At 38.3% G+C, this 50,548-nt stretch carries 59 protein-coding genes and 2 tRNA genes; 2 read left to right on the top strand and 59 right to left on the bottom strand.

The annotated features are described in order from the left end of the window. Positions 1–89 precede the first annotated feature (89 nt). From J3U50_RS01610 to J3U50_RS01545, 14 genes are all read right to left on the bottom strand, one after another. Entirely contained in the window at positions 90–1,007 is a 918-nt protein-coding gene (locus J3U50_RS01610; protein ID WP_301945438.1) for a YafY family protein, read from the bottom strand. Positions 1,008–1,055: 48 nt separating this feature from the next. Then, entirely contained in the window at positions 1,056–1,415 is a 360-nt protein-coding gene (locus J3U50_RS01605) for a VOC family protein (RefSeq protein WP_301945437.1), read from the bottom strand. A gap of 77 nt (positions 1,416–1,492) precedes the next feature. Continuing rightward, on the bottom strand, positions 1,493–2,158 hold the full coding sequence (locus J3U50_RS01600) for a type 1 glutamine amidotransferase (protein ID WP_301945436.1): 666 nt from the start codon (positions 2,156–2,158) through the stop codon (positions 1,493–1,495). Positions 2,159–2,269: 111 nt separating this feature from the next. Then, a complete protein-coding gene (locus J3U50_RS01595; protein WP_301945435.1) occupies positions 2,270–3,142 on the bottom strand; it encodes a restriction endonuclease in 873 nt (290 codons plus the stop codon). A gap of 119 nt (positions 3,143–3,261) precedes the next feature. Continuing rightward, positions 3,262–4,629, bottom strand: a complete 1,368-nt coding sequence (rlmD, locus tag J3U50_RS01590) for a 23S rRNA (uracil(1939)-C(5))-methyltransferase RlmD (protein ID WP_301945434.1) — start codon at positions 4,627–4,629, stop codon at positions 3,262–3,264. A gap of 84 nt (positions 4,630–4,713) precedes the next feature. Further along, a complete protein-coding gene (locus J3U50_RS01585; protein WP_054608309.1) occupies positions 4,714–5,694 on the bottom strand; it encodes a diacylglycerol kinase in 981 nt (326 codons plus the stop codon). Between the two features lie 19 nt (positions 5,695–5,713). After that, positions 5,714–7,135: an Asp-tRNA(Asn)/Glu-tRNA(Gln) amidotransferase subunit GatB gene (gene gatB, locus J3U50_RS01580; protein WP_034531560.1), complete on the bottom strand. Its 1,422-nt coding sequence runs from the start codon at positions 7,133–7,135 to the stop codon at positions 5,714–5,716. After that, positions 7,135–8,595 carry an Asp-tRNA(Asn)/Glu-tRNA(Gln) amidotransferase subunit GatA gene (gene gatA, locus J3U50_RS01575; RefSeq protein ID WP_301945433.1) on the bottom strand — a complete coding sequence of 487 codons (1,461 nt, stop codon included), beginning with the start codon at positions 8,593–8,595 and terminating at the stop codon, positions 7,135–7,137. Before gatA ends, gatB begins: the two co-directional genes overlap by 1 nt. A gap of 5 nt (positions 8,596–8,600) precedes the next feature. Next, a complete protein-coding gene (gene gatC, locus J3U50_RS01570) occupies positions 8,601–8,906 on the bottom strand; it encodes an Asp-tRNA(Asn)/Glu-tRNA(Gln) amidotransferase subunit GatC (RefSeq protein ID WP_034531556.1) in 306 nt (101 codons plus the stop codon). A gap of 63 nt (positions 8,907–8,969) precedes the next feature. After that, a complete protein-coding gene (locus J3U50_RS01565; protein WP_263526016.1) occupies positions 8,970–10,070 on the bottom strand; it encodes a CamS family sex pheromone protein in 1,101 nt (366 codons plus the stop codon). Between the two features lie 18 nt (positions 10,071–10,088). Beyond that, on the bottom strand, positions 10,089–12,107 hold the full coding sequence (ligA, locus tag J3U50_RS01560; protein WP_301945432.1) for an NAD-dependent DNA ligase LigA: 2,019 nt from the start codon (positions 12,105–12,107) through the stop codon (positions 10,089–10,091). Positions 12,108–12,118: 11 nt separating this feature from the next. After that, positions 12,119–14,380 carry a DNA helicase PcrA gene (gene pcrA / locus J3U50_RS01555; RefSeq protein WP_301945431.1) on the bottom strand — a complete coding sequence of 754 codons (2,262 nt, stop codon included), beginning with the start codon at positions 14,378–14,380 and terminating at the stop codon, positions 12,119–12,121. A 106-nt stretch (positions 14,381–14,486) separates the two neighbouring features. Beyond that, on the bottom strand, positions 14,487–15,062 hold the full coding sequence (locus J3U50_RS01550) for a xanthine phosphoribosyltransferase (protein WP_301945430.1): 576 nt from the start codon (positions 15,060–15,062) through the stop codon (positions 14,487–14,489). Continuing rightward, positions 15,043–15,711, bottom strand: a complete 669-nt coding sequence (locus J3U50_RS01545) for a glycoside hydrolase family 73 protein (RefSeq protein ID WP_051592211.1) — start codon at positions 15,709–15,711, stop codon at positions 15,043–15,045. The genes J3U50_RS01550 and J3U50_RS01545 overlap by 20 nt, the downstream gene beginning before the upstream one ends. Positions 15,712–15,850: 139 nt before the next feature. Here J3U50_RS01545 and J3U50_RS01540 point away from each other — a divergent pair, with 139 nt between their 5' ends. Then, positions 15,851–16,120 (top strand): hypothetical protein, encoded by a 270-nt coding sequence (locus tag J3U50_RS01540; protein WP_041152910.1) that lies wholly within the window; start codon positions 15,851–15,853, stop codon positions 16,118–16,120. Between the two features lie 18 nt (positions 16,121–16,138). Here the strand turns inward: J3U50_RS01540 and J3U50_RS01535 are convergent, their stop codons facing one another. From J3U50_RS01535 to rpsL, 39 genes are all read right to left on the bottom strand, one after another. Then, positions 16,139–16,738, bottom strand: coding sequence for an ECF transporter S component (locus J3U50_RS01535; RefSeq protein WP_301945429.1), 600 nt, complete (start codon positions 16,736–16,738; stop codon positions 16,139–16,141). Positions 16,739–16,876: 138 nt separating this feature from the next. Continuing rightward, complete coding sequence (gene rpsI, locus J3U50_RS01530) at positions 16,877–17,269, bottom strand: 30S ribosomal protein S9 (protein ID WP_034531546.1); 393 nt, start codon at positions 17,267–17,269, stop codon at positions 16,877–16,879. A gap of 13 nt (positions 17,270–17,282) precedes the next feature. Beyond that, positions 17,283–17,726: a 50S ribosomal protein L13 gene (gene rplM / locus J3U50_RS01525; RefSeq protein WP_034534424.1), complete on the bottom strand. Its 444-nt coding sequence runs from the start codon at positions 17,724–17,726 to the stop codon at positions 17,283–17,285. A gap of 121 nt (positions 17,727–17,847) precedes the next feature. After that, positions 17,848–18,648 carry a tRNA pseudouridine(38-40) synthase TruA gene (gene truA / locus J3U50_RS01520; RefSeq protein ID WP_053791931.1) on the bottom strand — a complete coding sequence of 267 codons (801 nt, stop codon included), beginning with the start codon at positions 18,646–18,648 and terminating at the stop codon, positions 17,848–17,850. Between the two features lie 9 nt (positions 18,649–18,657). Further along, the gene (locus J3U50_RS01515; RefSeq protein ID WP_301945428.1) at positions 18,658–19,452 is read right to left on the bottom strand and encodes an energy-coupling factor transporter transmembrane protein EcfT; all 795 of its coding nucleotides are present in this window, start codon (positions 19,450–19,452) and stop codon (positions 18,658–18,660) included. Continuing rightward, complete coding sequence (locus J3U50_RS01510) at positions 19,445–20,320, bottom strand: energy-coupling factor transporter ATPase (RefSeq protein ID WP_054608318.1); 876 nt, start codon at positions 20,318–20,320, stop codon at positions 19,445–19,447. Before J3U50_RS01510 ends, J3U50_RS01515 begins: the two co-directional genes overlap by 8 nt. Continuing rightward, positions 20,290–21,117: an energy-coupling factor transporter ATPase gene (locus tag J3U50_RS01505; RefSeq protein WP_054608364.1), complete on the bottom strand. Its 828-nt coding sequence runs from the start codon at positions 21,115–21,117 to the stop codon at positions 20,290–20,292. Before J3U50_RS01505 ends, J3U50_RS01510 begins: the two co-directional genes overlap by 31 nt. 176 nt (positions 21,118–21,293) lie before the next feature. Beyond that, complete coding sequence (gene rplQ, locus J3U50_RS01500) at positions 21,294–21,677, bottom strand: 50S ribosomal protein L17 (RefSeq protein ID WP_034531537.1); 384 nt, start codon at positions 21,675–21,677, stop codon at positions 21,294–21,296. A gap of 21 nt (positions 21,678–21,698) precedes the next feature. Further along, positions 21,699–22,649: a DNA-directed RNA polymerase subunit alpha gene (locus J3U50_RS01495; protein WP_034531535.1), complete on the bottom strand. Its 951-nt coding sequence runs from the start codon at positions 22,647–22,649 to the stop codon at positions 21,699–21,701. A 73-nt stretch (positions 22,650–22,722) separates the two neighbouring features. Further along, complete coding sequence (rpsK, locus tag J3U50_RS01490) at positions 22,723–23,112, bottom strand: 30S ribosomal protein S11 (RefSeq protein WP_034531534.1); 390 nt, start codon at positions 23,110–23,112, stop codon at positions 22,723–22,725. Positions 23,113–23,135: 23 nt separating this feature from the next. Continuing rightward, on the bottom strand, positions 23,136–23,501 hold the full coding sequence (gene rpsM / locus J3U50_RS01485; protein ID WP_034531532.1) for a 30S ribosomal protein S13: 366 nt from the start codon (positions 23,499–23,501) through the stop codon (positions 23,136–23,138). A gap of 27 nt (positions 23,502–23,528) precedes the next feature. Further along, entirely contained in the window at positions 23,529–23,645 is a 117-nt protein-coding gene (rpmJ, locus tag J3U50_RS01480; RefSeq protein WP_034531530.1) for a 50S ribosomal protein L36, read from the bottom strand. A gap of 33 nt (positions 23,646–23,678) precedes the next feature. Continuing rightward, a complete protein-coding gene (infA, locus tag J3U50_RS01475; protein ID WP_034531529.1) occupies positions 23,679–23,897 on the bottom strand; it encodes a translation initiation factor IF-1 in 219 nt (72 codons plus the stop codon). A 159-nt stretch (positions 23,898–24,056) separates the two neighbouring features. Next, complete coding sequence (locus J3U50_RS01470; protein WP_277813699.1) at positions 24,057–24,707, bottom strand: adenylate kinase; 651 nt, start codon at positions 24,705–24,707, stop codon at positions 24,057–24,059. 30 nt (positions 24,708–24,737) lie between these two features. Continuing rightward, positions 24,738–26,054 (bottom strand): preprotein translocase subunit SecY, encoded by a 1,317-nt coding sequence (secY, locus tag J3U50_RS01465; RefSeq protein ID WP_034531525.1) that lies wholly within the window; start codon positions 26,052–26,054, stop codon positions 24,738–24,740. Beyond that, positions 26,055–26,486, bottom strand: coding sequence for a 50S ribosomal protein L15 (rplO, locus tag J3U50_RS01460; RefSeq protein WP_034531523.1), 432 nt, complete (start codon positions 26,484–26,486; stop codon positions 26,055–26,057). It lies immediately after the preceding gene. Positions 26,487–26,511: 25 nt separating this feature from the next. After that, a complete protein-coding gene (rpmD, locus tag J3U50_RS01455; RefSeq protein WP_034531522.1) occupies positions 26,512–26,694 on the bottom strand; it encodes a 50S ribosomal protein L30 in 183 nt (60 codons plus the stop codon). Between the two features lie 14 nt (positions 26,695–26,708). Continuing rightward, positions 26,709–27,212 carry a 30S ribosomal protein S5 gene (rpsE, locus tag J3U50_RS01450; RefSeq protein ID WP_034531520.1) on the bottom strand — a complete coding sequence of 168 codons (504 nt, stop codon included), beginning with the start codon at positions 27,210–27,212 and terminating at the stop codon, positions 26,709–26,711. 20 nt (positions 27,213–27,232) lie between these two features. Next, the gene (rplR, locus tag J3U50_RS01445; protein ID WP_080695536.1) at positions 27,233–27,589 is read right to left on the bottom strand and encodes a 50S ribosomal protein L18; all 357 of its coding nucleotides are present in this window, start codon (positions 27,587–27,589) and stop codon (positions 27,233–27,235) included. Positions 27,590–27,643: 54 nt separating this feature from the next. Continuing rightward, entirely contained in the window at positions 27,644–28,183 is a 540-nt protein-coding gene (rplF, locus tag J3U50_RS01440; protein ID WP_054608320.1) for a 50S ribosomal protein L6, read from the bottom strand. 31 nt (positions 28,184–28,214) lie between these two features. Next, the gene (gene rpsH, locus J3U50_RS01435) at positions 28,215–28,613 is read right to left on the bottom strand and encodes a 30S ribosomal protein S8 (protein WP_034531516.1); all 399 of its coding nucleotides are present in this window, start codon (positions 28,611–28,613) and stop codon (positions 28,215–28,217) included. Between the two features lie 33 nt (positions 28,614–28,646). Then, positions 28,647–28,832 (bottom strand): type Z 30S ribosomal protein S14, encoded by a 186-nt coding sequence (locus J3U50_RS01430; protein ID WP_034531514.1) that lies wholly within the window; start codon positions 28,830–28,832, stop codon positions 28,647–28,649. Positions 28,833–28,850: 18 nt separating this feature from the next. Beyond that, positions 28,851–29,393, bottom strand: coding sequence for a 50S ribosomal protein L5 (gene rplE / locus J3U50_RS01425; protein WP_034534416.1), 543 nt, complete (start codon positions 29,391–29,393; stop codon positions 28,851–28,853). A 28-nt stretch (positions 29,394–29,421) separates the two neighbouring features. Continuing rightward, positions 29,422–29,730: a 50S ribosomal protein L24 gene (rplX, locus tag J3U50_RS01420; RefSeq protein ID WP_034531511.1), complete on the bottom strand. Its 309-nt coding sequence runs from the start codon at positions 29,728–29,730 to the stop codon at positions 29,422–29,424. Positions 29,731–29,762: 32 nt separating this feature from the next. Continuing rightward, positions 29,763–30,131 carry a 50S ribosomal protein L14 gene (gene rplN / locus J3U50_RS01415; RefSeq protein ID WP_034531509.1) on the bottom strand — a complete coding sequence of 123 codons (369 nt, stop codon included), beginning with the start codon at positions 30,129–30,131 and terminating at the stop codon, positions 29,763–29,765. Between the two features lie 52 nt (positions 30,132–30,183). Then, positions 30,184–30,444 carry a 30S ribosomal protein S17 gene (gene rpsQ, locus J3U50_RS01410; RefSeq protein WP_138741669.1) on the bottom strand — a complete coding sequence of 87 codons (261 nt, stop codon included), beginning with the start codon at positions 30,442–30,444 and terminating at the stop codon, positions 30,184–30,186. 24 nt (positions 30,445–30,468) lie between these two features. Then, entirely contained in the window at positions 30,469–30,663 is a 195-nt protein-coding gene (gene rpmC, locus J3U50_RS01405; RefSeq protein WP_034531506.1) for a 50S ribosomal protein L29, read from the bottom strand. Next, positions 30,653–31,087 (bottom strand): 50S ribosomal protein L16, encoded by a 435-nt coding sequence (gene rplP, locus J3U50_RS01400; RefSeq protein WP_034531505.1) that lies wholly within the window; start codon positions 31,085–31,087, stop codon positions 30,653–30,655. Before rplP ends, rpmC begins: the two co-directional genes overlap by 11 nt. 2 nt (positions 31,088–31,089) lie before the next feature. Beyond that, positions 31,090–31,761, bottom strand: a complete 672-nt coding sequence (gene rpsC / locus J3U50_RS01395; RefSeq protein ID WP_034531504.1) for a 30S ribosomal protein S3 — start codon at positions 31,759–31,761, stop codon at positions 31,090–31,092. A gap of 12 nt (positions 31,762–31,773) precedes the next feature. Beyond that, positions 31,774–32,121, bottom strand: coding sequence for a 50S ribosomal protein L22 (gene rplV, locus J3U50_RS01390; RefSeq protein ID WP_034531503.1), 348 nt, complete (start codon positions 32,119–32,121; stop codon positions 31,774–31,776). 16 nt (positions 32,122–32,137) lie between these two features. Further along, the gene (gene rpsS / locus J3U50_RS01385) at positions 32,138–32,413 is read right to left on the bottom strand and encodes a 30S ribosomal protein S19 (RefSeq protein WP_034531502.1); all 276 of its coding nucleotides are present in this window, start codon (positions 32,411–32,413) and stop codon (positions 32,138–32,140) included. 63 nt (positions 32,414–32,476) lie between these two features. Further along, positions 32,477–33,316 (bottom strand): 50S ribosomal protein L2, encoded by an 840-nt coding sequence (gene rplB, locus J3U50_RS01380; protein WP_034531499.1) that lies wholly within the window; start codon positions 33,314–33,316, stop codon positions 32,477–32,479. 25 nt (positions 33,317–33,341) lie between these two features. Beyond that, entirely contained in the window at positions 33,342–33,629 is a 288-nt protein-coding gene (gene rplW / locus J3U50_RS01375) for a 50S ribosomal protein L23 (RefSeq protein WP_034531498.1), read from the bottom strand. Further along, a complete protein-coding gene (gene rplD / locus J3U50_RS01370; protein WP_034531497.1) occupies positions 33,629–34,252 on the bottom strand; it encodes a 50S ribosomal protein L4 in 624 nt (207 codons plus the stop codon). The genes rplW and rplD overlap by 1 nt, the downstream gene beginning before the upstream one ends. A gap of 17 nt (positions 34,253–34,269) precedes the next feature. Further along, positions 34,270–34,905, bottom strand: coding sequence for a 50S ribosomal protein L3 (rplC, locus tag J3U50_RS01365; protein WP_034531496.1), 636 nt, complete (start codon positions 34,903–34,905; stop codon positions 34,270–34,272). A 34-nt stretch (positions 34,906–34,939) separates the two neighbouring features. Then, a complete protein-coding gene (rpsJ, locus tag J3U50_RS01360; RefSeq protein WP_034531495.1) occupies positions 34,940–35,248 on the bottom strand; it encodes a 30S ribosomal protein S10 in 309 nt (102 codons plus the stop codon). A 460-nt stretch (positions 35,249–35,708) separates the two neighbouring features. Next, positions 35,709–37,799 (bottom strand): elongation factor G, encoded by a 2,091-nt coding sequence (fusA, locus tag J3U50_RS01355; RefSeq protein ID WP_054608321.1) that lies wholly within the window; start codon positions 37,797–37,799, stop codon positions 35,709–35,711. A gap of 108 nt (positions 37,800–37,907) precedes the next feature. Further along, the gene (rpsG, locus tag J3U50_RS01350; RefSeq protein ID WP_034531493.1) at positions 37,908–38,378 is read right to left on the bottom strand and encodes a 30S ribosomal protein S7; all 471 of its coding nucleotides are present in this window, start codon (positions 38,376–38,378) and stop codon (positions 37,908–37,910) included. A gap of 40 nt (positions 38,379–38,418) precedes the next feature. Further along, positions 38,419–38,832 carry a 30S ribosomal protein S12 gene (rpsL, locus tag J3U50_RS01345; RefSeq protein ID WP_034531492.1) on the bottom strand — a complete coding sequence of 138 codons (414 nt, stop codon included), beginning with the start codon at positions 38,830–38,832 and terminating at the stop codon, positions 38,419–38,421. 172 nt (positions 38,833–39,004) lie between these two features. On the opposite strand from rpsL, the gene J3U50_RS07325 reads away from it, so the two are divergent. Further along, positions 39,005–39,664 (top strand): A24 family peptidase, encoded by a 660-nt coding sequence (locus J3U50_RS07325; protein WP_368042530.1) that lies wholly within the window; start codon positions 39,005–39,007, stop codon positions 39,662–39,664. Between the two features lie 38 nt (positions 39,665–39,702). Here the strand turns inward: J3U50_RS07325 and rpoC are convergent, their stop codons facing one another. The 6 genes from rpoC to J3U50_RS01315 all read right to left on the bottom strand — a co-directional run bounded on the left by rpoC (position 39,703) and on the right by J3U50_RS01315 (position 50,524). Beyond that, entirely contained in the window at positions 39,703–43,365 is a 3,663-nt protein-coding gene (gene rpoC, locus J3U50_RS01340) for a DNA-directed RNA polymerase subunit beta' (protein WP_041152920.1), read from the bottom strand. Positions 43,366–43,382: 17 nt separating this feature from the next. Then, positions 43,383–46,991: a DNA-directed RNA polymerase subunit beta gene (locus J3U50_RS01335; RefSeq protein ID WP_301945427.1), complete on the bottom strand. Its 3,609-nt coding sequence runs from the start codon at positions 46,989–46,991 to the stop codon at positions 43,383–43,385. A gap of 266 nt (positions 46,992–47,257) precedes the next feature. Continuing rightward, positions 47,258–49,756, bottom strand: a complete 2,499-nt coding sequence (locus J3U50_RS01330) for an ATP-dependent Clp protease ATP-binding subunit (RefSeq protein ID WP_053791938.1) — start codon at positions 49,754–49,756, stop codon at positions 47,258–47,260. A gap of 15 nt (positions 49,757–49,771) precedes the next feature. Beyond that, the gene (locus tag J3U50_RS01325) at positions 49,772–50,239 is read right to left on the bottom strand and encodes a CtsR family transcriptional regulator (RefSeq protein WP_034531487.1); all 468 of its coding nucleotides are present in this window, start codon (positions 50,237–50,239) and stop codon (positions 49,772–49,774) included. Between the two features lie 125 nt (positions 50,240–50,364). Further along, positions 50,365–50,438: transfer RNA gene (locus J3U50_RS01320), tRNA-Pro, on the bottom strand. A 12-nt stretch (positions 50,439–50,450) separates the two neighbouring features. Then, positions 50,451–50,524, bottom strand: a tRNA-Arg gene (locus J3U50_RS01315). Between the last annotated feature and the right edge of the window lie 24 nt (positions 50,525–50,548).

Genomic DNA, 50,548 nt, shown 5'->3' with positions numbered 1-50,548 from the left:
GGAATGTCACCGGTTGAATACCGGAACAATTCCTCCCAGAAAATTGCATAACCATCCTCCAATTTTAGGGGTTCAGGTCAGAATGCTTTTTATTTATATAAATGATTCATCTTTTTAATTTCGCTTTTGACATTTTCAACAATGCTACTTGGCGATATAACTTTTGCGTTTACTCCTAGACGCAAAATATCAGAAATAACGTACTTTGTATGACTTTTTGGAAATGATGCCTTTAACATTAGTTTTCCCTTGTCATATTTAGAATATATACCATTGTATAACCAATGATTAGTAATATCGTCTTTATTCCTTTTATTAACGATTATTTTTATCTTTATCCATTCATCATCATCTAATCCTTTTTGATACCACTCATTAAATGACATGATATCGGTCGGTATTTTATATCCAGGATATTCATTTAAAACCGTAATCTGATCAACTCTAACATTTGGATATGTCCCATCATTGATATCATATCCTACCATATACCAAAATCCATTCCATGCGTATAGACCAATCGGTATTAGCTTTTTTTCTTCATTTTTATAACTAACCATGATTAACATTTTTTTGCCAACATAATCATATATTTGTTTTATATTTTTTACCTTTAATCCACGATTCGGATAGATAAATTTAACCCCCATGTCTTCTTCAACATCGTATTTTTCAAACCAGTCTTTGATTTTTAATTGAATTTGTTCTGAAGTTGTAGAAAAAGGTGTTTCAATTACTTTGTTTAACATTTGCAAGGAGAATAGTATTGCTTTTGCTTCTTCTGATGAAAAAGAAATCGGCGGAAGTTTTATACTATCTAAAACGCGATATCCGCCATTTTTCCCTTTTTCGGCATAAATGGGCACACTTAAAGATGAAAGCGTCTCTAGGTCCCGAAAAATAGTCCTAGTGGAAACATCAAAGTGTTTGGACAACTCATTCGTGGTGAATTGACGATGCATATAAATATATAACCAGATTTTGATGATTCTTTCAGTTTGTTGCAAACTAGCTCCTCCTTATAAAAAAGGAGATGGAATCCCATCTCCTTTTTGCTATTGTTGTTCTTGGATTCCTAAAACATGCCCCTTATTATCTTTTACTAGTGCTTGAGTAAAACCAGTGTCAGTTGTGAACTTAGGTACAACGACACTGCCACCATTATTTAAAACTTCATCAATAGTGTCATCAACACTTTCAACACCAATGTAGAAAGCGACCCATTCTTCTTTATCTTTTGAGTAAGGATCTGCAATTGCCGCTAGCATATGGTTAGGACTTTTTGGGTCCATTACTCGATATTCCATCTCACCAGCAGGTGGATAAACATTCCATCCAAAAACGTTTTGATAAAAATCTACCATTTCTTTTGAATTGTTTGAAGTAATTTCAATAAAAGTAATTGGGTTTGCCATATTAACAATACCTCTTTCTATAATTTCAAAATCAATTTTAGAGGTTTAATATGACATACTACTTCATATTATAATTTTTATTTTGTAATGTAATCTAAGATTGCATACATCACTTGTTTGTTTTCTTTTGGTACTGGTCTAGCTAAGATGTCTTCATTTGTTTGATTTAAAACAGATCCTTCGACGTATTTATTGTCGTTGGTAACAATTTCTCTAACTTCGTCAGTACCTAATTCAAAGTGGAATTGTAAACCAACAATTCTGTTGCCAATGATGAATCCTTGGTTTTCCACCAAATCACTTGAGAATAATAATTCACCGTTCTTGGGAATTTCAAACATTTCACCATGCCAGTGCATTGCAGTAAGCTTGTTGTAAATTCCAGGAATGCGTTCGGATCTTAAGTATACTGGTGCCCATCCCACTTCCTTAGCTGTTGAAGTGGTAATCTTGGCACCGAATGTTTTAGCAATTTGTTGCGCACCAAAACAGGCACCATAGATAGGAACGTCTTTTTCAGCAAGTTCTCTAATGATGTCTCGTTCGAACTCAATCCAATCAATATCATCGTTAACACTCATTGGACCACCCATGATAACTAACATATCTGTTTCATCTACCTTTGGTAGGATACCAAATTGGTATGGATGGTAAATGTAAACATCATGTCCCCTGTCATGTGCCCAATCCAAAATCGAACCTGGTCGTTCGTTTGGAGTATGTTGAATAATATTAATACGCATAATTTTTCGCCTACTTTTATATTTAATTTTTTTATGTTTTTAATAAAAAGTAATATATACCTAAAATGTGGGAAGTGCAAAAAAAGACACCTGAAGGGGTGTCTTTATTAATTAATCTTTATCAGTGTAAAAGCTACCAAGTTTATATGTAGTAACAGGTTGAACATAATATTGGTATTTAGCAACAAGGTCACATATCTTATCACCATTAATTAAAGTAATCACTCTTGTTCCTTGTCTAGCGACTTTAATTGCTTCTCTTGTAAAGTCTGAGGTGGTAATAAAAATACCAAACTCCGCATTATATTTATCCATTGCGCCTCTAAACTTATCAATTTCAGGTGTTGAAACCTTGTTTTCCCATCTTTTAGATTGTAGTGCAACTCTAGTAGTTCTAAAGTCGTCAGATGTAATGTATCCAAATCCATCTAATCCACCGTCAGCAACATATTGGATGCCAATTTCATCATCGATATCGACCCCCATTTGCTTTAATAAGCCTCGGCTAAATAGTTCAAACTTTTGTGGGCTCATACTTACCAATGCATTCAATAATTGGTCTCTCCAAGGTTCATTATCTACTGAATCATCAAGATCATCAACAATTTCATCAACCTTAGCCTTCGATTTCTTATCATCATTCAAAAATGGCAATACATCCCTACTTCTGGAAAAGTTATTCAAGTCAACAGTTCTTCCACTTTCAGATAATTCTAAAACTCTATTATCTTCAGTTATAAAATAACCTGATTTTATTAACTTCTTAACCGCATGATTAAATAGGTATTGGAAAGGATGATATTTAGCACCAGATTTTTTTGAAACCTTTACTTTGTCGACTTCGTCTTCAGAAAATACATCAGAATTATCTCTAATTTCACCCCTAATTTCTTTTCGGGTCATTTTCCCTCCGAGAGTTTGCATAACTTTTAGGGCTTCTATCATTGCCTTTTCTTCTTCAATATCCTGCTTAGTTTTAGACATAAGAAAATGCCTCCATGTTTTTTATTATAAGTTTAATTATAAAGCTTAGCTTAACTGTTAACAATGTCAGTTAATGAGAAATAAAAAGACACCCTGTCGCAGGGTGTCTTTTTTCTTACCTATTTCTTTTCAAATACAGTAACTGATTCAACGTGAACAGTTTGTGGGAATTGGTCAACTGGTTGAACTGGTTGAGTAATTTCATAACCGTATTCAGCTAAACGACGAGCATCACGTACTAATGTTGATGGGTTACATGATACATAAACAATCTTCTTAGGTGCTACTTGAGCAGCACTGTCGATGAATGATGATGCAAGTCCCTTACGTGGAGGATCAACCATGATAACATCTGGCTTTAATCCTTGTGATTGCCATTTTTCCATTTGATCTTCAGCACTACCGGTTACGAAAGTAGTGTTGTTGATGTGGTTCTTTTGAGCGTTAATCTTAGCATCTTCGATGGCTTCCTTAACGATTTCCACACCGTAAACCTTCTTAGCATGTTCAGCAACGGCTAGTGAGATAGTACCGATACCACAGTAAGCATCGATCACTGTTTGAGTACCATCTAGTTGTGCCTTTTCAATTGCTAGAGAGTAAAGCTTTTCAGTTTGTTCCGGGTTAACTTGATAGAATGAGTTCAATGAAATAGCGAACTTCAATCCAAGTAACTTGTCTTCGATGTACTTCTTACCATCTAGGCAAACAGTACTCTTTCCTAACAATCCATTACCATCTGACAAGTTGATGTTTTGCATGATACTTGTTACTTCTGGTAAGGCTTCCTTGATTTCACGAACAATGATATCAACCATAGGAATCTTCTTGGTACGAGTAATCAAACCAATCATCATTTCGTTAGTGTAGTGACCTCTTCTAACCATGATGTTTCTAATCACACCACTGTGCTTAGTTTCATTGTATGGTTCGATGTGGTACTTACGTAGGATGTCTCTAACTACTACGATAGACTTGTCGATTTCAGGATCTTGGATGTAGAAATCTTCAATGGTTACTAGGTCGTGTGAATGCTTACGGAAGAAACCAGTTTGTAGTTTTCCATTAATTGAGCGAACTGGAATTTGGGCCTTATTTCTGTAATGAGTTGGGTTATCCATCCCAATAGTTGGCAATACTTCAACATCCATCTTGGACTTATCGAAAAGTTCTTGGATTTGGTGTTGTTTGAATTCCAATTGTGCATCGTATTTTAGATGTTGTAATGGAGCGATTCCTGTACGAGTGTAGTTTCTGTCGATGTTTTCTACACGATCTGGTGATTTAGTTAGTAACTTTTCTAACTTTGCGAAACCAAAGTTTTGGTTAACTTTGATTACCTTAATCAAAGCTTTTTCGCCTGGAAGAGTGTCTTCAATAAACAAAGGATAATCCTCAATCTTGGCTACTCCCAAGCCTTGGTAAGTCAAGTCGACAATATCGACTTCATATTCTTCGTTCTTTGTAACTGGTGCTTTAAATTTCATATTTACCCCTTTTTCTAAACAAAAAAGTTTTGTTGTAATCTTCTAAAATAATCATACAACAAAACTTTTCGTTTTTAAATTCTACTATGATAATTTATCAACTTTATCGACGAATTCTCTTTCGGCCTTTTCAGCATCAAAACTGATAGACTTCTTTGGCATTTCATCGACATTAGCAAACATTTCGATGTGTTGCTTTAAGTCAATAAACGTCATTGGTGCGTCGCCACCATATTCACCATCCAAGTTAATTTGCATCTTGTCTTCGACAGGATTAGCGACTAACTTGCTGGTCTTCTTGTAAATGATTCGAGGGTCATTGATATGGCGACCACCACTTAAGACTTTAGCAAGTAGTTGAACAATTTCAACGATGTTACTGGTCTTAACAATAATCATTGTAAACTTACCATCATCTAACTTGGCGTCAGGAACGATTTGTTCCAAGCCACCGATTGAGTTAGTCATAGCAAGTAAAAACATTGAAGCTTTACCTTTGAATTCTCCACCATCATATTCAAGATCCATTTCAATTGGCTTAATTCTTGGAAGCAATTCAGCTCCACGAACTAGATAAGCCAAGTAACCAAAAATGGTCTTTAAATCTGAAGGAACATCGTAGGTTAATTCGGTTAACAAACCTCCACCAGCGATATTCATGAAGTATTTTTCTCCAGCTTTACCAATGTCCATGTTGAAAGTTTGACCTTTCAAAACAACTTTGGCCGCCTCAATTGGATTTTCTCTTGGAATATGCAATGCACGGGCAAAGTCATTGGTAGTCCCAGCTGGAATAATTGCTAGCTTAGGACGTTTTTCTAGTGGTGCAATCCCATTAACTACTTCGTTAATAGTTCCATCCCCACCAGCAGCTACGATCAAGTCAAAACCATCTAATGATGCTCTCTTGGCTTCATCGCGTGCTGAGTTAGGTTTAGGAGTGGTTGCGTATGCACTAGTTTCATAACCAGCTTCTTCGAAAACAGCGAGAATATCAATCAGGTTGCGTTTCAAAGCCTCACGGCCAGATGTTGGATTGTATATTACACGTGCCCTTTTTTGCATTTCCAAATTCTCCTAAACTTTATTTATTAATGGATGCCATTAATAACTTGTTAACAACTTGTGGGTTAGCTTTACCACGAGTTTGTTTCATAATTTGACCAACTAAGAAACCAATAGCACGGTCTTTACCATTATGGAAGTCTTCCACAGATTGTGGGTTGTTTGATAGCACTTCATCAATAATTGGTTGTAATTGTGCTGGGTCTGATAATTGAACCATTCCGTTGTCTTCAACGAACTTCTTAGGTTCTTTACCTTCAGTAATACCCTTGAAGACTTTCTTAGCCATCTTAGATGAAATAGTGCCGTCTTCAATTAGCTTAATCATTGTAGCTAAGTTTTCTGGTGTAATTTCAGTTTCAGATAGGTCTTTTTGTTCATCATTCAAGTAAGCGTTAACGTTAACTTGTAGGTAGTTAGATGCCATCTTAGGATCTGCACCTAATTTAATCATGGCGTCGAAGAAGTCAGCCATTTCCTTAGTTTGAGTAAGAACCATTGCATCGTAGTCCTTCAAACCAAAGTCGTTAACGTAACGTTGACGACGACTAGCTGGCATTTCAGGCATTGAATCGTTAATTTCGTTGATCCATGCATCTGTTATGTCTAGTGCTGGTAGGTCAGGTTCTGGGAAGTATCTGTAATCATCCGCACCTTCCTTAACACGCATTAGGACAGTCTTACCAGTTGTTTCATCGAAACGTCTAGTTTCTTGTTGAATTTCGCCACCAGCCATGATTACACGTTGTTGACGTTTTTCTTCGTATGCAAGACCTTTTCTTACGTAGTTAAATGAGTTCAAGTTCTTTAATTCGACCTTAGTACCGAATTCTTTTTGACCGTATGGGCGGATTGAAACGTTAACGTCCACACGCATTGAACCTTCTTCCATCTTAACGTCAGAAATTCCTGTAAATAGGATTCTTTCACGTAAAGCTTCTAGGTAAGCATATGCTTCATCAGGTGAAGCGATATCTGGTTTTGAAACAATTTCGATAAGTGGAGTCCCTTGACGGTTCAAGTCAACGTAAGAGAACTTGTTTCCGTGGGTATTCTTACCGGCATCTTCTTCAATGTGCATTTCTTCGATACCGATTTTCTTCTTCTTACCGTCTACTTCGATTTCAATCCAACCATCATGCGCATCAGGAGTATCCTTTTGTGTGATTTGGTAAGCCTTTGGATTATCTGGGTAGAAGTAGTTCTTACGATCAAAGTGAGGGTGCTTTTCAACTTCAGCGTGTAGTGCTAAAGCAGCCATAATACCTGATTTAACAACACCTTTGTTGGTTGATGGTAATACCCCTGGGTATCCCCAATCAATTACGTTGGTGTTTAAGTTAGGGTCAACCCCGTATTGTACGGGAGATGGACTGAAAATCTTAGAGTTAGTCTTTAATTCAACGTGGACTTCTAGTCCAATTGTAGTTTCAAAGTTCATTATTGTGCTCCCCCCATCTTTGGATCTTGCTTATGGAAATCAGTGTTTTGTTCGAAAGCGTAAGCAGCTTGGTATAGAGTTGATTCATCAAATGGCTTACCGATTAATTGCATACCAATTGGTAGTCCGTCTGAGAAACCTGCAGGAACTGACATTCCTGGAAGACCTGCCATGTTAACAGGAATGGTTAAAATATCATTCATGTACATAGTGATTGGGTCTTTTTCATCCTTCAAGCTGTAAGCTGGAGTAGGAGCTGTTGGAGTTAAGATTACATCGTAATCTTGGAAAACCTTCTTGAAGTCGTCAATGATTAAAGTACGAACTTCAGCGGCCTTCTTGAAGTAAGCATCAAAGAAACCAGCTGATAGTGAGTAAGTACCAACCATGATACGACGCTTAACTTCGTCACCAAAACCTTGTGAACGACTCTTAACGTATAGTTCTTCTAGGTTATTAGCATCTTGCGCTCTGTAACCATAACGAATACCATCGAAACGTTGTAAGTTTGATGATGCTTCTGAAGGAGCAATGATGTAGTAAGCTGCTACACCGTACTTACTGTTTGGAAGAGATACTTCTTCAACAGTTGCACCTAATTCACGGTACTTGTCAGCAGCGGCTAAAATAGCATCTTGAACATCCTTATCAACACCTTCACCTAAGTATTCCTTAGGTAAAGCAATCTTCATACCTTTAACACCCTTATCGATGTTTGCAGTAAAGTCAGGAACTTCCTTGTTTGAACTTGTCATATCATGTTCATCTTTACCGGCAATGGCATTTAGAACTACGGCGTTGTCCTTAACAGTTCTAGTCAATGGACCGATTTGGTCTAAACTTGATGCGAATGCAATTAATCCCCATCTAGATACACGACCGTATGTTGGTTTCATACCAACGATACCATTAAATGATGCTGGTTGTCTGATTGAACCACCGGTATCTGAACCTAGTGATACTAAGACATCCCCTGCAGCAACTGCAGCAGCGGCACCACCTGATGATCCACCAGGTACCTTGTCTAAGTTCCATGGGTTCTTAGTCTTACCATGGAATGAAGTTTCAGTTGAACCACCCATGGCAAATTCATCCATGTTGGTCTTACCAATGTTGATAGTGCCTGCTTCTTTCATCTTAGCAACGGCTGTACCATCAATGATTGGTTTGAAGTTTGATAGCATCTTTGAACCTGCAGATGTTAATACACCTTTGGTTAACATGTTATCTTTCATTGCAACTGGAATACCTGATAATACGTTATCTGGGTCAATTCCGGCCTTATCAATTTCTTGGGCTTGCTTAATTGCATTTTCTTCATCGAAAACGACGAAAGCGTTAATATCTTCATCGTTCTTCTTAGCATTTTCAATTGTTTGTCTTGTTAATTCTTCGGCGGTAATATCACCATTAACTAGGCTTTCGTGAATGCTAAAAATATCTTTTCCTAAATAGTCCATCTTCACTAGTCCCCGCTTTCATCAATGATTGTAGGTGTTCTAATTAATCCGTCGGAAACGTCTGGTGCATTATCTAGTAATGCATCCCTTTGTCCCCAATTATCAGCAACATCTTCTCTCATAACGTTAATTTGATCTGTAACACTAAATGTTGGTTCGACATTGCTAGTATCTACATCATTTAAGGAATCAAAAATTCCCATGATACTACCTAATTGGTCAGTAAAGTATGGTAGTTGTTCATCGGTTAATTCTAGCTTAGCCAATGATGCAACGTGACTTACTGTCTCTTTACTAATTTTTTCAGACATCGTTGTTCCCTCTTTCTTATATATATTTGATAATACTGCTATCAGTATTTTAACACATTCACATTAGTAACTGGTAAAAACGTGAGTATAGAAATTCTTTGATCCAGTTTTTCTTGATAGGAAACTTTGAATTCCTTCTGAAGAACTAACTTGGATATCAATTGGAATGTTGTTTGGTAAGTACTTCTTAGCTGTAGAAGCTACGTATTGAGTGAAACTGATGATTTCACTTTGACCATAAAATTGAGTGGTGATGTTAACGTGTAGACCACGCAAACTTCCATCAACGTAATGAGCTTGAGCGGTAACACCACTTAAGTTAGGGAAGAACTTTTGTACTTGGTTCTTGAAGTTTTCAAAAGCGTCTTCGTCATTACTGTTAACTTCACTAGTTGAACTATCTGGTAGGACATAGTTCTTAATGTTTAGTGACTTCCAGTTATCAACACTGGTTGATCCAGCCTTGTTAACTGAATATGAGTAGAAGTTACCACCGACTAGACTATCGTTAGATGCTTGTTTGTATAAAGCAATCACGATTGGAATGTTCTTTAGGTCCTTCTTTTGTCTTAGACGTTGTAATACCTTGTCGGCAATTTCCTTACCTTGTTTTTCAATATCACTATCGCTTAATTTCTTCTGGTAAACGGCACCATAAGCTTCCTTACGGTAGTAGTAAACGGAGTTAATTCCAAGACCAACAGTCATTCCCTTAATCTTTAGAGAGCCATGACTTTGTTCCATGAAATCTTGTTCATCCATTTGTTGTAAGTAAAGTGGTTCCTTAGTATCACTACCTGCTGGGTTTAAACCATCAGGGTTGTTCTTACTCTTACGACCCAACCAATCTTCAGCAGTACTAGTGTCGATGTATTGGCCTTCTTGTAGGATGTATGTATCTGTTGGGAATTGATCCTTTGAGATACTTAGTAAACCATTTTCAAACCCTTTTAGGTTCAATTGGTTGTCATTTTGTTGAACAGAAACCCCTCTGGATTTACTTGTTAAATAGTGACCATTCTTAATTACACCTTGATAATAATTGCTATTAGTTTGGGAAATAACTTGAGTACCAGATGAACTGCTACTGTTATCGTTGCTTCCACAGGCTGCTAACACTAATGCACTTAGTAGTGCTACAAATAAAACGTTTAATTTTTTCAACTTGCTTTCCTCCACAAATTACTTAGTTTCATTAACTACAGCAATAAAATCTTGTTCGGTCCATACATCTACGCCGAGGCTTTGGGCCTTTGTTAACTTACTTCCGGCATCTTCACCGACGATTAAAACATCAGTCTTCTTAGAAACGCTTCCGGTAACCTTTGCACCGTGGTTTTCCAACCATTCGCTGGCCTTTGGACGTGTCCATTCTGAAAGCTTTCCGGTTAAGACCATTGTCTTTCCAGCAACTGGTGAATCAGAAATCTCAATATCCTCTTGTGTAGCTCCTAGATATTGCATGTTCACGCCAACTGATTTGAATTCATCAATTAGTTTTTGTGCTTCAGGATTTTCGAAGTAAGTCACAATGCTATCAGCGATTGTTTGACCCATTCCGTTAATCTCAGCAATGTCTTCGGCACTGGCTTCCATTAGCTTATCCATATTACCGAAGTGTTCTGAGATAATTCTAGCAGCCTTAGCACCGACGTGTCTGATTCCTAGACCAAATAGTAATCTTTCAACGGAATTACTACGGCTATTATCAATTGCAGATAACAAGTTCGTTGCGGACTTGCTACCAAACTTATCTAGGGTTTCAAGTTCTTCTTGAGTTAGTTTGTACAAACTAGCCGCATCATCTAACATGTGACGATCGAATAGTTGTTGGACAATTCTTGGACCCAATCCATCAATGTTCATCGCATTTCTGGAAGCAAAGTGATTGATTTGTTCACTTAATTGAGCTGGACACTTTGGATTAATACATCTCAAAGCAACTTCATCATCCAAGTGAACTAGCTTATCACCACATGATGGACAAGTGGTTGGAATGACATATTCTTCACTGTCAGCTGGCCGTTTGCTTGGGATATATTCAGAAATTTCTGGAATGATATCTCCGGCCTTGTGCAATTTCACAGTGTCACCAATGCGGACACCCTTTTCTTCTAGGTAATCGGGGTTGTGCAATGATGCCTTGGAAACCTTGGTACCAGCTAATTGAACTTCGTTCATGATGGCAGTTGGTGTAACAACACCGGTTCTACCGACCGTCCATTCGATATCTAGTAGTTTAGTTTCAACTTCTTCTGGTGGGAACTTGTAAGCAATCGCCCACTTTGGCACCTTCACAGTGGTTCCGATTTGTTCTTGTAAGGATAAGTCATTTTCCTTAATAACAATTCCATCGATACCATAGCTTAGTTCATCACGACGTTGTGTGTAATATTCGATGTAGTCATGAACATCGTCCATGTTTTTAATCACACGGTATGTGGGATTAATGGTGAAACCTAAATCCTTAAGTTCTTCCAATAATCCTGCTTGGGTATTAGTTTCTAGATCATCGTAGTTTGCAACGTTGTACATGAAGGTACTTAGCTTACGATGAGCGGTAACCTTTGAGTCTAATTGTCTTAGACTTCCGGCTGCCGCATTACGTGGATTGGCGAAAACTGATTCACCATCTTTTTCACGTTGTTCATTTAGTTTCACAAAAGATGACTTAGGCATGTAGCATTCACCACGCACCTCGATATCGATTGGACGAGTTAGCTTTTGTGGAATTGATTCAATCGTCTTTAGGTTGTTGGTGATATCTTCACCAATTGTTCCGTTTCCACGAGTTGAACCTTGAACTAAAATCCCGTTTTCATAGCGAAGTGAAATTGCTAAACCATCAATCTTTAATTCACAGTTGTACTCGGTGATTTCTGGAAAGTTCTTATCTAATCGGTCGATGAAGTCCTTTAGTTCTTCTTCAGAGAAGACATCCCCTAAAGAAAGCATCGGAATTTCATGGTTGACCTTGTTGAAACCAGGTAAGGTTTGGCCCCCAACGTTTTGAGTTGGTGAATCAATAGCGATTAAATCAGGATGACTAGCTTCGATTTCTTGAAGTCGACGGTAGCTCATATCATAAACATGATCTTCTACACTTGGACTATCTTCTTGATAGTATTGACGACTCCAGGTCTTTAGTTGGTCTTTTAATTTATTGTATTCAGTTTGAATATCGTTACTTTGATCAGTCAATTAGCTCACCTCTATTGAACTTTTTGAATTGGTGCGAATGCAGCTAATAGTCTCTTTAATCCCTTGTCTGGGAATGCGATATCTAGTTCCATATCTTCGCCAGTACCGTTAACTTTAACAACAGTACCTGTTCCCCAGGCCTTGTGTTCAACTTTGTCACCAACGGTCCATGCCTTCTTGTCAGCACCAGTTCCTTCAGGTTTTTGAACCTTCTTAGCTGGTTGCTTGTAAGCACGTTGTTGAGCAAAACGCGCATTACGTTGGCTTCTGTTTGAATCAAATGGTGTCTTTACAGTACTGCTTTGTGCGAAGTTGTTTTCTGATTCAATCAATTCTGGTGAAATTTCGTTTACAAAACGAGATTCAGGATTAGTTTGACGACGACCATATAACATTCTTGAGAACGCGTTAGTTAAGAATAGTTTTTCTTGCGCACGGGTAATTCCCACGTATGCTAAACGACGTTCTTCTTCTAGTTCCTTTTCGTTTTCCATTGAACGACCTAGTGGGAAGATTCCTTCTTCCATTCCCATTAAGAATACGACTGGGAATTCTAGTCCCTTGGCAGCATGAAGTGTCATTAAGGTAACTTGTGGAGCGTTTTCTTCGACGTCGTCTTGTGCGGAAACTAAGGCTAGATCTGCTAAGAAGTCGGTTAATGGTTCGTTACCATCTTCGTTTTCTTCTTCACTTCTGTTGGTATCGAATTGTTGAGTTACTGAAATAAATTCTTCAATATTTTCAATTCGTGCCTTGTTTTCAAGTGAGTTGGTCTTCTTTAGTTCAGCTAGGTAACCAGTGTCATCCAATACGTGTTGGGCAACATCAGTTACGCTACCTTCTTTGGCAACCTTTTGAATCTTAGTCATTACGTTGGCAAAGTCAGCAATTGAGTTTCTAGCACGACTTGAAAGTGTGTTATTTAAATCAACATTCTTAGCAGCTTCTAGCATTGACCAACCGTTTTCACCGGAGAAAATTCTTAGTTTATCAACACTTGATGCCCCAATTCCACGTTTAGGTTCATTGATGATTCGTTCCAAACTCATTGAATCACTTGGGTTAGCGACTAATGTTAGGTAAGCCAAGATGTCTTGGATTTCCTTTCGGTCGTAGAACTTGTGTCCACCAACAATGTTGTATGGAATGTTTGATTTTAGAAGTGTTTCTTCAATGATACGTGATTGAGCGTTGGTACGGTATAGGATAGCAAAATCATTGTATGAGTAATGCTTTTCATCCATAATCTTTTGAATTTGGGTAACTGCGAAACGTGCTTCATCAATTTCGCTTTGTCCACGGTAGTATGAAACCTTGTCCCCTTCTTTGTTTTCGGTCCAAAGGTTCTTAGCCTTTCTAGCAACGTTGTTTTGAATAACGTCGTTAGCAGCACTTAAGATGTTCTTAGTTGAACGGTAGTTTTGTTCAAGTAATGTTGTGTGAGCATCGTTGTAGTCATCTTGGAAGTTCAAGATGTTGTTCATGTTGGCACCACGCCAACCGTAGATACTTTGGTCAGAATCCCCAACAACACAGATGTTTCTGTACTTCTTAGCAAGCATAGTAACTAGTTTGTATTGAGCTTCGTTGGTATCTTGGTATTCATCAACGTGAATGTATTGGAATTTGTTTTGATAGTATTCCAATGTTTCCTTGTCAGATTCAAACAATTGGATGGTTAACATGATTAAATCATCAAAGTCCAATGCTTGGTTTCCGTGAAGACGTTTTTGGTATTCTTCATAAACCTTTGATACAGTTTCTTCAAATGGACTGTTATGGTCAATTGATTCACTGTATTGAATTGGGTCTAATAAATCATTTTTAGCGTTTGAAATAGCTGAAAGAATTGCTCTTGGGTCGTTCTTCTTAGGATCAATATCGAAGTCCTTTAGAATTCTCTTTACCAAGGTTCTTTGTTCACTACTACCGGCAATGGTAAATGCACGGTTAAAACCAATCTTATCGATGTGTCTTCTTAAAATTCTGACACATAGAGCATGGAAAGTTGAAATCCAAACGTCGTTTCCACCGTAATCTAGTAGGTTAGAAACACGTTCTTTCATTTCACGAGCTGCTTTATTGGTAAAGGTAATTGCTAGGATATTCCATGGCAATACGTTTTTTTCTTCGATTAAGTAAGCAATGCGATGGGTTAAGACACGGGTCTTACCACTACCTGCACCGGCCATTATCAATAGAGGACCTTCGGTACATAATACTGCTTCTTTTTGTTTATCATTCATTCCTGAAATTAAATCATTTACTGGCACAAAAAACACAATCCTCTCAAATTTATATATAGTTTAATTATATCATAGCTGGGCATATTTTCATTTAGCACCAAATAAAAAAGTCGGCAAATTATGCCGACTCTTTTTAATCTTCTACAAAAGTGACTTTGTCGTTATCCAATGATTTAATTTTTGCAAGTGATTCTAGATGAATCCCTGTCTTTTCAATCAAATCGTGGCCCTTTTGGTATGATTTTTCAATTACGATACCAATTCCATTAACTGATACATTAGCTTGCTTTGCTACGTCCAATAATCCTTGAACGGCTTGGCCATTGGCTAAGAAATCATCAATGATTAATAGACGGTCATTTGGTTGAATAAATCTTTTATCAATACTAATTTGGTTGCTGGTTTGTTTAGTGTATGAATATACCTCACTAGTATATACGTCATCTGTTAGTGTTAAACTTTTATGTTTTCTAGCAAACACAACTGGGACATCCATGTATAATCCAGCCATTACTGCAGGAGCAATTCCAGAAGATTCAACAGTTACGATTCTAGTAATGTTGTCGTCCTTAAATAGTCTGGCAAATTCCTTACCCATTTCAGCCATCAATCTAGGATCAACCTGATGGTTTAGAAATGCATCAACTTTTAATACATCCCCTGGTAGTACACGACCGACTTCTTTAATCTTATCTTCCAGTAGTTTCATTTGATGTTCCTCCTGTAGTGGTAGTTTGTTTATCATATTGATATAGCTTGTATTTACGGATGATTTCAATAATCTTATTGCGATATGTTGGATCTGTCGCATATCCGTCAACTTGTAGACCCTTGGCAGCAGCAACGTAATTATCTGAGTCAATTACATCCTTATACTGATTTGGGTTCCAATCAGTCCCATTTACGAGCAATAACGCGTGGCTTTCGACTGACTCGGACCAACTGTTATATACTCTAAAACGACCAGTGATGGTGATAAATTGGCCGTTTACGAACTCTTGGGTAGAAAGATTCACAGATGGTTGGTTTCCAGACGCTTTAACACCGTATAAGTTATTATATTGACTAGATAATTGACTAGTTCCCCAGTTTGACTCAAGGATTGCTTGGGCCAAACTGATACTAACTAGGATGTTGTAACGCCTTTGCACGTCATTTGCGGCCGGTAATAAAGCATTGATGAACTTACGATGCTTCTTTAACACATTCTGTTGTGTATATGAATCATACGTGTAAATGCGATCAAATATCTTCATCCCACCTGCGAATAAGAGTACGCCAACGATTAAAATAAAAATAAGACATCCAAAGTTAGATGTTTTCTTCTTTCTTCTTTTTCGATATCTTCTTTTACTCACAGAACCTCTCCTTATATTATTTAATATTCTAAACTATTCGCTAAAAAAAAGAAAATCAAATTTTAACTTAAATATTGTTTAATTGACAAATGACTCATTTTTCTGTAATTTTAAGGTATAAGTTAGGAGATGTATGCTTTTGGTAAAAGATAAATTAACAAGCAATGACAAATCACCATTTGATGTTGGTGACCAAGTTTCATTCATGCTAGAAAAGAAGAAATTCCAAGGAATCATTGAAAAAGGATACAACAACTCATACATGATTGGTTTTCAAACTACCGATCCTGCATTAGAGGACAAATACCACGGAAAGATCGTTATTAACAACAAGAACATCACCATGGTAAAAGAAGGACCTCACAACTCAAAAGGTAAAAACAAAGATAGTGAAGCCGACGAAAAGTAATAAAAAGCACTGATGACATTAGTCATCGGTGCTTTTTTTGCGTATTTTCAATAATGGTGAGCCAATCACTGGTACCAATGCACCAGATAGGATGGCTTCCACTAACCCGTTGGTTGCTGCTACAAATAATAGATATGGTAGTAGTTGATCAACATTAATGTGGTAAATGTTAAATGCATCCCCACGATAGAATACATAGATTAATCCTAACACCACAATGGTGTTAACTAGTGAACTAACAAAACCAGTGATTGCCATGTACATGCGATATGGCTTGTTAGGTTTGTATAGACGTTTAAAAACTAATCCAGCGACTAACCCAACTAGGATTCTTGGTAGTACAGAAACTAGTGGGTTCGTAAATACATAGATTGCCAATGGACTAGTTGGCCACCAGAATGCGCGGACAAATGTAATTAATCCCCAAACACCACCGACAATTGCCCCCTCTTTAGTGCCAAGCAGAATTGCAGCTAAGACAACTGTGATTGGAATAATTGTAACGCTAAGTGGTCCAATTGGAATGTTTCCCAATCCAGGGATACTTGTTTGTATGATAATTATTGCGATAAACACGGATAAGATGTTCATCTTATAAGCTTTATTTCTAATGATCATCATCTCCTCTTTGAGATTTTACTTTCATATAAAACAACATTGAATATTAAACACTATTTTCATTAATAAGTCCACTTATGTATAAAAAAAGAACTTCCACACGGGAAGTTCTTTTGAAAACAGAAAGATAAGTGTATCTTAACGTTTTGAGAATTGACCAGCTTTACGAGCTTTCTTAAGACCTGGTTTCTTACGTTCTTTCATACGAGCGTCACGAGTTAATAAACCGGCACTCTTTAATGAAGCACGGAAGTCAGGATCTACTTCTAGCAATGCACGAGCGATTCCGTGACGAGCTGCACCAGCTTGTCCTGAGAAACCACCACCGTTAACATTGATTAAAGCATCGTAGTTACCTGATGTTTCAGTAACATTGAATGGTTGCATTACCACTGCTCTTAAGTTAGGGAATGGAATGTAATCTTCAATATCCTTTTTGTTCATAACAACTTTACCAGTACCGGGTACTAAAATTACTCGGGCTACTGAGTCTTTACGACGGCCTGTGCCGCGATATTGTACTTGAGCCAATTAAGTTTCCTCCTTAAATTAGGTTATTAATGTCTAATACTTCAGGGTTTTGTGCTTGGTGAGCATGGTTAGCATCAGCGTATACGTGTAAGTGTAGTAATTGCTTGTGAGCTAATGTACCACTTGGTAGCATACCTTTAACTGATGTTTCAACTAACTTGTCTGGAGTATCATTTAACATTTGACCAGCAGTTTTTTGTTTTAGACCACCTAAATAACCTGTGTGGTGGGAGTATAGCTTATCGCTAGCTTTACGACCTGTTAATGCAACTTTTGAAGCATTAATAACAATAACGTTATCGCCAGTATCTACATGAGGTGTAAATGTTGGCTTGTTTTTTCCTCGTAAAATAGAAGCAACGACAGTTGATAGACGACCTAAACTGATATCAGTTGCGTCAATGATGTACCACTTGCGTTCTACTTCACCTGGTTTTGCCATATATGTTGTACGCACTTTAATCTTCCTCCATGTTTCTGTGTTTGTTCGACACCAATATAAGTTTCCGGGGCTTATTGTGGGGCAAACAATACCATGCTTTATACTACAATTTTTTAATTATAAAGTCAACCTAAAATCATCTTTGATGATGAGGTAGTTTTGTAGGATGAGCAGGATCATCTCCCTCATAGTATACATGTTTTAAGTATAGTCCGCTAGCGGGAACCGTTCTTCTTGCTTCAGTACGATCCTTAACTTCGTATAGTCTTAAAATATCATGTACATCCCTTGAACCTGAACCAATTTCAACTAAAACCCCTACCATGATTCTGACCATGTTATATAGGAAACCATTACCGTAAAATTCGAATATCAATTCATTTTCTTTTTCATCAATTCGACATTTTGCTTCGTAGATGGTTCTGACATTGGTTCTAGCTGATGAACCTGAGGCAACAAAACTAGTAAAGTCATGTTCACCAATCAAGTCCTTTAGCGCAATGTTAATCTTGTCAATATCAACCGGGAATCTCCATTGCGCTGTATATCTGCGTTTAAACGGATTACGGAATTCACCCATATCCATTCGATACATGTATCGCTTCCCTGATACATCGTATCTTGCGTGAAAGTCACTTGGGACCTTTTCTACCTTTTTAATTTGAACATCCAAAGGTAGCATGCTGTTCAATGCCTTTAGCATGTTTTCTTCAGGAAGGTCGTATGGAAAGTCAAAATGAGCGACCTGTCCTAATGCATGAACCCCTGCGTCTGTTCTACCGGATCCATACACGGTAATTGCTGGGTCCGGATTTTTGGCCATCTTATTAACAATCTTGGTTAAGATTCCTTCGATGGTTCTTTTCTTTGGCTGACGTTGGAAACCATAAAAGTCGGTTCCATCATAAGCCATCGTGATTTTATAACGATATGACATTTCTATTATCTAACTCCTATATATAAATATAACTATCGCCATGACTAAAATTAATAGCATGCATACAAAATCATTTGGTTTCCATTTAAATGTATGAAAGTGAGAGCGTTCCTTGTTAGTCTGATATCCCCTTGCTTCCATCGCGATACTTAAATCATCGGCATGCTTAAAAGCACTGACAAACAAAGGTATCAATAATGGGACAAACGCCTTAACACGTTTGATTAGTCCCCCATCACCGAAGTCGACACCACGAGAACGTTGTGCATCCATGATTAATTTAGTTTCATCCGTTAAGGTTGGCACGAATCTCAATGAGATTGAAATCATCAAAGAGAAAGTTTCAACCGGGAAATTAAATTGCTTTAGTGGTTTTAATAACGCACTAATACCTTGTGAGATTTCAAGTGGTGATGTCGTTAGTGTCAACACAGTCGACATCGCAATGATTAGCATAAAACGAATCGTTAATACGATTGCGTTTAAAATTCCATAGCTTGTTAATTTAACAATTCCCCATGAGAAGTAAACGTGACCACCTGATCCAAAGAATACCTGAATCATGACTGTGAAGATAATTACCCACAGCATTGGCATTAATCCCTTGATGAAGTATCCAAAAGAACACTTTGATAACAAGACGAATAACAACACAGTTGCTGCCATCACGACGTATGTAATTAAATTGTTGGCAAAGAAAACCATGATGATATAGGCAAATGCGATTAACATCTTGGCGGCTGGATTCATTTTATGAATTAGTGAGTTACCAGGAAGGTATCTTCCAAATATAAAGTTATTCATCCTTATCTTCATTCCTTAATTTATTAATGATGCCGTTAATTAATTCGTCCGCGTCTAAAGATAACTTATCAAGTTCTACACCTTTATCAGCCAAATCCTTGGTAATCTTAACAGTCTCAGGTACTTGTAAATCATACTTGTTCAAGAAATCCACATCCGTGAATAGTTCGTCAGGATAACATTTTTTAACAACCTTACCGCCACTCATCACGACTACTCGATCAGAGTATTTAGCGACGTCATCCATTTGGTGACTAACTAAAACGATTGTCATGTTTTCTTCTCGATTAAGTCTTCTAATCAAGTCGAGGATATATTGTTGTCCCTCTAAATCTAAACCAGCAGTTGGTTCGTCCAACACTAGGATTTCTGGGTTCATTGCTAAAACTCCAGCAATCGCTACCCTTCTCTTTTGACCACCCGATAAATCAAATGGTGACTTCTTCAATAGGTCATGGTCTAAATGCACCAAGTCAGATGCATGCATCACAGTATCGTTTAGTTCGTCTCCGGTAACGCCAAAGTTACTTGGACCAAAGGCAATGTCTTCCTCCACTGTTTCCGCAAACAGTTGTTGTTCTGGAAACTGGAATACCATGCCAATCTTTTGACGGAGTGGCTTTAGGTGCTTGTTATTAGTACGACTTGTGATTTCCTTATCACCAATTGTGACACTACCACTAGTTGGCTTTAATAAGGCATTGATGTGTTTAATCAATGTCGATTTTCCACTACCAGTCTTACCGATAATTGAAACAAAAGAACCACTCTTTATCTTCAATGAGACATCTTCTAGAGCATGAAATTCTAATGGCGTGTTTTCTTGATATACGTGGCTTACATTTTTGAATAATATTGCGTTATCCATTCTACAATCTCCTCGTCATTCAAATAGTCATCAGAAATATCAAAGCCCTCTTCCTTTAATCTCAAACGTAGTTGTTCTGAGAAAGGTAGCTTCAAACCATATTCCTCGACATTGTCTAATTCAGTGAATAGCTTTTGTGGAGTGGTATCTAATACCATCTTACCGTCACGAATTAGAATCGTACGATCTGATTTTTCGATTTCGTTAATATCGTGTGAAATCGATAATACAGTTAGATTATACTTTGTTCTAACCTCATTAATCAAATTTGTTATTAAGTATTTTGCTTTTGGATCTAACATGCTAGTGGCTTCATCCAAGATAATAATCTTTGGATTCATGGCTAGAATCCCCGCAATGGCAACACGTTGCTTTTGTCCACCTGACAATCTTGTTGGGTCCTTTTCAGCATAGTCCAACATATCAACGTCAGTTAACGCCTTTTCAACCGCAGCCTTCATCTTATCCTGTGGCATGTTTCTGTTTTCTAAACCAAATGCGATATCATCTTGCACCGTTGATGCCACAAACTGGTTGTTAGGATCTTGGAAAACAATCCCAATTCTATCTCTTATGTCATTAACAGTATCTTCGTTTAATTCAATTCCATCAACTTTGATACTGCCGCTTTGGGCCTTTAATAAACCATCTAGTAAGCTAATTAGTGTCGATTTTCCACTACCGTTTTTTCCGATAATGGATACCCATTCACCTTCATTAATATCAAAGGATAAATCATTTACAGCAAAGTTGGTTGAATCAGTATATTTAAATTTTAGGTTTGATACATTGATAATCTTACTAGACACTTCATTCACCCCGTTTAAAATTATGTATAAAAAAATCACTAATAGGCTATTGATGCGAAGCAAAGCTCCATTCAAGCTAGACTTGGGGCTTGCCCATCATCATAACGCTTTATATCAATAGCCCTAGTGATTTGTTGTTACTATTTAATTAAGTTTACGATTAATTAATCAACTAATTGTAAAATAACCATTGATGCACCGTCACCACGACGAGGCATAGTCTTTAGAATACGAGTGTAACCACCGTTACGTTCTGCATACTTAGGAGCAATTTCATCAAATAGCTTTTGTAATGCAGTAGTAACAGTTACGTCATCACCATCTTCTTTAGCGTCAGCAACTACGTTTTGTAGGAATGCTGCAGCTTGACGACGAGCATGAAGATCTCCACGCTTACCAAGAGTAATCATCTTTTCAGCAGTTGAGCGTACTTCTTTAGCACGAGCTTCAGTGGTCTTAATTTCACCGTTTACTAACAAGTCAGTAGTTAGGTTACGTAGTAATGAACGACGGTGTGCACTAGTACGTTGTAATTTACGGTAACTCATAAATGGATATCCTCCTTTATACTAATCTTCTTTACGCAATGACAATCCAAGGGCTTCTAACTTATTCTTTACTTCAACAAGTGACTTACGTCCTAAGTTACGAACCTTCATCATGTCTGCTTCGCTTTTGTTGGTTAATTCTTGAACAGTGTTGATTCCTGCACGCTTCAAACAGTTGTATGAACGAACTGATAAGTCCAATTCTTCAATTGTCATTTCAAGCATCTTTTCTTTGTGTGTTTCTTCCTTTTCAACCATAACTTCAGTGTTCTTGGCTTCATCGGTAAGATCAACAAACATAGCAAGATGGTCGTTTAGAATCTTGGCTGCTAAACTAATTGCTTCACTAGGAGTGATGGAACCATCAGTCCAAACGTCAAGAGTTAGCTTATCAAAGTCAGATCTTTGACCAACACGTGCGTTTTCAACTTGATAATTAACACGTTCGATTGGGGTATAAATGGAATCAACTGGTAAGACACCGATTGGCATTCCATCATTACGAGCCTTATTCTCATCAGCAGAAACATATCCGCGACCCTTGTTTGCAGTCATTCTCATGTGGAATGTAGAACCTTCAGCAACTGTAGCGATGTGTAAGTCTGGATTTAAGACAGTTACATCACCATCAGCCTGAATGTCTCCAGCAGTTACTTGAGCTGGACCTGTAACATTGATTTCCATTTCTTTGTCTTCGCCATCTTCGGCATCCAACTTCAATGAAATCTTCTTAACATTTAAAATAATTTGAGTTACGTCTTCTACAACACCAGGTACTGTAGAAAATTCATGTAAAACATCATCAATTTGAATGCTAGTTACGGCTGCACCAGGTAAAGATGAAAGTAAAATTCTACGCAACGAGTTTCCAAGAGTTGTTCCGTATCCACGTTCTAGTGGTTCAACAACAACTTCTCCATAATTATCAGTTTCATCAATCTTATGAATATTAGGTTTTTCAAATTCAATCATTCTTATCTTCTACCCCTTTCAAAACGCTCTGAGTTAAATATTAATTAGTCCATCATACAGAGATGAGAATAAATTAAACTCTACGACGCTTTGGAGGACGAGATCCATTATGTGGAACTGGAGTAACATCACGAATAGCAGCAACTTCTAAACCAGTTGATTGAAGTGCACGGATAGCTGATTCACGACCTGAACCAGGACCTTTAACAGCAACTTCAACAGTCTTCATACCATGTTCCATAGCTGTCTTAGCAGCGGCTTCTGAAGCCATTTGTGCAGCAAATGGAGTTGATTTACGACTTCCACGGAATCCTAAAGCACCAGCAGATGACCAAGCAATTGCATTACCTTGCATGTCGGTAATCATAACTAATGTGTTATTAAAAGTAGAGTGAATGTGAGCAACACCAGATTCGATGTTCTTCTTTACTCTACGCTTACGAGAACCTTTCTTTTGAACCATGATTTACTAACCTCCTTTATTTATTATTTTTTCTTACCAGCAATAGTTACTTTTTTACCCTTACGAGTACGGGCGTTGTTCTTTGTGTGTTGACCTCTAACAGGTAAACCACGACGGTGACGCATTCCACGGTAAGAACCAATTTCTTGAAGCTTCTTGATATTCATTCTTACTTCACGACGTAAGTCACCTTCAATTTTGTAATTGTCAACAACTTCACGGATTTTATCTTCTTGGTCTGGAGTTAGATCACGAACACGAACATCTTCTGAAACGCCAGCCTTTGAAAGGATTTCAGCAGCTCTGCTTTGACCGATTCCAAAGATGCTAGTTAGACCAATAACGATACGCTTATCACGTGGTAAATCAATTCCGGCGATACGAGCCATTCAAACACACCTCCTGTTTATATAAAATTACTTACCTTGTCTTTGTTTATGTTTTGGATTTGAGCAAATGACCATAACACGGCCTTTTCTCTTAATTACTTTACAATTTTCACACATTGGTTTTACTGATGGACGAACCTTCATTATATAACCCTCCTATACTTCAAGACAGTATCCTTACTTATAACGGTAAGTAATACGTCCCTTGCTTAAATCATATGGTGACATTTCAACTGTGACACGATCACCAGGTAAGATACGAATGTAATGCATTCTGATCTTACCGGAAACGTGAGCTAAAATTTCGTGACCATTTTCTAGTTCAACACGAAACATAGCATTTGGTAAGGTTTCGCTAACCTTACCTTCAATTTCAATAACATTATCTTTAGACAAAGAATTTTCCTCCTCGAAAAATACGATTACTACATAAAGGTAGCCAAATGCCAAGATATTATCGACAAAGACCGCCATGTAGCTAATCGCAAATACACATGGGTTAGTTTATCACACAAACATACTTCCAGCAACAAATGCTAGCCGCAGAAGCAATTACTAGAATTGCTTAAGTATTTTGTCAATGTCTTTAGTAACATCATCAATATCTTGACCACCATCAACAGTGAATAATAAATCACGTTCTTTGTAAAAATCAATTAATGGTGTATTCATCTTGATGTTTACATCTAAACGATTCTTAACTGTTTCAGGCTTGTCATCACTACGTTGATAAAATTCATGGCCACCACAAATATCACAAGTATCTTCAACTTTTGGCATTTTGTATAGCTTGTGGTAAGTGGCACCACAGTTCTTACAAATAAATCTACCAGAAAGTCGATCAACAAGAACTTTAGGGTCAACGTCAATATTTATAACAGCATCCAATGGACGATCAAGCTCTTTACAAATTTCTTGTAAAGCATTTGCTTGTTCGATAGTTCTAGGAAAACCGTCTAACATATATCCTTTTTTAGTATCATCTTGTGCAAGACGATCTTTAACAATTCCACATGTTACATCATCAGGAACCAAGTTCCCTTTGTCAATATATTGTTTTGCCTTTAATCCCATTTCAGTTTGGTCTTTTATAGCGGCACGAAAGATATCTCCAGTAGAGATATGTGGAATACCATAATTTTCAATAATGGATTCAGCTTGTGTACCTTTACCAGCTCCAGGAAGCCCCATTAAGATTAAGTTCATTGACATATTTAATTACCTCCATTCACACTTTTATAAATCATTTGGACGAGGTGATTGAATGAATCCAACATATTCTTGTTTCATCATTAAACCACGAATTTGTCTAATTGTTTCGATGGCAACACCAACAACAATTAGTAAACTAGTACCACCTAAACCGATGGATTCGTCTAAGCTCCAAACGTTTTGTGCAATTAAAGGAATTAAAGCAACAATTCCTAGGAATAGGGCTCCAACTACGCTAAGTCTCATTAAGACTTTTGATACGTAAGTTTGAGTTCCATTTCCTGGCCAAACACCTGGAATATAGCTTCCTTGTTTTTGCAAGTTTTCTGAAAGTTTTTCAGGGTTAACTTGAACAAAAGCGTAAAAGAATGTAAAGACAACAATTAATACAGTGTATAAGGTAGCACCTGATAGAGTTTGCATATTAAATACGTTACTCAATACTTGGTACCAACCATCACCAGAATGTTTACCTGCAAAGAAAAGCAAGATTGCTTGTGGTGTTGAGATAAACGAACTGGCGAAGATAACAGGGATAACACCGGCAACGTTAACCTTTAAAGGTAGGTAACTATTGTCACCCGCGCCTGTTTCTCTTCTAGTATATTGAATTGGAATCCTACGTTCAGCTTGTTGGAACCAGGTAACAAAAGTAACAATTATTAGAATTACAACGAATAGCGCAGCTAAGAATAAGATAGAAGGCCATAATTGTGAAGAAGTATCTCCAACGATGTATTCCTTATATAATTGTTGAACTCCTGTAGGAATTCTTGCGATAATACCGGCGAAGATGATCATTGAAACACCTTGACCGATACCACGATCAGTAATCATGTCACCCATCCAAGTTGTTAACATTGAACCACCGGTTAAAATTAAACCGATACTCAAATAAGTAGCAGGACCAGGATTTTGAACAAGGTTCAAACTGCTTAAAGTGTTAAATCCGGCTGTAATTCCAATAGACTGCACGAAAGCAAGAAATACTGTAAGTATTCTGGTAACTTGGTTCAACTTACGTCTACCAACGTCACCTTGTTTGCTCCATTCAACAAAACGAGGAACGATGTCCATTTGTAATAGTTGAACGATGATTTGCGCAGTAATATATGGTGAAACACCCATAGCAAATAGTGAATAGTTAGTTAATCCACCACCACTAAAGGTGTTTAAAATGCTAACCAAGCCAGATGAAGCAACGCTTTGGAGTGCTTTAGCATTTATACCAGGAACTGTAATATAAGCACCTAATCTAAAAACAATCAATACTCCCAAAGTAAACATGATTTTATTTCTAATATCTTTTACCTTAAAAGCGTTTTTCAAGGCTGATAGCATTTAGATCACCTCGATCTTACCGCCAGCATTTTCGATGGCTGATTTAGCAGCATCAGAAAATTTGTTAGCCTTAACAGTTAGCTTCTTGTTAAGTTCACCGTTACCTAGAATCTTAATTCCATCCTTGGCACTCTTAACGATACCAGCTTCCATTAAAGTTTCTGGTGTAACTTCAACACCGTCGTCAAATTGATCTAAAGTAGATAAGTTAACGATAGCGTATTCCTTACGGTTAATGTTAGTGAAACCACGCTTAGGAATTCTACGGTAGAAAGGCATTTGGCCCCCTTCGAATCCAACACGTGTCTTACTACGAGCCTTTTGACCCTTTTGTCCACGACCAGAAGTCTTACCTTTACTTCCTAATCCACGACCTAGACGTTGTCTTGATGAACGTGAACCTTCGGCAGCTTTTAATTCATGTAATTTCATTTGAAGTGCACCTCCTTGTTATTTATTACTTAACTTGTTCAACTTTAACTAAGTGTGCGATATGGAACAATGCTCCACGAGTTGCTTCGTTGTCAGGTTTAACAACAGTACTGTTAATACGACCTAAACCTAGCGCCTTAACAATTTTACGTTGTTTGGGGAGACGGTGTTCTGCACTGTGAGTTAAAGTAATCTTTAATTGAGCCATCTTCTAACCCCTCCTTATTCTGCTAAATGTTGAGCAGAAACGCCACGTAAAGTAGCAACTTTTTCTGCACTCTTCAATGCTTTTAGTCCTTCAAAAGTAGCACGAATAGCATTGATTGGAGTATCTGAACCTAAACGCTTACTTGTAACATCGTCAATACCAGCTAATTCCATAACTGAACGAACGGCACCACCAGCGGCAACACCAGAACCTTCTTCAGCAGGTTTTAACATGATCTTACCACCACCATAAGTACCGATAATTTCATGAGGAATAGTAGTACCAACCTTAGGAACACTAATTAAGTTCTTACGACCATCTTCAACAGCCTTACGGATAGCATCTGGAACTTCTTGAGCTTTACCAGTACCGAATCCGACGTGACCATTTCTATCACCAACAACAACTAAAGCAGCAAAACGTAGACGACGTCCACCTTTAACAACCTTAGTAATACGGTTGATTGATACGACAGTATCTTCAAGTTCTAATTTATTTGGATCAATAAATTCAGCCATTGCGGTTATTCCTCCTTTTATTAAAATTCTAGTCCGTTTTCACGTGCAGCTTCAGCAAGAGCTTGTACACGTCCATGGTATAAGTAACCACCACGGTCGAAAACAACATTTTTAACATTTTTTTCAACGGCACGTTTGGCAACTAAAGCACCAACAGATGATGCTTGTTCAGTCTTGTTTGAACCGTTAACTTCTTTGTCTAGAGTTGAGGCACTAGCAAGCGTAACACCCGCTACGTCATCAATAACTTGAGCGTAGATGTTTTTGTTAGAACGGTAAACGTTCAAACGTGGGCACACAGCAGTACCAGAGATTTTGTTACGGACACGCAAGTGACGACGTTGACGTGTCTTGTTTTTATCTGGTTTATTAATCAAAATAGTCACCTCTTAAATATTAATTAAAATAGTTAAGCAATGAGATCTAACTCATTACTTACCTGTCTTACCTTCCTTACGACGAACAACTTCGTTTTCGTAACGAATACCTTTACCCTTGTAAGGTTCAGGTGAACGAACAGCACGAACACGAGCTGCAAAGTCACCAACGTGTTCTTTGTTGATACCGCTGATAGTAATAGTTAAACTATCTGGAGTTTCAACCTTAAGATCATCATTGATTTGCATTTCAACAGGGTTGGAGTAACCAACGTTTAATTCTAGGACAGAACCTTTAGCTTGAGCACGGTAACCAACACCGACTAGCTTAAGTGTCTTAGTAAAACCATTTGATACACCTTCAACCATGTTGTTTAAGTTAGCACGCATAGTACCGTGCATTGCACGGGTCTTGTTATCGTATCTAACTGCTGGTTCAAAAGTTACAACGTTATCATTAACGTTCATCTTGATAATTGGTGAGAATTCACGAGTTAGTGAACCCTTAGCACCTTTAACAGTTACGTTGTTACCTTCAGTTGATAATTCAACACCTTCAGGTAAAACAATCTTTCTGTAACCAATACGACTCATTTCATTACACCTCCAATTCAAGCAAAAAGTATTACCAAATGTAAGCTAATACTTCTCCACCAATTTTTTTAGCACGAGCTTCTTTATCAGTGATAACACCTTCAGAAGTTGAGATAATTGCAATACCTAAACCATTTAATACCTTAGGAATTGAATCAGATTTTACGTATGAACGTAGACCAGGTTTTGAAATACGCTTCAAACCAGTGATAACACGTTCATTGTTCTTACCATATTTTAGGAATACGCGGATAACGCCTTGTTTGTCGTCTTCAACGTATTCAACATCGCGAACGAAACCTTCACGTTTTAAGATTTCAGCAATGTTGTTTTTGATTTTTGAAGCTGGAACTTCAACTGAATCGTGACGAGCCATGTTGGCGTTACGAATTCTAGTTAATAAGTCAGCGATTGGATCTGTCATGGACATTAACGTAGACCTCCTATCTAATTATAGTTAATTTTACCAACTTGCCTTCTTCATACCAGGGATTTGGCCTTTGTGCGCAAGATCTCTGATGCATAGACGGCATAAATGAAACTTCTTGTAAACTGAATGAGGTCTACCACAGCGTTCGCAACGAGTGTAATTTCTTGTTGAGAATTTAGCAGGACGTTCACTTTTTACAACTAATGCTTTTCTAGCCATATTATTTATACCCTCCTATTATTTTGCAAATGGCATACCGAATTGAGTTAACAATTCTTTGGATTCTTCGTCAGTGTTAGCAGTTGTAACAATAACGATGTCTAATCCACGTACACGGTTAACGTTATCGTAGTTAATTTCTGGGAAAATTAATTGTTCACGAATACCTAGAGTGTAGTTACCACGACCGTCGAATGAACGGTTGTTAACACCATGGAAATCACGAACACGTGGTAATGAAACGTTAACTAACTTGTCTAAGAAGTCATACATACGTTCACCACGTAGAGTAACTTTGGCACCAATTGACATACCTTCACGTAAACGGAAGCCGGCGATTGATTTCTTAGCCTTAGTTACTAGAGGTTTTTGACCAGAAATTAGAGTTAATTCTGAAACAGCTTCGTCTAAGTTCTTAGCGTTAGTAACAGCGTCACCAACACCCATGTTTAGAACGATCTTTTCAATTTTTGGAGCTTGCATAACTGAAGAGTAGTTAAACTTTTCAACTAATGCTTTTGTAATTTCATTTTTGTACTTTTCTTGTAAACGGTTTGACATGGAAAGGTATCCTCCTTTCAATTAAATTTTAATCGATTGATTTGTTTGATTTTTTAGAAATACGAACTTTCTTACCATTTTCAATTTTGAATCCAACCTTAGTTGGTTCGTTAGTTGATGGGTCAATTAACATAACGTTTGAAACATGAATAGGAGCTTCAACTTCATTAATGCCACCTTGTGGGTTAGCTTGTGAAGCTTTTTGATGTTTCTTAACAATGTTAATGCCTTCAACGATTACGCGATCTTTTGAAGCGATAGTCTTGGTAACAGTACCTTCTTTACCTTTATCCTTACCACTAATAACGCGAACTTTGTCACCGGTTTTAATAAACATTTCTTGGCACCTCCTTGGTTGACATTGATTAATTAAAGTACTTCAGGGGCTAGAGAAACGATCTTCATGAATTCGTTGTCACGTAGTTCACGTGCAACTGGTCCGAAAATACGAGTTCCCTTTGGACTTTTATCATCTTGAACAAGTACGGCAGCATTTTCATCGAAACGGATGTATGAACCATCTGCACGACGTGATACTGACTTAGTTCTTACGATTACAGCCTTAACAACGTCACCCTTTTTGACAACGCCACCTGGTGTTGCTTGCTTAACAGTAGCAACAATGATATCACCGATACCTGCATATCTTCTGCTTGATCCACCTAAAACTTTGATAGTTAAAAGTTCACGAGCACCTGAGTTATCAGCAACTTTCAAACGACTTTCTTGTTGAATCATTAGCTAATACCCTCCTTCCGGTATTTACTCAGAATACGATAAAATTCTTATGTTAGATAATAACAGCTTTTTCAACGATATTAACTAGACGGAAATTCTTAGTAGCTGATAGCTTACGTGTTTCCATAATTTCTACAATATCGCCCATCTTAGCTTCATTGTTTTCATCATGAGCCTTGTACTTCTTTGAGTACTTAACACGTTTTCCGTAAGTAGGATGTGTTTTGTAAGTTTCAACAACAACAGTGATGGTTTTGTCCATCTTGTCTGAAACAACACGGCCTCTGTAGACCTTACGCATATTACGTTCCATATTACATTGACCTCCTATCGTATTCTATTTGTTTAGTTCTTGTTGACGCAAAGCAGTTTTGATACGTGCAATGTTCTTACGAACTTGCTTCAATCTTGCAGTGTTTTCCAATTGACCAGTAGCTAATTGAAAACGAAGGTTGAATAGTTCTTCTTTATAGCTTTGTTCTTTTTCATGCATTTGAGCAGTGGTTAGTTCATTAATTTCTTTAGCCTTCATTTGATTCGCCACCTACTTCCTCACGTTTAATAATCTTTGTTCGAACAGGAAGTTTAGCTGAAGCTAAACGTAAAGCTTCTAGAGCAACTTCTTCAGAAACTCCACCAACTTCGAATAGGACTTTTCCACGTTTAACTGGAGCAACCCATCCTGCTGGAGAACCTTTACCATTACCCATACGAACCCCTACACCTTTTTCAGTGTATGACTTGTGAGGGAAAATCTTAATCCAAACTTTCCCACCACGCTTCATATGTCTTGTCATAGCAATACGACAAGCTTCGATTTGACGGTTAGTGATCCAATGTGAATCGATTGATTGTAAACCAAATTCACCGAATGAAACAGTGTTTCCACCCTTTGAATGACCACGTAACTTACCACGGTGTTCACGACGGAACTTAACACGTTTTGGTACTAGCATGTTTATTTCCCTCCTTTATCGTTTTCTTGAGCATCGTTAACTGCTTGTGGTAAAACTTCACCACGGTAGATCCAAGTTTTTACACCAATTGATCCGTAAGTAGTGTGAGCTTCTTCCCAAGCATAGTCGATGTCTGCTCTTAGTGTATGCAATGGAACAGTTCCTTCAGCGTATGCTTCCACACGTGACATATCTGCACCATTTAGACGACCAGCAACTTGAGTTTTGATACCCTTAGCACCGGCACGACGAGAGCGTTGCATTGATTGACGCATTGCACGACGGAATGCTACACGGCCTTCCAATTGACGAGCAATGTTTTCACCAACAAGTTTTGCATCTAAATCAGGTTTCTTGATTTCGATGATGTTGATGTGAACTCTCTTACCTGTTAAATTGTTTAATTCTTTACGAAGATTTTCGACTTCTGATCCGCCTTTACCGATAACCATACCTGGTTTAGCAGTGTGAATTGAAACGTTAACACGCTTTGCAGCACGTTCGATAACAACTCTTGATACGGAAGCGTCAGCGAGTCTCTTACTAATGTATTCACGGATTTTTAGGTCTTCGTTAAGATCGTTAGCAAAGTCAGCTTTTTCAGCGTACCATTTTGCGTCCCAATCGCGAATAACTCCGACACGTAATCCAGTAGGATTTACTTTTTGACCCACGGCTAATCCCTCCTATTTTTCTGATACTACAACTGTGATATGACTAGTACGTTTGTTGATTGGAGAAGCAGAACCTTTTGCTCTTGGACGGAAACGTTTTAAAGTTGGTCCTTCGTTAACAAAAACTTCGCTTACTACCAAGTCTTCACGATCTAAATCAAAATTATTTTCTGCATTTGCTACAGCTGACATTAAAACTTTTGAAACAACTGGTGAAGCTCCTCTTGGAGTGAACTTCAAGATTGCAGCTGCTTCTGAAACGCTTTTACCTCTAATAAGATCAACTACAAGGCGGACCTTACGTGCGGCAATGCGAACAGTTCTAGCAGTAGCTTTTGCTGATGTAACTTGTTCAGCCATTTGTTATCCTCCTTGCTTAAACAGTTTTCTTATCGTCGTTTCCATGTCCATGGAAAGTACGAGTTGGTACGAATTCACCTAGTTTGTGACCTACCATATCTTCTTGAATATATACTGGAACGTTCTTTCTTCCATCATAAACAGCGATAGTGTAGCCAATGAAACTAGGGAAGATTGTTGAACGACGTGACCATGTCTTGATTACGTCTTTCTTGTCTTGGTCTTTTTGAGCATCGATTTTCTTTAAAAGATGCTTATCGGCAAAAGGTCCCTTTTTTAAACTACGAGACATTATGAAACCTCCTCTTCAAAATCAGTATAGGGAAGTGTATACCCGAAGGTATAACTTAGTTTATTACATCTTTGATCCCTTACGACGGCGAACAATGAACTTGTTGGAACGAGCCTTCTTACTACGAGTCTTCTTACCAACAGTCTTCTTGTGCCATGGTGATAATGGTGATGGGTAACCAACTGGAGCTTTACCTTCACCACCACCATGAGGGTGATCGTTAGGGTTCATTACAGAACCACGAACGTGTGGACGTTGGCCCTTGTAACGGTTACGACCAGCTTTACCAATGTTAACTAATGAGTGTTCTTCGTTACCAATGCTACCAATAGTTGCACGGTTAACTGAAAGAATCATACGAACTTCACCAGATGCTAGACGAACTAGTACGTATTTTCCTTCCTTACCCAATAGTTGAGCTGAAGTACCAGCAGAACGAACTAATTGTCCACCCTTACCTGGTTTTAATTCGATATTGTGAATAACTGTACCTACAGGGATATCCTTCAATGCTAATGCATTACCTGGTTTGATATCAGCGTTTGGTCCTGATTGAACCTTGTCGCCAACTTTTAGACCCTTAGGTGCTAGAATGTATGACTTGATACCGTCAGTGTAAACAACTAACGCAATGTTAGCAGTACGGTTTGGATCGTATTCGATAGTCTTAACGATACCATCAACGTCGTCATGGTTACGCTTGAAATCAATAATACGGTATTGATTCTTGTTACCACCACCACGGTGACGAACAGTCATATGACCATAGTTGTTACGACCAGCAGTGTGTGACTTAGGAGCCAATAATGACTTTTCAGGTTTTGAAGTAGTCAAAACACTGTAGTCAATGCTAGTCATGTTACGACGACCATTACTGGTTGCCTTGTATTTTTTAATAGCCACGGTGTTTTCCTCCTAAATTGATATTTTATTTATTGCTAAATAAGTTAATTTCTTTTGAATCGTTTGATAAAGTAACGATCGCTTTACGACGCTTCTTAGTGTAACCTGAGAAACGACCTTGGCGCTTTAGCTTACCTTTAAGATTCATAATATTTACATTTGCAACTTTAACATCAAAGATGTCTTGAATTGCGTTCTTCACTTGTGTTTTAGTTGCTCGTAAGTCAACATCAAAAGTGTATTTCTTTTCGTCCATCATAGCAGTTGATTGTTCTGTAATAACGGGACGTAGGATAATATCACGTGATTCCATTATGCGAGCACCTCCTCTACTTGAGAAAGAGCAGCCTTTGTGATGACAATCTTGTCACTGTTTACAACGCTCAATGTGTTTAAACCTTTAGCTGAAACGATTTCAACGTTCTTTAGGTTACGAGCTGATAATACAGCGTTCTTGTTGTCTTCTTCCAAGACTACTAATGTCTTAGTTGAAGCATTTAGCTTGTTTAGTGCTTCTGAGAAGTCTTTAGTCTTAGGAGCATCGAAGCTTAATGAGTCAACAACTACGAAGTTGTCGTTAGCAACCTTTTCTGATAGAACAGACTTGATAGCTAGACGGCTAACCTTCTTTGGTAAGTGGTAGCTGTATGAACGAGGAGTTGGTCCGAAGACAATTCCACCCCCACGCCATTGTGGTGAACGGATTGAACCTTGACGAGCACGTCCAGTACCCTTTTGACGCCATGGCTTCTTACCACCACCTCTAACAGCGCTTCTGTTCTTTACAGCGTGTGTACCTTGGCGCATTGATGCTCTTTGCATCAAAACAACGTCAAATACAACACTGTCGTTTTGTTCGATAGCAAAGATTTCATCGTTTAATTCAACGTTTCCGTTCTTGCTACCATCTTGTTTGTATAATGCTACGCTTGTCATTTATGGTTCCTCCTTTCTTATTTTTGTGATCCGCGAGCTGCAGATTTAACAGTTAGGAATGACTTGTTGGCACCAGGAACGTTACCCTTAATTAGGATTACGTTGTTGTCAACGTCAGCCTTAACTACTTCAAGATTTTGAATAGTAACTTGCTTGTTACCCATTCTACCTGGTAATTTCATACCCTTAGTAACACGGTTGATAATTACACCAAGTGAACCAGGACGACGGTGGTATCTAGAACCGTGAGTTTCAGGACCTCTAGCTTGACCATCCTTATGAATGTTACCTTGGTAACCATGACCCTTTGTGATACCTGTTACATCTACGATGTCACCGGCTTCAAAAATGTCTGCCTTGATTTCGTCTGCTACATTGTAATCGCTAAGCTCAACATCTCTGATTTCTTTAATGAAGCGCTTAGGATTTGTATTTGCTTTTGCTACATGACCTTTTTCTGGTTTGTTACTTAAAACATCACGTTTGTCTTCGTAACCAAGTTGGATAGCGTTGTATCCATCAGTTTCAGTTGATTTAGTTTGTAGAACAACGTTTGGAGTTACATCTACAACAGTAACTGGTACTAATTCACCGTTTTCAGTGAAAACTTGAGTCATTCCGACTTTTCTACCTAAGATTCCTTTTCTGGTCATGAGTACACCTCCGATATATTGTAATTTTGATTAATTATAGTTTAATTTCGATATCAACACCGCTTGGTAAATCAAGCTTCATTAGTGAATCAACTGTTTTTGGTGTTGGGTTTAAGATGTCGATAAGACGTTTGTGAGTCAACATTTCAAATTGTTCACGTGACTTCTTAAACTTATGTGGTGAAGCTAGAACAGTATAAACAGTTCTATCTGTTGGCAATGGAATTGGACCAGAAACACTAGCACCAGTTCTTTGCGCAGTAGCCACAATCTTTTCAGCTGATTGATCTAAAGTACGGTGTTCATATGCCTTTAAACGGATACGAATCTTTTGCTTTGCCATTATTTTCCCTCCTCGTCTGTATTTTAAATACGACTAACTCCGTGGAAATTACCGGCGCACCCTTCATGACAAAGTGGCCGGGTGTGTCGCAACCTCCCACATCAACGCTTTTCTCATATCTGCTTGAGAGCATACTAACCCCTCGAACAGGTACTTGTATATAATACTAGATTTTCTGCGGTGTTTCAAGGGTTTTCACTCATTTTATTGAAATTATTTTTAAATTTTTTCATTAAAACTTTTTTCAAAAAAATTGAAATTTTTTTATTTTTTCTTCCATATTATATTTATTTGATCATAGAACTAACTTATTAAATTAAATAACAAATCACAAAAAATATTATTTAATTTATTTTTTATCTATATTTATAGAAGAAATCCCTTTTTTTATGAATAATTTTTTATGTACAAAAAAAGAAGCGTTGAAATTAATCAACACTTCTTAATTTAGAAACACTAATTACTTGTTTCCACCGTTCTTTTCAATAATTTCTTCTTGAACTGCGGCTGGAACTGGTGAGTAGTGATCGAATGTCATTGAGAAAGTACCTCTACCTTGAGATGCTGAACGCAATGTAGTTGCGTAACCGAACATTTCTGATAGTGGAACCATAGCATGGATTAGTTGAGCTTTGTTTCTAACTTCCATACCGTCAACGTTACCACGACGTGCAGTAACTTGTCCCATAACATCACCCATGTATTCTTCTGGAACCACGATATCAACTTTCATGATTGGTTCTAGGATAACTGGGCCAGCTGACTTAGCAGCATTTCTTAATGCTAATGATGCAGCAACCTTAAATGCAGCTTCTGATGAATCGACATCATGGTAACTACCATCATATAACTTAGCCTTAACGTCAATCAATGGGTAACCAGCAAGAACACCGTTTGCCATTGATTCTTTTAGACCTTGTTCAACTGAAGGAATGTATTCACGAGGAACAACCCCACCAACGATAGCATTTTCGAATTCGAAACCTTTACCAGTTTCATTTGGAGTAAATTCAATCCAAACGTCACCATATTGACCTTTACCACCAGATTGACGAACGAATTTACCTTGAGCCTTAGTTGGCTTAGTAAATGCTTCTCTGTAGGCAACTTGTGGTTGACCAATAGTAGCTTCAACCTTGAATTCACGTTTCATACGATCAACGATGATGTTCAAGTGAAGTTCACCCATTCCGGCGATAATAGTTTCACCAGTTTCGTTATCAGTTTCAGCCTTAAATGTAGGATCTTCTTCTGATAGCTTTTGTAGGGCAATGTTCATCTTGTCTTGGTCAGCCTTAGTCTTAGGTTCAACAGAAACAGAAATAACTGGATCTGGGAATACCATTGATTCTAGGTGTAATGGGTGCTTTTGATCAGTTAGTGAGTCACCAGTAGTGGTGTTCTTCAAACCGATAGCGGCAGCGATATCACCAGAGAATACTTCTGGGATTTCAGTTCTATCATTTGAGTGCATTTGTAGTAAACGACCAACACGTTCACGTTTGTCCTTAGTTGCGTTAAGAACGTATGAACCTGATTCTAGAGTACCTTGGTATACACGAATGAAAGTTAAACGACCAACGAATGGGTCAGTTGCAACCTTAAATGCTAGGGCAGCAAATGGCTTGCTGTCATCAGCCTTAAGTTCAACATCTTCACCTGATTCAGGGTCAGTAGCCTTGTATGGACGAACATCAAGTGGTGATGGTAAGAAGTCCAATACGGCGTCCATTAACATTTGGATACCCTTGTTCTTGAATGCTGAACCAGCTAATACTGGGTAGTATTCTAGGTTAAGAGTACCTTGACGGATGGCAGCCTTGATTTCAGGTACAGAAATTTCTTCACCTTCAAGGTATTTTTCCATGATTCCGTCGTTGATGTCAGCAAGTGATTCGATTAAGTTAGCACGTGCTTCATCAGCTTTTTCTTTGTATTCGTCAGGAATATCAACGATATCGTAGTTTGAACCATTTTCATCTAGATCGTAGATGTATGCTTTCATTTCTACTAAGTCGATAACACCTTGGAAAGTGTCTTCCTTACCGATAGGAATTTGGATAGCGTGTGCGTTAGCATCTAGACGTTCGTGTAGAGATTCTACAGAAGCTTCGAAGTCAGCACCTAGCTTATCCATCTTGTTAGCGAATACGATACGAGGAACTTCGTATTCTGAAGCTTGACGCCAAACAGTTTCTGTTTGAGGTTCAACCCCAGCAGCAGCATCCAAGATAGTAATTGAACCATCTAGAACACGTAGTGAACGTTCAACTTCGGCAGTGAAGTCCACGTGTCCTGGTGTATCGATGATGTTGATACGAGTATCTTTCCAACGTGCAGTAGTAGCAGCTGAAGTGATAGTGATACCACGTTCTTGTTCTTGTACCATCCAGTCCATTTGTGAAGCACCATCATGAGTTTCACCAATTTTGTGGATTCTACCAGTGTAGTACAAGATACGTTCAGTAGCAGTAGTCTTACCGGCATCAATATGAGCAGTGATACCGATATTACGAGTTTTTTCTAATGGGAATTCACGTTTGTTAGCCATTATAAAAAGTTTCTCCTCTCAAAAATAAATCTCTTTTGTAAAAAAGTGGCTAATATAATAACACATTAGCCACTCAATTAAATGTACAAATAAGTTTGTACGTTTATTTTACCAACGGTAGTGAGCAAATGCACGGTTAGCTTCTGCCATCTTATGAGTGTCTTCACGTTTCTTAACTGAAGCACCTGTGTTGTTAGCAGCATCCATAAGTTCACGACCTAGGCGTTCAACCATTGTGTGTTCACCACGTAGACGTGCGTAGTTTACGATCCAACGTAAACCTAGAGTAACACGACGGTCAGGACGTACTTCGATAGGAACTTGGTAGTTTGATCCACCAACACGACGAGCCTTAACTTCTAGTACAGGCATAACGTTGTTCATAGCTTCTTCGAATACGTCAACTGGGTCATTTCCAGTTTCTTTCTTAATAAGATCAAATGCACCATATAAAATTTCTGATGCAGTTCCTCTCTTACCATCTAACATCAAACGGTTAATTAAGCTTGAAACCAATTTTGAGTTGTAGATTGGATCAGGAAGAACTTCACGTTTTTGAACATTTCCTTTTCTTGGCATTTAAAAATCCTCCTTGTTTTCTTATAGCGGAATAAATGTTTTAGTCTTTAGGCTTCTTAGTACCGTATTTTGAACGACCTTGACGACGGTCAGCAACACCGGCAGTATCTAGAGCACCACGAACGATGTGGTAACGTACCCCAGGTAAATCCTTAACACGACCACCACGAATTAAAACAACACTATGTTCTTGAAGGTTGTGACCAATACCAGGAATGTATGCAGTAACTTCAATCAAGTTTGAAAGTCTAACACGGGCGTACTTACGTAGAGCTGAGTTAGGCTTCTTTGGAGTCATAGTACCAACACGGGTAGCTACTCCACGTTTTTGAGGAGCAGGGTTGTTAGTTTGCTTCTTCTTGTAACTGTTGTACCCATGGTTTAAAGCTGGGGCTTTTGATTTAGAACTTCTAGAATGACGACCTTTACGTACTAATTGGTTAATAGTAGGCATCTAAAAATTCCTCCTTCCAATAAAATTTATTTTTAAGTCCACACATCCAGGTGGTTCTTTTTTATGTAAAAGTTCACCGGATGAATAAGCACTTAATAATATTATCACGACGTCTCATTTGTGTCAATGAAACTTAGGAATTCTTTCGTAAATAATATTGGAGGTTTTAAATATGTTTTTATTCATTTTATTTATCCTGGGTTCTTCCTTTGGATCGTTTCTCACTGCACTATTCTATCGACTAGAACATCAAGAAAGTCTACTCGGATTTTCCCATTGTGATGTCTGCAAACATCGACTAGAAGTGATTGATTTAATCCCTATCTTCTCTTATCTACTCAATCATGGTAGATGCAGGTACTGTCATAAGACCTACTCAAGTTTCTCGTTTGTAAACGAAGTGTTCTTAGGCACAATCTTTCCATTAATATTTATTGAAACCAGAAGCATGCTGCCATTGCTTATCATTGTCTATCTTTTCTACTTAAGTCTAGAAGATATGCACAAGCAAATGGTTTCAAGTATTATTCTACACTCACTGCTATTAATTGTTTTTATTTTTGCTCTCCCCTTCTCTAGAATTTTGATATTAATGCCCATTTATTTTTTCTTCTACCTTTTAAACTACAACTACCACTTCATCGGTGAAGCAGATATCGATCTGTTTGCGATTTTGTTTTTGTTAACCGGTAATCATATTCTATTAATTATCTTTGTGGCCAGTCTCTTCGCCCTAGTGTCCTATCCGTTTATCAAACAGATTAGCGGGAAGATTCCGTTTATTCCATTTATATATCTATCCTATTTGATGTTTCTATGTATAAAAAAATAGCAACCGCTATTCAGCGATTGCTATTTTTAAGTTGTAAATTATTGGTTATTTACGTCTTCTTCATTCATACGTTTTTCAATTTGGCTAATTGAGTAAACGTCGTTTGAATCAACTTTTGGTGATTCTTGTTCTTCAACTTTAGCGTTGATTTCACCGTAAGTCTTCATTCCAGTACCAGCTGGAATTAGCTTACCAATAATAACATTTTCTTTAAGACCAACTAATGGATCGTTCTTTCCACGGATGGCAGCATCTGTTAGAACACGAGTAGTTTCTTGGAATGATGCAGCTGATAAGAAACTGTTAGTTTCTAGGGCAGCCTTAGTAATACCTAAGATAACTGGACGTGCAGTTGCTGGAATCTTACCAGAAATAACTGCGTCAGCATTAGCTTCCTTAAAGTCGTTAATATCCATTAAAGTACCTGGAAGAACGTCAGTGTCACCTGAGTCCATGATTCTTACCTTACGTAGCATTTGACGAACCATGATTTCAGCATGCTTATCACTAACTTCTACCCCTTGCATACGGTAAGTCTTTTGAACTTCACTTAGCAAGTATACTTCAGTTGATAGTGAGTCACGAACCTTGATTAGTTCCTTAGGATCAATTGAACCTTCGTTAATAGCTTGTCCACGACGGATGAAGTCACCTTCAGCCACGTTCATACGAGCGTTAATTGGAACCTTGTAAGTTCTAGTGTCGGCGTCACCTTTAACAGTAACTTCCTTCACTCTTTCAGCAGGATTTTCTTCAATTAGAGATACAGTACCTGTAACTTCAGTAATTTCTGCTTTACCTTTAGGGTTTCTAGCTTCGAAGATTTCTTGAACACGAGGAAGACCTTGTGTGATATCGGCGTTACCAGCAACCCCACCGGTATGGAAGTTACGCATAGTTAATTGAGTACCAGGTTCACCAATTGATTGAGCAGCAACAGTACCAACTGCTTCACCAACTTCTACAGGTGAACCAGTAGCTAAGTTACGACCGTAACATTTTTCACAAACCCCGTGAACTGTGTTACAAGTGAATGCTGAACGAATTTCAACTTCTTCAATTCCAGCAGCTTCAATTGCTTCAGCTTCAGGTTCGTTAATCATTTGGTTATGCTTAACAATTACTTCACCAGTTTCTGGGTTCTTAACTGTCTTCATAGCATATCTACCAATGATTCTGTCGTATAGAGGTTCAATCATTTCGTTACCTTGCTTCAATGCAGCAACGATAACTCCACGGTCAGTGTTACAATCTTCTTCTCTGATAATAACGTCTTGAGCCACATCAACTAGACGACGAGTTAAGTAACCTGAGTTGGCAGTCTTCAAGGCAGTATCAGTCATACCCTTACGGGCACCGTGGGTAGAAATGAACATTTCAAGAACTGATAGACCTTCACGGAAGTTAGCAGTGATAGGTAGTTCCATGATTTCACCATTAGGTGCGGCCATCAAACCACGCATACCAGCTAATTGAGTAAAGTTAGAGATATTACCACGGGCACCAGAGTCACTCATCATAAAGATAGGGTTTTGAGGATCGAAGTTCTTCAACAAGTCGTTTTGAATTTCATCCTTAGCATCGCTCCAGATACCGATAACTCTTTCGTAACGTTCTTGGTCAGTAATTAAACCACGACGGAATTGTTTTGTAACGTTTTCAACTTTTTTGTGTGAATCAGCAATAATTTGAGGTTTTGACTTAAGGTCAGTAACATCAGTGATACCAACAGTTAAACCTGACTTAGTTGATTCGTTGTAACCTAAGTCCTTCATTCTATCTAGTAGTTGTGAAGTTTCAGTTACCTTGTATTGCTTGTAAACTTCAGCAATGATGTCTGATAAGAAACCTTTCTTGAAAGCACCGTTTAGAGGGGCATTCTTCAAGTGTTCATGGATATCTTCACCAGGTTCTAAGAAGAAACTGTCAGATAAGTGACCATGTAGGTTAGTATCAGTTGGTTCGTTCAAGTATTGGAATGTCTTTGGAAGAATACCGTTGAAGATAATCTTACCAATAGTTGTTACCAAAATCTTGTCCTTTTGTTCGTCAGTGAATGGCTTTTCGCTCATTGATGAAGCGGCAATACCAACACGAGTGTGCCAGTGAGTTAAACCACTTTGGTATGAAAGTTTAGCTTCTTCAGGTGTGTTGAAGATCATACCTTCACCTTCACGGCCTTCTTCTTCCATAGTTAGGTAGTAGTTACCGATAACCATATCTTGAGAAGGAGCAACGATTGGGTTTCCATCACGAGGGGCAAGAATATGAGTAGCAGCTAGCATCAATAGTCTTGATTCAGCTTGTGCTTCGTCTGATAAAGGAACGTGGATGGCCATTTGGTCACCATCAAAATCGGCGTTGTAAGCTTCACAAGCTAATGGGTGAAGACGCATTGATTTACCTGAAACCAATACTGGTTCGAATGCTTGAATACCTAATCTATGCAATGTAGGCGCACGGTTAAGTAATACTGGATGTTCCTTAATTACGTCATCCAATACATCGAATACTTCTTCATCTTTACGTTCGATTTGACGTTTAGCAGACTTAATGTTTGAAGCACTACCACGTTTTACAAGTTCTTTCATAATGAAAGGCTTGAATAATTCCATGGCCATTGGAACTGGAAGTCCCATTTGGTTGAACTTCAAGAATGGTCCAACATCAATAACAGAACGACCAGAGTAGTCAACACGCTTACCAAGTAAGTTTTGTCTGAAACGACCTTGCTTACCTTTAAGCATGTGTGATAGTGACTTAAGTGGACGGTTACCAGGACCGGCAACAGGACGACCACGACGACCGTTATCGATTAAAGCATCAACAGCTTCTTGTAGCATACGTTTTTCGTTTTGAACGATGATACCAGGAGCATGTAGATCTAGCAATCTCTTTAGACGGTTATTTCTGTTAATAACACGACGGTACAAGTCGTTTAAGTCAGAAGTGGCGAAACGGCCACCTTCTAGTTGTACCATTGGTCTTAAGTCAGGTGGAATAACTGGAATTGCTTCCATTACCATCCATGACAAGTCATTACCTGATTGTAGGAAGGCTTCTAGAATATCTAGACGTCTAACCGCTCTAACACGCTTTTGACCAGTAGCCTTCTTTAGTTCATCTTTTAGTTCAGCAACTTCTTTATTGATATCAACATTGTTCAATAAAGTTCTAATTGCTTCAGCACCAATCTTAGCTTCGAAACGGTTACCATATTCAAGTTTCTTTTCACGGTAATCTTGTTCTGAGATTAGTTGCTTGTTTTCTAGTGGAGTATCACCAGGATCTGTAACAACGTATGAAGCAAAGTAGATAATTTCTTCCAAAGCACGTGGGCTCATGTCTAATACAAGACCCATACGACTTGGAATTCCTTTGAAGTACCAAATGTGAGTTACTGGAGCAGCCAATTCAATGTGACCCATACGTTCACGACGTACTTTAGCACGTGTAACTTCTACTCCACAACGATCACAGACGATACCCTTGTATCTAATACGTTTATATTTACCACAAGCACATTCCCAATCCTTTGTAGGACCGAAAATTCTTTCGTCGAATAGACCATCTTTTTCTGGTTTTAAAGTTCTGTAGTTGATAGTTTCTGGCTTTTTAACTTCACCAAATGACCAACTACGAATTTTATCAGAAGAAGCTAATCCAATTTGCATGCTTGAAAATTTGTTTACATCGACCAATGGATAGTCCCCTTTCTTTATTCCTTAAAGTTGGTGTTTGCTTTGTCGTCTTGTTCAGACTTTTCTTCATCTTTTTCTTCTTGTTCTTTCTTTTGCTTTTCAGCTAGTTTGCTTAAAGCATCAACGTTAACAACACCGTCGTCTTCTTCGCTGTCTAAGTCACGAAGTTCGATTTCTTGGTTGTCTTCGTTAAGAACCTTCATGTCTAATCCTAGAGCTTGAAGTTCTTTTACAAGAACACGGAATGATTCAGGAACACCTGGCTTAGGAATTGGTTCACCCTTAACAATAGCTTCGTATGTCTTAACACGACCAACAACGTCATCTGACTTGTAAGTCAAGATTTCTTGTAGTGTGTATGCGGCACCATAAGCTTCTAGGGCCCAAACTTCCATTTCACCAAAACGTTGTCCACCAAATTGTGCTTTACCACCAAGTGGTTGTTGAGTAACTAGTGAGTAAGGTCCAATTGAACGAGCATGGATCTTATCGTCAACCATGTGAGCAAGTTTCAAGTAGTGCATTACACCAACTGCAACACGTTTATCGAATGGTTCACCGGTTCTACCATCGTAAACAACTGACTTACCGTCTGAAGCCATACCAGCTTCCTTAACAGCGTCCCAGATATCTGAATCACGAGCACCATCGAATACCGGAGTACTTACGTGGATACCTAATTTTCTAGCAGCCATACCTAAGTGTAATTCAAGAACTTGTCCAATGTTCATACGTGAAGGCACACCCATGGGACTCAATAGGATGTCAATTGGAGTACCATCTGGTAAGTAAGGCATATCTTCTTCAGGAATAACAATGGAAACAGTACCCTTGTTACCGTGACGACCAGACATCTTGTCCCCTACTTGGATCTTACGTTTTTGAGCAATGTAAACTCGAACCATCTTGTTTACACCTGGTGCTAATTCATCACCATTTTCTCTAGTGAAGACCTTAACGTCTTGAACGATACCGCCACCACCGTGAGGTACACGTAGTGAAGTATCACGGACTTCTCTAGACTTTTCACCGAAGATAGCATGTAGTAAACGTTCTTCAGCTGATAATTCTGTTACACCCTTAGGAGTAACCTTACCAACCAAGATGTCACCATCATGTACTTCAGCACCAATTCTGATAGTTCCTTCTTCGTCAAGGTTTCTTAAAGCGTCTTCCCCAACGTTAGGAATTTCTCTAGTCATTTCTTCAGGTCCAAGTTTGGTATCTCTAGTTTCTGATTCATATTCTTCAATATGGATTGAAGTGTATACATCTTCACGAACTAATCTTTCTGAAATACCAATGGCATCTTCGAAGTTGTAACCTTGCCAAGTCATGAACGCAACAACTGGGTTTTGACCTAAAGCAAGTTCTCCGTTTTCCATTGAAGGACCGTCAGCTAGAATTTCATCAGCGTCAACCTTGTCGTTTACACGAACGATTGGACGTTGGTTGTAGTTCTTACCACCGTTTGAACGTTGGAACTTCATTAGCTTGTAAGTATCTAATGAACCGTCTTCTCTTCTAACACGTACTTCGTCAGCATCAACGTATTCAACAGTACCTGGGTGTTTACAGATTAAAGCAACACCAGAGTCATGAGCTGCCTTGTATTCGATACCAGTACCAACTAGTGGTGCATGTGGGTTAACCAAAGGAACAGCTTGACGTTGCATGTTGGCACCCATCAAGGCACGGTTGGAGTCATCGTTTTCCAAGAAAGGAATACATGCAGTGGCAACTGAAACTACTTGCTTAGGAGAAACGTCCATGTAGTCAACATTTTCAATCTTAGTTTCAATATTGTTTGACTTGTATCTAGCCATAACAACATCGTTCTTGAATGATCCGTCTTCATTTAATGGAGAGTTAGCTTGAGCAACTACGAAGTTATCTTCTTCGTCAGCTGATAAGTAATCAATCTTATCAGTTACTTTGTGAGTATCCCATGATACACGACGGTAAGGTGTTTCCACGAAACCGTACTTGTTAACCTTAGAATAACTTGAAAGTGAGTTAATCAAACCAATGTTAGGACCTTCAGGAGTTTCAATAGGACAAATACGACCATAGTGAGTGTAGTGAACGTCACGAACTTCGTATCCGGCACGGTCTCTGGTCAAACCACCAGGTCCCAATGCAGATAGACGACGTTTATGAGTTAATTCACCCAATGGGTTAGTTTGGTCCATGAATTGTGACAATTGTGATGAACCAAAGAATTCCTTAATTGAAGCTACTACAGGACGAATGTTGATTAATTGTTGTGGAGTAACAGTAGTAGTGTCTTGAATTGACATACGTTCTCTTACTACACGTTCCATTCTTGCTAGACCAATTCTGAATTGGTTTTGTAGTAGTTCACCAACAGAACGGATACGACGGTTACCTAAATGGTCAATATCATCAGGTTCACCAATTCCTTCTTGCAAGTTGAAGAAGTAGTTGATAGCAGAAATGATATCTGCTGGAGTGATGTGATGGTAATCCAATGAGATGTTGTCGTTTCCAATCATGTTAACAACATGATCTGGGTCTTTTTCTGATTGTACTTTGATGATTTGTACAGTCATTGGTTCTGGAACAACTGATTGTTCTGAAGGGTTGAAAGTGTATGCCTTGAAGTCTTCGCGGTCCAAGTATGGAGCTAATTCCTTCATGACATTCTTATCAATTACAGTACCCTTCTTAGCAATAATTTCACCAGTATATGGATCAGCTAAAGTTTCAGCAAGGGTTAATCCTAGTAAACGAGTCTTTAGGCTTAGCTTGTTGTTAGTCTTGTATCTACCAACAGGAGCCATGTCGTAACGTTTTGGATCGAAGAAACGAGTAGTCAATAGGCTACGAGAGGAATCAGCAGTCTTAGGTTCACCCGGACGTAGACGTTCGTAAATGTCCTTTAATGCTTCTTCAACACGTGAATCTTCTGTGTCTTTGTGGACATCTTTTTCAAGAGTCAATGAAAGACTATCATTGCTACCCAAAATTTGAGTAATTTCGTCATCTGAACCGAAACCTAATGCACGAACTAGTTCAGTAATTGGTAGCTTTCTAGTTCTATCAATACGAACGTATGATAAGTTCTTTGCGTCAGTTTCGAATTCCATCCAGGCACCACGGTTAGGAATTACAGTAGTACCATAGCTGATACGTCCATTTTTGTCTTCTTCTTTGTGGAAGAATACACCAGGAGAACGAACTAATTGTGAAACAATTACACGTTCTGCCCCGTTAATAATGAAAGTACCTTGATCAGTCATCAATGGGAAATCGCCAAAGAATACATCTTGGGTCTTAATTTCACCAGTTTCATGATTGGTCAATTTCAATGTGATATGAAGTGGAGCTGAGTAGTTAGCCTCATGATCTCTTGCTTCATTAACAGTGTACTTAGGTTCTAATAATTGGTAATCAACGAATTCTAAGGATAGTTTTCCTTGGAAATCATCAATTGGCATAATGCTGTTAAACATTTCACGCAAACCTTCATCTAAGAACCACTTGTATGAATCGGTTTGAATTTCAATTAAATTAGGTAAATCAAGAACTTCCTTGATTTGAGAGTAACTTCTACGAATACGGTGTTTACCATATTTAACTAAATGTCCTGCCAAGTTCTTCACCCCTCCAAAAATTTCTACGTAAGTGAAATATTACAATTGTGTTACAAATGCATTTTTTTACCCTTTTTATCTAAAAATGAGCAAAAAAAAACCAAAATAAGCAATTCAAATTGAAGCTTATTTTTGGTTAATATAGGCGTGTCTGACGGACAATAGATCGCCGACACACATTTCACTTCGTAGTTATATATTTAGTATGATACTCTCGAAGGTATATAAAGTCAAGATTTAGACAATAAAAAAGAGGGATAATTCCCTCTTTTTTATTATGCCTTAACGGCTTCTTTTTTAGTGATTGTAATCTTGCCTTTAGATGCTCCGATTGAAACGTCATCCCCTGGTTTAATTTCACCAGAAAGAATTTCTTCAGAAACTTTATCTTCGACATCATTTTGCAATGCACGACGAATTGGACGCGCACCGTATTCAGGATTGAAACCATTCTTAGCAATCAATTCGATTGCTGCTGGAGTCATCTTCACGTTGATACCTAAGTCGTGAACTCGTTTCAATAAATCGTTAGCCATTAGCTTAACAATTTCTTGAACTTGTTTTTCGTTTAGTTCGTGGAAGATGATTGTTTCATCGATACGGTTTAAGAATTCTGGTCTGAAGAATCTCTTCATTTGTTCTTCGACTGTCTTTCTCATTAGCTTGTAGTTTTCATCGTCATGATCTAGTTCAGCACCAAAACCAACGGTCTTCTTATCACGTAGTGTTCTAGCACCAAGGTTAGAAGTCATGATTAGCACAGTGTTTCTAAAGTCGACATGTCTACCCTTAGAATCCGTTAGGTATCCATCGTCTAATACTTGTAGTAACAAATTGAAGACATCTGGATGAGCTTTTTCTACTTCATCGAATAGGACAACTGAGTATGGATGTTGTCTTACTTTTTCGGTCAATTGTCCACCTTCATCGTATCCAACGTATCCTGGAGCTGAACCAACCATTCGAGAAGCGGATTCCTTTTGCATGTATTCTGACATATCAATTCTGATAATGTCGTCCTTTGAACCAAACATTTCTTCAGCTAAGTCCTTAGCTAGTTCAGTCTTACCAACACCGGTAGGACCTAAGAAGATGAATGAACCGATTGGTCTGTTTGGATCCTTGATACCACTTCTAGCACGTCTGATTGCACGTGATACGGCAGAAACAGCTTCGTTTTGACCAATAATCTTCTTGTGTAGGATTGATTCTAGGTTAACCAAACGCTTGCTGTCAGCCTTGGTCATCTTAGTTACTGGAACACCAGTCCATTCTGAGACAACTTTAGCGACATCTTCACCAGTTTCTTCGATATCGAAGTTGTGGTCTTCTTGACGTTGCTTTTTGATATCAGCGGTTTCTTGACGCTTAGTCTTTAGTTCTTCTTGTAGTTCTTGTTCCTTTTGACGAAGTGAAACGGCATCTTCGAAGCGTTGTTCTTCGATGGCGCTTTCCATTTGAGTACTGTATTCGTTGATTTTGTTTTCTAGTTCTTCTAATGGATTGTTTTCGTCTAGGTTATTGATTCTAACCATTGCAGCAGCTTCATCCATCAAGTCGATTGCCTTATCAGGTAGGAAACGGTTGCTGATGTATCTGCTTGATAAATCAACGGCCTTTTCGATTGCGTCATCGGTAATCTTTACTTGGTGATGGCTTTCGTACTTAGGACGAATTCCCTTTAGAATTTCGACAGCTTCATCTCTAGTAGGTTCATCAACTGAAACAGTTGCGAATCTTCTAGCCAATGCACCATCTTTTTCGATGTACTTTTGGTATTCATCCAAAGTAGTAGCACCGATTGTTTGAAGATCTCCTCTAGCAAGTGCTGGCTTTAGGATGTTAGAAGCATCGATAGCTCCTTCAGCACCACCGGCACCCATTAGAGTGTGTAGTTCGTCAATGAATAGGATTACGTTACCCACTGACTTGATTTCACTGATAATCTTCATTAGACGTTTTTCAAACTCACCACGGTACTTAGTACCAGCGACTAGGGTTCCCATTTCAAGCATCATGATCCGTTTGTTTTGCATGTCTTCTGGAACTTGTCTGTGAGCAACCTTTAATGCCAAACCTTCAACAACGGCAGTCTTACCTACCCCTGCTTCCCCGATTAGCACTGGGTTGTTTTTAGTACGACGACTAAGAATTTGAATCACACGTTTGATAACATCGTCTCTACCAATAGTAGGATCGATTAGACCATCCTTGGCTGACTTAGTAAGGTCAGTCGCAAGTGAGTCTAATGTAGGAGTAGTTCCGTTGTTGCGAGCTGCTTTAGTTCCTGGTAGTGGAATGTTCTTTGAGTTTGAACTTGAATCACCTGGGAATCCCATCTTACGTAATAGTACCTTCTTTACATCGTTTACTTCGACCACGTTTAGTGCCACTAGAATTCTAGCAGCTAAAGTGTCTGGAGTATCTAGGATGGCAAGTAATAAGTGTTCTGTTCCTATCTTAATTGCACCGTATTTCTTCGCAATTTGACCAGATAAGGTCAAGATTGCTTCAGCCTTAGGTGAGTATGGTAGGTATGTGTCCTTGTCTGAATCTGTTAGGTTACCGTATCCAACCAAGATTTCCATTTCGCCTTTAATATCATCTTCATGAACATCGCATTGCTTTAAGGCTGACTTTGCGATTCCGTTATCTTCCATTGATAAAGCTAGTAATAAGTGTTCTGTCCCAATCCCTTGGTGGCCAAACACTTTGGCTTGTTCTTGTGCCAAAATCAATACGTTCTTTGCGCTTGGAGTAAAAATGTTATCCATATCGTGCCTCACTTTCTAGCTTTTGTATCTTAAATGATCAAGTATTGCGACCATTATATTCGCTCTAATTTCATTTTCAAGTAGTTTGTTGCCGACAGCTAGTGTCTGCTTGTTAATAGATGCTAACACTAAATCAGCTTCATTGTCAGTAATTAGATTATTTAACACCAAAGTGTTGATAATTGCCTTACCTTCACGTTGAGTTAAACCGTCACCAATGGCATTAATCAGCGTATCTAAAATATCTATATTATCAAGCAGCTTCACCTTTTCAATACGAATGTATCCACCGCCTCCACGCTTACTTTCGACTACGTATCCATTTTGAATGGTAAACCTAGTCTTAATAACGTAGTTAATTTGTGATGGAACCACATCGAAATGGCTGGCAATATCAGATCTACTTATTTCGACTCTCTCGTCTTCAGCAATCATTTCCTTTAAATACTTCTCAATAATATCTGAAATATTCTTACCCTGCATAATACCACCTCTTTCTTTGACTAATTCTGACTATAATTATACGGACTTATATTGAAAATGCAAAGATTTTTAACGAAAAACAAAAAAGAGAAAACAAATTAATGTTTTCTCTTTTGACTATATTATCGGGAAGACAGGATTCGAACCTGCGACCCCCTGGTCCCAAACCAGGTGCTCTACCAAGCTGAGCTACTTCCCGAAAATAAAAAAATGCACCCAGTAGGAGTCGAACCTACAACCTTCTGATTCGTAGTCAGACACTCTATCCAGTTGCGCTATGGGTGCATAATAGTATTAAATTATTTGAAA

The organism is Lactobacillus sp. B3795 (assembly GCF_026535805.1).
Classification (GTDB): Bacteria; Bacillota; Bacilli; order Lactobacillales; family Lactobacillaceae; genus Apilactobacillus; species Apilactobacillus kunkeei_C.
This window is presented reverse-complemented; position numbering and strand designations above follow the sequence as displayed.

Coding starts and splice junctions, on each gene's coding strand:
- J3U50_RS01605 (WP_301945437.1), bottom strand. CDS start 1,415: ATGGCAAACCCAATTACTTTTATTGAAATTACTTCAAACAATTCAAAA.
- J3U50_RS01600 (WP_301945436.1), bottom strand. CDS start 2,158: ATGCGTATTAATATTATTCAACATACTCCAAACGAACGACCAGGTTCG.
- J3U50_RS01595 (WP_301945435.1), bottom strand. CDS start 3,142: ATGTCTAAAACTAAGCAGGATATTGAAGAAGAAAAGGCAATGATAGAA.
- rlmD (WP_301945434.1), bottom strand. CDS start 4,629: ATGAAATTTAAAGCACCAGTTACAAAGAACGAAGAATATGAAGTCGAT.
- J3U50_RS01585 (WP_054608309.1), bottom strand. CDS start 5,694: ATGCAAAAAAGGGCACGTGTAATATACAATCCAACATCTGGCCGTGAG.
- gatB (WP_034531560.1), bottom strand. CDS start 7,135: ATGAACTTTGAAACTACAATTGGACTAGAAGTCCACGTTGAATTAAAG.
- gatA (WP_301945433.1), bottom strand. CDS start 8,595: ATGGACTATTTAGGAAAAGATATTTTTAGCATTCACGAAAGCCTAGTT.
- gatC (WP_034531556.1), bottom strand. CDS start 8,906: ATGTCTGAAAAAATTAGTAAAGAGACAGTAAGTCACGTTGCATCATTG.
- J3U50_RS01550 (WP_301945430.1), bottom strand. CDS start 15,062: ATGAAACTACTGGAAGATAAGATTAAAGAAGTCGGTCGTGTACTACCA.
- J3U50_RS01535 (WP_301945429.1), bottom strand. CDS start 16,738: ATGATCATTAGAAATAAAGCTTATAAGATGAACATCTTATCCGTGTTT.
- truA (WP_053791931.1), bottom strand. CDS start 18,648: ATGTCATATCGTTATAAAATCACGATGGCTTATGATGGAACCGACTTT.
- J3U50_RS01515 (WP_301945428.1), bottom strand. CDS start 19,452: ATGAATAACTTTATATTTGGAAGATACCTTCCTGGTAACTCACTAATT.
- J3U50_RS01510 (WP_054608318.1), bottom strand. CDS start 20,320: ATGGATAACGCAATATTATTCAAAAATGTAAGCCACGTATATCAAGAA.
- rplQ (WP_034531537.1), bottom strand. CDS start 21,677: ATGAGTTACCGTAAATTACAACGTACTAGTGCACACCGTCGTTCATTA.
- J3U50_RS01495 (WP_034531535.1), bottom strand. CDS start 22,649: ATGATTGAATTTGAAAAACCTAATATTCATAAGATTGATGAAACTGAT.
- rpsK (WP_034531534.1), bottom strand. CDS start 23,112: ATGGTTCAAAAGAAAGGTTCTCGTAAGCGTAGAGTAAAGAAGAACATC.
- rpsM (WP_034531532.1), bottom strand. CDS start 23,501: ATGGCTCGTATCGCCGGAATTGATTTACCACGTGATAAGCGTATCGTT.
- rpmJ (WP_034531530.1), bottom strand. CDS start 23,645: ATGAAGGTTCGTCCATCAGTAAAACCAATGTGTGAAAATTGTAAAGTA.
- J3U50_RS01470 (WP_277813699.1), bottom strand. CDS start 24,707: ATGAACTTAATCTTAATGGGGCTTCCTGGAGCTGGTAAAGGTACACAA.
- secY (WP_034531525.1), bottom strand. CDS start 26,054: ATGCTATCAGCCTTGAAAAACGCTTTTAAGGTAAAAGATATTAGAAAT.
- rplO (WP_034531523.1), bottom strand. CDS start 26,486: ATGAAATTACATGAATTAAAAGCTGCCGAAGGTTCACGTTCATCAAGA.
- rpmD (WP_034531522.1), bottom strand. CDS start 26,694: ATGGCTCAATTAAAGATTACTTTAACTCACAGTGCAGAACACCGTCTC.
- rpsE (WP_034531520.1), bottom strand. CDS start 27,212: ATGGCTGAATTTATTGATCCAAATAAATTAGAACTTGAAGATACTGTC.
- rplF (WP_054608320.1), bottom strand. CDS start 28,183: ATGAGTCGTATTGGTTACAGAAAGATTGTTTTACCTGAAGGTGTTGAA.
- rpsH (WP_034531516.1), bottom strand. CDS start 28,613: ATGTCCATGACAGATCCAATCGCTGACTTATTAACTAGAATTCGTAAC.
- J3U50_RS01430 (WP_034531514.1), bottom strand. CDS start 28,832: ATGGCTAGAAAAGCATTAGTTGTAAAAAGTGAACGTCCTGCTAAATTC.
- rplE (WP_034534416.1), bottom strand. CDS start 29,393: ATGTCAAACCGTTTACAAGAAAAGTACAAAAATGAAATTACAAAAGCA.
- rplX (WP_034531511.1), bottom strand. CDS start 29,730: ATGTTTATTAAAACCGGTGACAAAGTTCGCGTTATTAGTGGTAAGGAT.
- rplN (WP_034531509.1), bottom strand. CDS start 30,131: ATGATTCAACAAGAAAGTCGTTTGAAAGTTGCTGATAACTCAGGTGCT.
- rpsQ (WP_138741669.1), bottom strand. CDS start 30,444: ATGGAACGTAATATGCGTAAGGTCTACAGAGGCCGTGTTGTTTCAGAC.
- rpmC (WP_034531506.1), bottom strand. CDS start 30,663: ATGAAGGCTAAAGAAATTAATGAACTAACCACTGCTCAAATGCATGAA.
- rplP (WP_034531505.1), bottom strand. CDS start 31,087: ATGCTAGTACCAAAACGTGTTAAGTTCCGTCGTGAACACCGTGGTAAG.
- rplV (WP_034531503.1), bottom strand. CDS start 32,121: ATGGCTGAACAAGTTACATCAGCAAAAGCTACTGCTAGAACTGTTCGC.
- rpsS (WP_034531502.1), bottom strand. CDS start 32,413: ATGTCTCGTAGTTTAAAAAAGGGACCTTTTGCCGATAAGCATCTTTTA.
- rplW (WP_034531498.1), bottom strand. CDS start 33,629: ATGGAATCACGTGATATTATCCTACGTCCCGTTATTACAGAACAATCA.
- rplD (WP_034531497.1), bottom strand. CDS start 34,252: ATGACAAGCGTAGCATTATACAAACAAGATGGTAGCAAGAACGGAAAC.
- rplC (WP_034531496.1), bottom strand. CDS start 34,905: ATGACCAGAAAAGGAATCTTAGGTAGAAAAGTCGGAATGACTCAAGTT.
- rpsJ (WP_034531495.1), bottom strand. CDS start 35,248: ATGGCAAAGCAAAAGATTCGTATCCGTTTAAAGGCATATGAACACCGT.
- fusA (WP_054608321.1), bottom strand. CDS start 37,799: ATGGCTAACAAACGTGAATTCCCATTAGAAAAAACTCGTAATATCGGT.
- rpsG (WP_034531493.1), bottom strand. CDS start 38,378: ATGCCAAGAAAAGGAAATGTTCAAAAACGTGAAGTTCTTCCTGATCCA.
- rpsL (WP_034531492.1), bottom strand. CDS start 38,832: ATGCCTACTATTAACCAATTAGTACGTAAAGGTCGTCATTCTAGAAGT.
- J3U50_RS07325 (WP_368042530.1), top strand. CDS start 39,005: ATGTTTTTATTCATTTTATTTATCCTGGGTTCTTCCTTTGGATCGTTT.
- J3U50_RS01330 (WP_053791938.1), bottom strand. CDS start 49,756: ATGGATAACATTTTTACTCCAAGCGCAAAGAACGTATTGATTTTGGCA.
- J3U50_RS01325 (WP_034531487.1), bottom strand. CDS start 50,239: ATGCAGGGTAAGAATATTTCAGATATTATTGAGAAGTATTTAAAGGAA.